Origin of the sequence: Serratia grimesii (assembly GCF_900186025.1) — a bacterium.
In the GTDB taxonomy this organism is placed as follows: Bacteria; Pseudomonadota; Gammaproteobacteria; order Enterobacterales; family Enterobacteriaceae; genus Serratia; species Serratia grimesii.
In genome coordinates, this window is sequence record NZ_LT883155.1 from 1337698 (window position 1) to 1393654 (window position 55957).

The 55957-nt window shown below is 53.4% G+C and carries 59 protein-coding genes and 1 riboswitch (2 of these 60 running past the window's edge); of the genes, 33 read left to right on the forward strand and 26 right to left on the reverse strand.

Going from position 1 to position 55957, the window contains the following annotated elements; all coding sequences use genetic code 11:
* The 6 genes from SGBXF1_RS06225 to modC all read left to right on the forward strand — a co-directional run.
* Window positions 1–62, forward strand: the end of a protein-coding gene (locus tag SGBXF1_RS06225; RefSeq protein WP_061806907.1) for a FecCD family ABC transporter permease. 988 nt of this gene lie to the left of the window's left edge; only the last 62 of its 1050 coding nucleotides appear in the window; its start codon lies off the left edge, out of view; the stop codon is at window positions 60–62.
* Window positions 59–844 carry an ABC transporter ATP-binding protein gene (locus SGBXF1_RS06230; protein ID WP_186427983.1) on the forward strand — a complete coding sequence of 262 codons (786 nt, stop codon included), beginning with the start codon at window positions 59–61 and terminating at the stop codon, window positions 842–844. Before SGBXF1_RS06225 ends, SGBXF1_RS06230 begins: the two co-directional genes overlap by 4 nt.
* 169 nt (window positions 845–1013) lie before the next feature.
* Complete coding sequence (locus tag SGBXF1_RS06235) at window positions 1014–1157, forward strand: AcrZ family multidrug efflux pump-associated protein (protein ID WP_037421566.1); 144 nt, start codon at window positions 1014–1016, stop codon at window positions 1155–1157.
* A 157-nt stretch (window positions 1158–1314) separates the two neighbouring features.
* Window positions 1315–2088: a molybdate ABC transporter substrate-binding protein gene (gene modA / locus SGBXF1_RS06240; RefSeq protein WP_061806909.1), complete on the forward strand. Its 774-nt coding sequence runs from the start codon at window positions 1315–1317 to the stop codon at window positions 2086–2088.
* A complete protein-coding gene (gene modB, locus SGBXF1_RS06245) occupies window positions 2085–2774 on the forward strand; it encodes a molybdate ABC transporter permease subunit (RefSeq protein ID WP_186427984.1) in 690 nt (229 codons plus the stop codon). The genes modA and modB overlap by 4 nt, the downstream gene beginning before the upstream one ends.
* Window positions 2775–3842 (forward strand): molybdenum ABC transporter ATP-binding protein ModC, encoded by a 1068-nt coding sequence (modC, locus tag SGBXF1_RS06250; protein WP_061806910.1) that lies wholly within the window; start codon window positions 2775–2777, stop codon window positions 3840–3842.
* Window positions 3843–3885: 43 nt separating this feature from the next.
* Here modC and SGBXF1_RS06255 read toward each other — a convergent pair whose 3' ends face one another.
* The gene (locus tag SGBXF1_RS06255; RefSeq protein ID WP_037421382.1) at window positions 3886–4710 is read right to left on the reverse strand and encodes a pyridoxal phosphatase; all 825 of its coding nucleotides are present in this window, start codon (window positions 4708–4710) and stop codon (window positions 3886–3888) included.
* Window positions 4711–4888: 178 nt separating this feature from the next.
* Here SGBXF1_RS06255 and pgl point away from each other — a divergent pair, with 178 nt between their 5' ends.
* On the forward strand, window positions 4889–5893 hold the full coding sequence (pgl, locus tag SGBXF1_RS06260; RefSeq protein WP_037421385.1) for a 6-phosphogluconolactonase: 1005 nt from the start codon (window positions 4889–4891) through the stop codon (window positions 5891–5893).
* 229 nt (window positions 5894–6122) lie between these two features.
* Here pgl and SGBXF1_RS06265 read toward each other — a convergent pair whose 3' ends face one another.
* Both SGBXF1_RS06265 and dmeF read right to left on the reverse strand, forming a co-directional pair.
* Window positions 6123–6605: a kinase inhibitor gene (locus tag SGBXF1_RS06265; RefSeq protein WP_186427985.1), complete on the reverse strand. Its 483-nt coding sequence runs from the start codon at window positions 6603–6605 to the stop codon at window positions 6123–6125.
* A gap of 33 nt (window positions 6606–6638) precedes the next feature.
* A complete protein-coding gene (gene dmeF, locus SGBXF1_RS06270; RefSeq protein ID WP_186427986.1) occupies window positions 6639–7607 on the reverse strand; it encodes a CDF family Co(II)/Ni(II) efflux transporter DmeF in 969 nt (322 codons plus the stop codon).
* A 78-nt stretch (window positions 7608–7685) separates the two neighbouring features.
* Here dmeF and SGBXF1_RS06275 point away from each other — a divergent pair, with 78 nt between their 5' ends.
* The gene (locus tag SGBXF1_RS06275) at window positions 7686–7961 is read left to right on the forward strand and encodes a metal/formaldehyde-sensitive transcriptional repressor (RefSeq protein ID WP_037421394.1); all 276 of its coding nucleotides are present in this window, start codon (window positions 7686–7688) and stop codon (window positions 7959–7961) included.
* Between the two features lie 2 nt (window positions 7962–7963).
* The gene (locus SGBXF1_RS06280; RefSeq protein ID WP_061806913.1) at window positions 7964–8365 is read left to right on the forward strand and encodes a YkvA family protein; all 402 of its coding nucleotides are present in this window, start codon (window positions 7964–7966) and stop codon (window positions 8363–8365) included.
* A 4-nt stretch (window positions 8366–8369) separates the two neighbouring features.
* Here the strand turns inward: SGBXF1_RS06280 and bioA are convergent, their stop codons facing one another.
* Window positions 8370–9644 carry an adenosylmethionine--8-amino-7-oxononanoate transaminase gene (gene bioA / locus SGBXF1_RS06285; RefSeq protein ID WP_186427987.1) on the reverse strand — a complete coding sequence of 425 codons (1275 nt, stop codon included), beginning with the start codon at window positions 9642–9644 and terminating at the stop codon, window positions 8370–8372.
* 90 nt (window positions 9645–9734) lie between these two features.
* Between bioA and bioB the strand changes: the two genes are divergently transcribed.
* The 4 genes from bioB to bioD are packed head-to-tail and all read left to right on the forward strand — an operon-like array spanning window position 9735 to window position 13347.
* Window positions 9735–10772 (forward strand): biotin synthase BioB, encoded by a 1038-nt coding sequence (gene bioB / locus SGBXF1_RS06290; RefSeq protein WP_061806915.1) that lies wholly within the window; start codon window positions 9735–9737, stop codon window positions 10770–10772.
* A complete protein-coding gene (gene bioF / locus SGBXF1_RS06295) occupies window positions 10772–11923 on the forward strand; it encodes an 8-amino-7-oxononanoate synthase (RefSeq protein WP_186427988.1) in 1152 nt (383 codons plus the stop codon). The genes bioB and bioF overlap by 1 nt, the downstream gene beginning before the upstream one ends.
* On the forward strand, window positions 11907–12674 hold the full coding sequence (gene bioC / locus SGBXF1_RS06300) for a malonyl-ACP O-methyltransferase BioC (RefSeq protein WP_061806917.1): 768 nt from the start codon (window positions 11907–11909) through the stop codon (window positions 12672–12674). The genes bioF and bioC overlap by 17 nt, the downstream gene beginning before the upstream one ends.
* Window positions 12667–13347: a dethiobiotin synthase gene (bioD, locus tag SGBXF1_RS06305; protein ID WP_186427989.1), complete on the forward strand. Its 681-nt coding sequence runs from the start codon at window positions 12667–12669 to the stop codon at window positions 13345–13347. The genes bioC and bioD overlap by 8 nt, the downstream gene beginning before the upstream one ends.
* Window positions 13348–13403: 56 nt before the next feature.
* Here bioD and SGBXF1_RS06310 read toward each other — a convergent pair whose 3' ends face one another.
* Both SGBXF1_RS06310 and SGBXF1_RS06315 read right to left on the reverse strand, forming a co-directional pair.
* A complete protein-coding gene (locus SGBXF1_RS06310; RefSeq protein ID WP_186427990.1) occupies window positions 13404–15092 on the reverse strand; it encodes a hypothetical protein in 1689 nt (562 codons plus the stop codon).
* A 174-nt stretch (window positions 15093–15266) separates the two neighbouring features.
* Window positions 15267–15977, reverse strand: a complete 711-nt coding sequence (locus SGBXF1_RS06315) for an ATP-binding cassette domain-containing protein (protein WP_186427991.1) — start codon at window positions 15975–15977, stop codon at window positions 15267–15269.
* A gap of 1329 nt (window positions 15978–17306) precedes the next feature.
* On the opposite strand from SGBXF1_RS06315, the gene uvrB reads away from it, so the two are divergent.
* A complete protein-coding gene (gene uvrB, locus SGBXF1_RS06320; protein WP_037421418.1) occupies window positions 17307–19319 on the forward strand; it encodes an excinuclease ABC subunit UvrB in 2013 nt (670 codons plus the stop codon).
* Window positions 19320–19426: 107 nt separating this feature from the next.
* A complete protein-coding gene (locus tag SGBXF1_RS06325) occupies window positions 19427–19684 on the forward strand; it encodes a VF530 family protein (protein ID WP_037421421.1) in 258 nt (85 codons plus the stop codon).
* 4 nt (window positions 19685–19688) lie between these two features.
* On the opposite strand, the gene yvcK is transcribed toward SGBXF1_RS06325, so the two are convergent.
* The gene (gene yvcK, locus SGBXF1_RS06330) at window positions 19689–20606 is read right to left on the reverse strand and encodes a uridine diphosphate-N-acetylglucosamine-binding protein YvcK (protein WP_061806920.1); all 918 of its coding nucleotides are present in this window, start codon (window positions 20604–20606) and stop codon (window positions 19689–19691) included.
* Window positions 20607–20990: 384 nt separating this feature from the next.
* A riboswitch (molybdenum cofactor riboswitch) is annotated at window positions 20991–21133 on the forward strand.
* Between yvcK and moaA the strand changes: the two genes are divergently transcribed.
* The 6 genes from moaA to SGBXF1_RS06360 all read left to right on the forward strand — a co-directional run bounded on the left by moaA (window position 21120) and on the right by SGBXF1_RS06360 (window position 24741).
* Entirely contained in the window at window positions 21120–22106 is a 987-nt protein-coding gene (gene moaA / locus SGBXF1_RS06335; protein WP_037421427.1) for a GTP 3',8-cyclase MoaA, read from the forward strand. Its footprint overlaps the riboswitch before it by 14 nt.
* 27 nt (window positions 22107–22133) lie before the next feature.
* Entirely contained in the window at window positions 22134–22646 is a 513-nt protein-coding gene (gene moaB / locus SGBXF1_RS06340) for a molybdenum cofactor biosynthesis protein B (protein ID WP_186427992.1), read from the forward strand.
* Window positions 22647–22650: 4 nt separating this feature from the next.
* Window positions 22651–23130: a cyclic pyranopterin monophosphate synthase MoaC gene (gene moaC / locus SGBXF1_RS06345; protein ID WP_037421433.1), complete on the forward strand. Its 480-nt coding sequence runs from the start codon at window positions 22651–22653 to the stop codon at window positions 23128–23130.
* Entirely contained in the window at window positions 23127–23372 is a 246-nt protein-coding gene (gene moaD / locus SGBXF1_RS06350; RefSeq protein WP_017891981.1) for a molybdopterin synthase sulfur carrier subunit, read from the forward strand. Before moaC ends, moaD begins: the two co-directional genes overlap by 4 nt.
* A gap of 2 nt (window positions 23373–23374) precedes the next feature.
* Window positions 23375–23842, forward strand: a complete 468-nt coding sequence (moaE, locus tag SGBXF1_RS06355; RefSeq protein WP_186428469.1) for a molybdopterin synthase catalytic subunit MoaE — start codon at window positions 23375–23377, stop codon at window positions 23840–23842.
* 188 nt (window positions 23843–24030) lie between these two features.
* Window positions 24031–24741: a Bax inhibitor-1/YccA family protein gene (locus SGBXF1_RS06360; RefSeq protein WP_037421572.1), complete on the forward strand. Its 711-nt coding sequence runs from the start codon at window positions 24031–24033 to the stop codon at window positions 24739–24741.
* Window positions 24742–24910: 169 nt separating this feature from the next.
* Here SGBXF1_RS06360 and SGBXF1_RS06365 read toward each other — a convergent pair whose 3' ends face one another.
* The 5 genes from SGBXF1_RS06365 to SGBXF1_RS06385 form a co-directional block, all read right to left on the reverse strand.
* Entirely contained in the window at window positions 24911–26017 is a 1107-nt protein-coding gene (locus tag SGBXF1_RS06365) for an ABC transporter permease (RefSeq protein ID WP_037421440.1), read from the reverse strand.
* A gap of 11 nt (window positions 26018–26028) precedes the next feature.
* Window positions 26029–27183: an ABC transporter permease gene (locus SGBXF1_RS06370; protein ID WP_186427993.1), complete on the reverse strand. Its 1155-nt coding sequence runs from the start codon at window positions 27181–27183 to the stop codon at window positions 26029–26031.
* The gene (locus SGBXF1_RS06375; RefSeq protein ID WP_186427994.1) at window positions 27180–28910 is read right to left on the reverse strand and encodes an ATP-binding cassette domain-containing protein; all 1731 of its coding nucleotides are present in this window, start codon (window positions 28908–28910) and stop codon (window positions 27180–27182) included. Before SGBXF1_RS06375 ends, SGBXF1_RS06370 begins: the two co-directional genes overlap by 4 nt.
* 10 nt (window positions 28911–28920) lie before the next feature.
* Window positions 28921–29907 (reverse strand): secretion protein HlyD, encoded by a 987-nt coding sequence (gene hlyD, locus SGBXF1_RS06380; protein WP_186427995.1) that lies wholly within the window; start codon window positions 29905–29907, stop codon window positions 28921–28923.
* Window positions 29908–29992: 85 nt separating this feature from the next.
* Window positions 29993–30682, reverse strand: coding sequence for a transcriptional regulator (locus SGBXF1_RS06385; protein ID WP_037421449.1), 690 nt, complete (start codon window positions 30680–30682; stop codon window positions 29993–29995).
* Window positions 30683–30984: 302 nt separating this feature from the next.
* On the opposite strand from SGBXF1_RS06385, the gene rhlE reads away from it, so the two are divergent.
* Entirely contained in the window at window positions 30985–32346 is a 1362-nt protein-coding gene (rhlE, locus tag SGBXF1_RS06390; protein WP_037421452.1) for an ATP-dependent RNA helicase RhlE, read from the forward strand.
* A gap of 78 nt (window positions 32347–32424) precedes the next feature.
* On the opposite strand, the gene SGBXF1_RS06395 is transcribed toward rhlE, so the two are convergent.
* A complete protein-coding gene (locus tag SGBXF1_RS06395; protein WP_186427996.1) occupies window positions 32425–33453 on the reverse strand; it encodes an HlyD family secretion protein in 1029 nt (342 codons plus the stop codon).
* 2 nt (window positions 33454–33455) lie between these two features.
* The gene (locus tag SGBXF1_RS06400) at window positions 33456–35063 is read right to left on the reverse strand and encodes an MFS transporter (protein ID WP_037421457.1); all 1608 of its coding nucleotides are present in this window, start codon (window positions 35061–35063) and stop codon (window positions 33456–33458) included.
* Window positions 35064–35221: 158 nt separating this feature from the next.
* On the opposite strand from SGBXF1_RS06400, the gene SGBXF1_RS06405 reads away from it, so the two are divergent.
* The 4 genes from SGBXF1_RS06405 (at window position 35222) to dusC (ending at window position 38570) form a co-directional block, all read left to right on the forward strand.
* Window positions 35222–36001 carry an IclR family transcriptional regulator gene (locus tag SGBXF1_RS06405; RefSeq protein ID WP_037421459.1) on the forward strand — a complete coding sequence of 260 codons (780 nt, stop codon included), beginning with the start codon at window positions 35222–35224 and terminating at the stop codon, window positions 35999–36001.
* A 12-nt stretch (window positions 36002–36013) separates the two neighbouring features.
* Window positions 36014–36463: a universal stress protein gene (locus SGBXF1_RS06410; RefSeq protein ID WP_186427997.1), complete on the forward strand. Its 450-nt coding sequence runs from the start codon at window positions 36014–36016 to the stop codon at window positions 36461–36463.
* A gap of 25 nt (window positions 36464–36488) precedes the next feature.
* The gene (locus SGBXF1_RS06415; RefSeq protein WP_061806929.1) at window positions 36489–37448 is read left to right on the forward strand and encodes a D-2-hydroxyacid dehydrogenase family protein; all 960 of its coding nucleotides are present in this window, start codon (window positions 36489–36491) and stop codon (window positions 37446–37448) included.
* A 192-nt stretch (window positions 37449–37640) separates the two neighbouring features.
* Entirely contained in the window at window positions 37641–38570 is a 930-nt protein-coding gene (gene dusC, locus SGBXF1_RS06420; RefSeq protein ID WP_061806930.1) for a tRNA dihydrouridine(16) synthase DusC, read from the forward strand.
* A 41-nt stretch (window positions 38571–38611) separates the two neighbouring features.
* On the opposite strand, the gene SGBXF1_RS06425 is transcribed toward dusC, so the two are convergent.
* The 3 genes from SGBXF1_RS06425 to SGBXF1_RS06435 form a co-directional block, all read right to left on the reverse strand.
* Window positions 38612–39298, reverse strand: a complete 687-nt coding sequence (locus tag SGBXF1_RS06425) for a type 1 glutamine amidotransferase domain-containing protein (RefSeq protein WP_037421465.1) — start codon at window positions 39296–39298, stop codon at window positions 38612–38614.
* Window positions 39299–39356: 58 nt separating this feature from the next.
* The gene (locus SGBXF1_RS06430) at window positions 39357–40118 is read right to left on the reverse strand and encodes an arylamine N-acetyltransferase family protein (RefSeq protein ID WP_061806931.1); all 762 of its coding nucleotides are present in this window, start codon (window positions 40116–40118) and stop codon (window positions 39357–39359) included.
* A 75-nt stretch (window positions 40119–40193) separates the two neighbouring features.
* Window positions 40194–41132, reverse strand: coding sequence for a LysR substrate-binding domain-containing protein (locus SGBXF1_RS06435; protein WP_186427998.1), 939 nt, complete (start codon window positions 41130–41132; stop codon window positions 40194–40196).
* 81 nt (window positions 41133–41213) lie between these two features.
* On the opposite strand from SGBXF1_RS06435, the gene SGBXF1_RS06440 reads away from it, so the two are divergent.
* The gene (locus SGBXF1_RS06440) at window positions 41214–42074 is read left to right on the forward strand and encodes a DMT family transporter (RefSeq protein WP_238321005.1); all 861 of its coding nucleotides are present in this window, start codon (window positions 41214–41216) and stop codon (window positions 42072–42074) included.
* Window positions 42075–42135: 61 nt separating this feature from the next.
* Here SGBXF1_RS06440 and SGBXF1_RS06445 read toward each other — a convergent pair whose 3' ends face one another.
* Entirely contained in the window at window positions 42136–43032 is an 897-nt protein-coding gene (locus SGBXF1_RS06445) for a LysR substrate-binding domain-containing protein (protein ID WP_186427999.1), read from the reverse strand.
* A 132-nt stretch (window positions 43033–43164) separates the two neighbouring features.
* Here SGBXF1_RS06445 and SGBXF1_RS06450 point away from each other — a divergent pair, with 132 nt between their 5' ends.
* Window positions 43165–43746 (forward strand): hypothetical protein, encoded by a 582-nt coding sequence (locus tag SGBXF1_RS06450; RefSeq protein WP_186428000.1) that lies wholly within the window; start codon window positions 43165–43167, stop codon window positions 43744–43746.
* Between the two features lie 180 nt (window positions 43747–43926).
* Here the strand turns inward: SGBXF1_RS06450 and SGBXF1_RS23790 are convergent, their stop codons facing one another.
* The 3 genes from SGBXF1_RS23790 to SGBXF1_RS06460 form a co-directional block, all read right to left on the reverse strand.
* Window positions 43927–44733, reverse strand: coding sequence for a hypothetical protein (locus SGBXF1_RS23790; protein WP_238321006.1), 807 nt, complete (start codon window positions 44731–44733; stop codon window positions 43927–43929).
* Between the two features lie 26 nt (window positions 44734–44759).
* Complete coding sequence (locus tag SGBXF1_RS23795; protein ID WP_238321007.1) at window positions 44760–45746, reverse strand: hypothetical protein; 987 nt, start codon at window positions 45744–45746, stop codon at window positions 44760–44762.
* Between the two features lie 229 nt (window positions 45747–45975).
* Window positions 45976–47268 (reverse strand): oligosaccharide flippase family protein, encoded by a 1293-nt coding sequence (locus SGBXF1_RS06460; protein WP_186428001.1) that lies wholly within the window; start codon window positions 47266–47268, stop codon window positions 45976–45978.
* A gap of 155 nt (window positions 47269–47423) precedes the next feature.
* On the opposite strand from SGBXF1_RS06460, the gene SGBXF1_RS06465 reads away from it, so the two are divergent.
* On the forward strand, window positions 47424–48278 hold the full coding sequence (locus SGBXF1_RS06465) for an ATP-grasp fold amidoligase family protein (RefSeq protein WP_186428002.1): 855 nt from the start codon (window positions 47424–47426) through the stop codon (window positions 48276–48278).
* A gap of 15 nt (window positions 48279–48293) precedes the next feature.
* On the opposite strand, the gene SGBXF1_RS06470 is transcribed toward SGBXF1_RS06465, so the two are convergent.
* Window positions 48294–49196: a LysR substrate-binding domain-containing protein gene (locus tag SGBXF1_RS06470; protein WP_186428003.1), complete on the reverse strand. Its 903-nt coding sequence runs from the start codon at window positions 49194–49196 to the stop codon at window positions 48294–48296.
* A gap of 111 nt (window positions 49197–49307) precedes the next feature.
* On the opposite strand from SGBXF1_RS06470, the gene SGBXF1_RS06475 reads away from it, so the two are divergent.
* On the forward strand, window positions 49308–50087 hold the full coding sequence (locus SGBXF1_RS06475) for a HalD/BesD family halogenase (RefSeq protein ID WP_186428004.1): 780 nt from the start codon (window positions 49308–49310) through the stop codon (window positions 50085–50087).
* 38 nt (window positions 50088–50125) lie between these two features.
* Here the strand turns inward: SGBXF1_RS06475 and ansP are convergent, their stop codons facing one another.
* Window positions 50126–51589, reverse strand: a complete 1464-nt coding sequence (ansP, locus tag SGBXF1_RS06480; protein ID WP_061806936.1) for an L-asparagine permease — start codon at window positions 51587–51589, stop codon at window positions 50126–50128.
* Window positions 51590–52158: 569 nt separating this feature from the next.
* On the reverse strand, window positions 52159–52596 hold the full coding sequence (locus SGBXF1_RS06485; RefSeq protein WP_037421485.1) for a PACE efflux transporter: 438 nt from the start codon (window positions 52594–52596) through the stop codon (window positions 52159–52161).
* Between the two features lie 133 nt (window positions 52597–52729).
* On the opposite strand from SGBXF1_RS06485, the gene SGBXF1_RS06490 reads away from it, so the two are divergent.
* Together SGBXF1_RS06490 and SGBXF1_RS06495 are read left to right on the forward strand one after the other, a co-directional pair.
* On the forward strand, window positions 52730–53623 hold the full coding sequence (locus tag SGBXF1_RS06490; RefSeq protein WP_186428005.1) for a LysR family transcriptional regulator: 894 nt from the start codon (window positions 52730–52732) through the stop codon (window positions 53621–53623).
* A 79-nt stretch (window positions 53624–53702) separates the two neighbouring features.
* On the forward strand, window positions 53703–54326 hold the full coding sequence (locus tag SGBXF1_RS06495) for a LysE family translocator (protein WP_186428471.1): 624 nt from the start codon (window positions 53703–53705) through the stop codon (window positions 54324–54326).
* Between the two features lie 63 nt (window positions 54327–54389).
* Here the strand turns inward: SGBXF1_RS06495 and SGBXF1_RS06500 are convergent, their stop codons facing one another.
* Together SGBXF1_RS06500 and SGBXF1_RS06505 are read right to left on the reverse strand one after the other, a co-directional pair.
* Window positions 54390–54953 carry a DedA family protein gene (locus SGBXF1_RS06500; RefSeq protein ID WP_037421494.1) on the reverse strand — a complete coding sequence of 188 codons (564 nt, stop codon included), beginning with the start codon at window positions 54951–54953 and terminating at the stop codon, window positions 54390–54392.
* A 50-nt stretch (window positions 54954–55003) separates the two neighbouring features.
* Complete coding sequence (locus tag SGBXF1_RS06505; protein WP_186428006.1) at window positions 55004–55684, reverse strand: DJ-1/PfpI family protein; 681 nt, start codon at window positions 55682–55684, stop codon at window positions 55004–55006.
* 91 nt (window positions 55685–55775) lie between these two features.
* Between SGBXF1_RS06505 and SGBXF1_RS06510 the strand changes: the two genes are divergently transcribed.
* Window positions 55776–55957, forward strand: partial view of a GlxA family transcriptional regulator gene (locus SGBXF1_RS06510; RefSeq protein WP_186428472.1) — the start only. Its footprint extends 763 nt past the window's final position; 182 of the gene's 945 nt are visible here — the first part of the coding sequence; it begins with the start codon at window positions 55776–55778; the stop codon falls past the right edge of the window.

Genomic DNA, 55957 nt, shown 5'->3' on the forward strand with positions numbered 1-55957 from the left:
TGACTGCGTTGTTAGGCGTCCCGGTGTTTCTGGCATTGTTATATCGGAAAATAAACGCATGAGGGTTGAACGCGAAGTATCCGGGTTGCGTGCTGAACATTTAGGGTGGTCAACGCCGGAAAATTCAGTGCTAAACAACCTCAGTTTTCAGGTCCGCCCCGGTGAAGTTACTGGTGTGCTCGGCGTTAACGGGAGTGGAAAATCCACGCTACTCAAACTATTGGCGGGGTTGCTTCCGCCCAGCCGAGGGCGAATTTATCTGCAGGAGACGGATATTGCTACGTTGAAGGGGCACGAGCGGGCGAAACGGATGACTTTCCTCGAACAGTCCGGACCCAGTGCGTTTGCCATACCGGTAAAAGACGTGGTGTTGCTTGGGCGCTTGGTCTATGCCAGCCGTTGGGTGGGATTTAGTGCAGAAGATTATCGCATTGCCGGACAGGCTATGGAGCAAGTGGGAATTTCATCGCTTGCCGAGCGAGAATGGCATCAGTTGTCAGGCGGCGAGCAGCAGCGTGTCCATCTGGCACGCGCATTGGCACAGCAAACGCCGTGGCTGCTGCTGGATGAACCCGCTAATCATCTTGATATTGCCCACCAACATCAGTTTATGGCTTTGCTGCGACGTTTGGGCATCAGCGTGGTGGTGTCTCTGCACGATCTGAATTTAGCGGCCTGTTACTGTGACCGACTGATGTTGTTAAAAGAGGGCGGTTTGCATGCTTTTGGCCCACCGCCGCAGGTGCTGATACCTGAGACGATTAGCGTCGTGTATGGTGTAAACGCCCGTTTGGCATCGGTTAGCGATTATGCTGCACCGCTGATCTATTATCCTGCCCAATAACGTCTATTGGGTGTCGGAATTCCGCATTGCTGCACAAATGGCACGTTTGGCCGGTTACAAATTTTATACAGCCTTTAAAATAACCACGTTTTACTGTGTATTTTGGTTTAAAGTAAAGCTTACGTGGCGGTGTTCATTACCGCTCAATGGGCAGTTAAGTGAGGCTACCATGTTGGAATTATTGGAAAGTTTGCTGTTCGCCGTCGTGATGGTACCGATTGTGATGGCTATCATTCTCGGTTTGATCTACGGTTTGGGTGAGGTGTTCAACATCTTCTCCAAAGTGGGCCATTCTAAAGAGAATCGCACCTAGCACCACCCCTTCCCTATACCCGTCGGCACCGTTCGGCGGGTGTTTCTCAAGTTATGTCCCACTCTGCCGATAAACCGCATGACAAGCTTCTGCGCGACGTTATATTATTTTTTATATAACGAAGAGTGATAATGCACGTTAACTTGCGGAGAAAACAATGAAACAGCAATGGACTAAGTGGGTCGGCGGTATCGTATTGGCATCCGGTATGGTCATGCAGGCGTCTGCGGCAGAAAAAATTACCGTTTTTGCAGCAGCATCGCTGACTAACGCGCTGCAGGACATCGCAACTCAATATCAGAAAGGCAAGGATGTCCAGGTGGTGTCTTCATTCGCCTCTTCCTCCACGTTGGCACGTCAGATTGAGCAGGGCGCTCCCGCTGATTTGTTTATCTCCGCCGATCAGCAGTGGATGGATTATGCCATCGACAAACAGCAGATGGTTAAAGACACGCGCTATACCCTGTTGGGTAACGAATTGGTGCTGATCGCAGCTAAAGACACCAAACAGGCTAAAATTACACTCGATAAACAGACTGATTGGACAAAACTGCTCAATGGCGGCCGTCTGTCGGTGGGCGATCCGGATCACGTACCGGCCGGTATCTATGCCAAGGAAGCATTGCAAAACCTCGGTGCCTGGACTGCATTGGAACCTAAGCTGGCACGCGCCAACAACGTACGTAGCGCTATGGCGTTAGTGGAACGTGGTGAAGCGCCACTGGGCATTGTGTATGGTTCAGACGCGGTAGCCAGTGATAAAGTCAGCGTTGTGGCCATCTTCCCAGAAGACAGCCATAAACCGGTTGAATACCCGATGGCGATTGTTAAAGGCCATCAAACACCCGCTGTTAGCGCGTTCTACAGCTACCTGAAGGGCCCAGAAGCGGCCGCTATTTTCAAACATTATGGATTCTCCCCGCGTAAATGATGTTGAGTGAGTACGAATGGCAGGCGGTAGAACTGAGCCTGAAAGTGTCCGCCCTGGCGGTAGTATGTAGCTTACCCTTCGGCATTCTGATGGCTTGGGTGTTGGTACGCTGCCGTTTCCCCGGCAAGTCACTGCTGGACAGTATTATTCATCTGCCGTTGGTGCTACCGCCTGTGGTGGTCGGCTATTTATTGCTGATCGCCATGGGGCGGCGCGGCGTGATTGGCGAATGGCTGTATGACTGGTTTGGTCTCAGTTTCAGCTTTAGTTGGCGTGGCGCTGCCTTGGCTTCTGCTGTGGTGGCATTTCCGCTCATGGTACGCGCTATTCGGTTAGCGCTGGAAGCGGTGGATACCCGTTTAGAGCAGGCGGCCCGTACGCTTGGTGCTAACCCGTGGCGAGTGTTTTTCACCATCACGTTGCCATTGTCGTTACCCGGAGTCATTGTTGGTGTGGTGTTGGCTTTTGCTCGCTCATTGGGTGAGTTCGGTGCCACCATTACCTTTGTTTCCAATATTCCTGGTGAAACGCGCACCATCCCGCTGGCGATGTATACCCTGATAGAAACACCGGGGGCAGAAGCCGCCGCCGCACGCTTGTGTGTGATTGCTATTGTGTTGTCACTGGTTTCACTGATGGTTTCCGAGTGGCTAGTCCGCTGGGGTCGCAAACGGATGGGCGTGTAAATGCTGGAACTGGACTTTTCCCAACGCCTTGGCGATCTGAACCTCAATGTCCGCGCCGATCTGCCTGCCCAGGGGATTACTGCCATCTTTGGTTTATCTGGCGCCGGTAAAACCTCATTAATTAACGCCGTCGGTGGTCTGACTCGTCTGCAACAGGGGCGTATTGTGCTCAATGGTCGCACACTGGTGGATACCGACCGGGGCCTTTGTCTTCCACCAGAAAAACGCCGTATTGGCTATGTGTTCCAGGACGCGCGTCTATTCCCGCATTACCGGGTGCGCGGCAACCTGCAATACGGCATGGCCGCCGGCATGCGCAAACAGTTCGACAGCATTGTTGAGCTATTGGGGATCGGTCCGCTGCTCAATCGCCTGCCGTTGACGCTGTCAGGGGGTGAGAAACAGCGAGTGGCGATTGGCCGCGCTTTGCTGACTGCACCAGAACTGTTGTTGATGGATGAACCGTTGGCGTCACTGGATCTACCCCGTAAGCGCGAGTTGCTACCCTATTTGGAGCGGCTGGCACAGGATGTCAATATCCCCATCCTCTACGTTAGCCATAGCATGGATGAAATTCTGCAGTTGGCGGAGCAGGTGATGGTGTTGGATAACGGCCAGGTAAGGGCATTCGGTGGGCTGGAGGAGGTGTGGGCCAGCAGTGCATTGCGTCCGTGGTTACAGCGCGAAGATCAGAGCAGCGTGTTGCGTGTCAGTGTGATCGAACATCACACGCGCTATGCGATGACTGCGTTGGCATTAGGTGATCAACGTCTATGGGTCAGCGGCGTTGATGCGGCACTGGGGGCTCAACTGCGTATACGCATTAATGCCGCCGATGTTTCGTTGGTATTACAACCGCCGGTCAACAGCAGTATTCGCAACGTTTTGCCAGCCAAGGTGACCGAGTGCCTGGAGGTAAATGGGCAGGTAGAGGTGAAACTGGCAGTAGGGGAAAGCGTACTGTGGGCGCGGATTACACCGTGGGCACGAGACGAACTGGCGATCAGGCCAGGACAGTGGTTGTATGCACAGGTCAAAAGCGTGTCGATCAGCCGCGAAGCACGCTGAATAATACCCTCCCATCTAATAATAGAAGAGAGGGCATTGCATTTTACTGACCCAGTACCCGCGTGCGGATCACCTCGGCGATACCGGGTTGCAGGTGATCGGCGATCACCAGATCGGCACGTTGTTTGATGGCATCATCGGCATTGCCCATTGCCACACCCAACCCCACCGCTTCCAGCATACTGAGATCGTTGTAGTTATCCCCGAAGGCCACCACCTGATCCATGCTCAGGCCCTGTGACTCGACCCATTGCTGCAGGCGTTTCCCTTTGCTGTTACCGCCTTTGGCGATGTCGACCTGATCGTGCCACGACCATTCACACGCTAACCCCAGTTCTTTTTCCACTGTTTCAGCAAAGTTGCGCAGCGCAGGGATATCGGCATGTGACGTGGCGAACTTCCAGATGGACTTCGCTTCATCGGCTGCCTGAACCAGGCTATTGACCTGTAGCAGCGTTGGGCGTTGCGCTGGTGGCAGGGTTTCCGCCCAGGCTAATGAACGGGTGACGTGACCACTCGGATCCTGATACAGCATGGCATCATCTACGTACATCAGACCATGGATGTCGCTTTGTTTTAGCATCTGCAGAACCAACCGGGCCTGATCTTTTTCCAGTGGATCGGCAGCCAACACTTTTTTCTGCTGGAAGTCATACAGATAGGTGCCGTTGCAGCAGATCGCTGGGGTATCTATCTCCAGCGCCTGATAGAACGGATGGATCGCGACATGATGGCGACCGGTGACTACCACTACTTTGACGCCGGCGGCACGCGCTTCAGCCAGGGCTGCCAGTGACTGCGGTAATATGCGTTTTTGGGTATCCAGCAAGGTGCCATCCAGATCGAGGGCAATGACGCGGTAGCTCATAGGGATCTCATTATCGTTAGCAACAAAATTAAACCGATGGTACACCGGATAAGCGATGGATAAAACCGCACATATTTCATCTACAACACAGGGTTGTTATGTCACGGATGTGAGGTAAGCTAGGGGAAACCGAAAAACCTGAAACCGGTTTCTCTTTTACCCTATTCGAGGAGAATACATGAAGCAAATCGTTTATGTCGCCAGCCCGGAAAGCCAACAAATTCACGTGTGGCAGTTAAGCGACACGGGGGCGTTAGAGTTGCTGCAGACCGTCGAGGCCCCGGGCCAGGTACAACCGATGGCGATCCACCCGGACAGAACGCATCTGTACGTGGGTGTGCGTCCGGCTTTCGGTATTGTCAGCTACCGCATTGAGGCGGATGGCAAACTGCAACAGGCCGGTATGGCGCCGCTGCCAGGCAGCCCAACCCATATTTCTACCGATTTGCAGGGGCGTTATCTGTTCTCTGCTTCTTACAGCGGTAACTGTGCCAGCGTCAGCCCTATCGGCCATGACGGTGTGGTGGTAGCGCCTATCCAGCAGATCGACGGTTTGACCGCGCCGCACTCGGCCAATATCGACCCAACCAATCAACTGTTGCTGGTGCCTTGTCTGAAAGAAGATCGCATCCGCCTGTTTAATCTGGACTTGCAAGGCGAACTGACGCCACACAGCCAGGAAGCGGTGGCGACTGCCAGTGGGGCAGGCCCGCGTCATATGGCATTCCACCATAACGACAAATATGCCTACTGCGTGAATGAGTTGGATGGAACGGTAGACGTGCTCGCCATCAGCGAAAACGGTGGCAAATATACTCTGGTGCAAACGCTGGATATCATGCCGTCCGATTTCAACGGCACCCGCTGGGCGGCGGATATTCATATCACGCCAAACGGCCGCTTCCTGTACACCAGTGACCGCACCGCCAGTATTCTGACTATTTTCAGCGTATCCGAAGATGGCAGTACCTTGTCGGTGGTTGGTTATCATCCGACTGAGGAACAGCCTCGCGGCTTCAATATCGACCACAGCGGCCGTTTTGTGATTTCGTCCGGTCAGAAGTCCGGTCATATCGGGGTGTATGAGATTGATCAGGCCAGCGGCAAGCTGACCACGCTGGCACGGTACCCGGTAGGAAAAGGGCCGATGTGGGTAAGCGTGTTAGATACCCGTCATACTTGAAGCTGCCTCTGAGTTGGCTGCATTTGCTCACCCCAGTCACTTACTTGAGTAAGCGCCTGGGGACTCACAAATTTGCCGCCTTGATGCAACTCCAATTATTTAGGGTATAGAAAGAGAGTATTACGCACGGTATGGCATGTAGGGGAGTAAACAGGCTTTCGCTACATGTATGTTTATTAACGCCGAATCCACATTTCCATCGGGGCGGATATACCCGCCCCGAGCCATATCAGCTGTACTTCACCGTCAGTGTGGCACTTCCAAGGCTATGGAAGTGCACGTTAAAACCCACCAGCGCGCCGCTGGAGCCTTCATCTACCTCAATACTTTCTACGTCCAGCGCATGCACGGTGAAGTGATAACGGTGACTTTCGCCCTGTGGTGGGGCCGCGCCGCCGTAACCGGCAGAACCAAAGTCGGTGCGGGTCTGGATAGCACCGGCTGGTAAACCCCCTTTACCTGAGCCTGCACCCTGTGGCAGTTCGCGCGTCGCCGCCGGGATATTGGCTACCACCCAATGCCACCAGCCTGAACCCGTCGGGGCATCGGGATCGTATACCGAAATCACAAAACTCTTGGTGCCTTCCGGCACGCCATCCCAGGCCAGATGTGGAGATAGGTTATCGCCGTGATAACCCATGCCGTTAAAGACCTGGCGTTCCGGCATTTTTGCGCCGTCCTGAAGATCGTTGCTGTACAAACGAAAAGCCATGGTGACTCCCAGTTGTCGGTAAAAGCAGAGTCCCTAAGCTAGACTGTTTTGCCGGAACAATACAACCCCCTGCGCTAGCGGCGGCCGATTGATCTCTACCGTGATATGCACCAGTTCATCGTGGATGGCCAATAGTTGGCGCACTCTGTCGGCGGTAAGAGCGTTGTCAGCACTGCTCAGGGCCAGCACGCATTGATACTTACCTTTACCGATGCGGCCAAGATGCAAATCGGTAATCGCCAGCGCGTGGCCAGAGTCGGCCAACACCTGACGGATTTCTTCCGCTACCGGTGCGTCCATTTCGGCATCCAGCAGGATCTTGCCGCTATCTCGCATCAGGCTATAGGCCCAAGCCGCGACCAATATTGCCCCGACAATCCCCATCAGTGGGTCGAGCCAACTGGCCCCCCACAGCTTGCCGCCAAACAGGGCGACTATTGCCAACACTGAAGTTGCCGCATCGGCGATCACATGAATATACGCAGAGCGCAGGTTAAGATCCTGATGGTGGTCATGAGTATGACCATGATGATGGTGGTCATGGCCACCACCGCGTAACAGCCAGGCGCAGGCCAGGTTGACGCCCAATCCCACGATGCCGATAGCAATCGCCTGGTTGTAATGTATTGGGCTAGGGTTCAGCAGGTGTTCCACAGATTGAAACAGCATCAGTGCAGCAACCAGCACCAGTAAGACCGCGCTGGTATAACCGGTCAGTACCTCGATTTTCCAGGTGCCGAGGCTGAATCTGCGGTCTTTTGCCAGCCTGCGTGCGGCGCTATAGGCTAATACCGAAAGGCCCAACGCCAGCGCGTGCGAACTCATGTGCCAACCATCAGCTAACAGCGCCATTGAGTTGAACATCCAGCCGCCAGCAATTTCAATCACCATCATACTGGCGGTGAGTATCACGGCCCATCTGGTATTCCTTTCTGCCAATGGGTTACCATCGTCGAAAACGTGGCTGTGCTCGCGGTGCAAAGCGGGGGCGTGTGACGTCATAATCTGGGATCTCAACGAAGTGAATAACGTATAAATATACTATACCCCAGTATGCTAAATAACAATTGGATGATGCCGATGAGCCATACCATTAAAGATCAGAAAAAACTGTTGGCGCGGGTGCGCCGCATAAAAGGACAGGCGGAAGCGCTGGAGAGAGCACTGGAGAATGGCGGCGAATGTTCTGCTATTCTGCAGCAGATTGCGGCGGTACGTGGCGCAGTAAACGGTTTGATGGCGCAGGTGCTGGAAGGGCACGTGCGTGAACATCTGACTGCGGAAGATGCAACGCCACAGCAACGCGAACAAGATATCGAACAATTGATGACAGTTTTACGTTCTTATATGAAGTGACCATGATTTCATTAAAAAAACGCACGCCGTGGTTTGGCTGGCTGCGCCGCTGGGCCAAGGGTATCAAGCGCGACATTTATGCACTGTGGTTGGCGGCCCGCGACCGGCGTACGCCATGGTATGCGAAGTTGATTGCCTTGTTGGTTGCAGGATATGCCGTGTCACCCATAGATCTGATTCCAGATTTTATCCCGGTTTTGGGTTATCTGGACGACGTAATCATTGTGCCGTTGGGTATCATGCTGGCGGTACGCCTGATCCCCAAGCCGTTGATGGCGGAGTTTCGTGAGAAAGCACAGCAACGCATCGATAATCCTACTGGCCGCATGGCGGCAGCATTGATTATTGTACTGTGGGTGTTGTGTCTGGTGATGCTGGCCCGCTATTTGGACCAGCATTGGTAATTGATTATTGCACCGCTGCCGTTACCGCGGCGGTCAACCGGCTGAGCTGCTCGGATTCAATGATGTATGGCGGCATCAGGTAAATCAGTTTGCCGAATGGCCGGATCCACACGCCACGTTCAACGAATCCACGCTGGAGCTGTGCCACATCTACGGGCTCACGCATCTCCACCACGCCAATTGCCCCTAACACCCGCACATCCGCCACTTTTGGCAAAGCCTTCAACGGTAATAGCTGCTGTTTCAATTGGGTTTCGATAGCAGCGACCTGCTGCTGCCAGCGGTTTTCCGCCAGCAGTGACAGGCTGGCGTTGGCCACCGCACAGGCCAGCGGATTGCCCATAAAGGTAGGCCCGTGCATAAAGCAGCCTGCGGCACCGTTGCTGATGGTTTCCGCCACGTGACGTGTGGTGAGGGTAGCAGACAGCGTCATATAACCGCCGGTCAGCGCTTTACCCAGACACAGAATATCCGGCACGACGTCGGCGTGTTCACAGGCAAACAGCTTGCCAGTGCGACCGAAACCGGTGGCAATTTCATCGGCGATGAGCAGCACCTGATGACGATCGCAGAGCTCACGCACTCGCTTAAGGTAGGTTGGATGGTAGATGCGCATGCCGCCGGCCCCCTGAACGACGGGTTCCAGGATCACTGCCGCTACTTCTCCGGCATGCTGTTCCAACAGCGCGGCGAACGGCGCGATATCATTTTCATCCCAGGCCTGGTCGAAACTGCATTGTGGCGCGGTAGCGAACAAGTGTGGCGCCAGGTAACCCTGATACAGGCTGTGCATCGAGTTGTCCGGGTCGCACACTGACATGGCACCGAAGGTATCGCCGTGATAGCCGTGCCGTAGGGTCAAAATGCGTTGCCGCCGTTCCCCACGTGCCTGCCAATATTGCAGCGCCATCTTCAGCGAGACCTCCACCGCCACTGAGCCGGAATCTGCCAAGAACACGCATTGCAGCGCTTCTGGCGTCATCTCCACCAGCTTACGACACAGCGCAATCGCAGAGGGATGGGTAATGCCACCGAACATCACGTGCGACATTTTTTCCAATTGCTGCGTGGCTGCGTGATTCAGTTGTGGGTGGTTATACCCGTGGATTGCCGCCCACCAGGAAGACATGCCGTCAACCAAGCGACGGCCATCTGCCAGTTGTAGCTCTACGCCGCTGGCAGCTTCTACTGCATAACAGGGGAGCGGGTGGCTCATGGAAGTGTACGGGTGCCAAATGTGGCGCTGGTCAAATTCTAGGTCGGCAGCAGTGATAGACATACTTGTAAACCAAATCATGTTCGTAATGGTTGACAGTATATCCACAATATCTAAACTGACGACACTTTTTTAATTTTTGGAGACGCCGTGATGGCCGATCGTATTCACTGGACAGTGGGTCTTGCCCAGACCCTTTTTGATAAACCTCTGCTTGAACTGTTATTTGAAGCTCAGACGGTGCACCGCCAGCATTTTGACCCGCGTCAGGTTCAGGTGAGCACGCTGTTATCAATCAAAACTGGCGCTTGCCCGGAAGACTGTAAGTACTGTCCACAAAGCTCACGCTACAAAACAGGCCTTGAGTCTGAACGATTGATGCAGGTGGAGCAGGTACTGGAATCTGCACGCAAAGCCAAGGCGAATGGTTCGACCCGTTTCTGCATGGGGGCCGCATGGAAAAACCCGCATGAGCGCGATATGCCTTACTTGGAGCAGATGGTGCAAGGGGTGAAGGCGATGGGCATGGAAACCTGCATGACGCTGGGTACGTTGGACGGCACGCAGGCGGATCGGCTGGCAGAAGCCGGATTGGACTATTACAACCACAACCTGGATACCTCACCAGAGTTCTACGGCAATATCATTACCACTCGCAGCTATCAGGAACGTTTGGATACCTTGGGTAAGGTGCGCGGTGCGGGCATTAAAGTGTGCTCTGGCGGCATCGTTGGGTTGGGCGAGACGGTACGCGATCGTGCCGGACTGTTGGTGCAGTTGGCCAATCTGCCAACCCCGCCTGAAAGTGTGCCAATCAATATGCTGGTGAAGGTAAAAGGCACGCCACTGGCGGATAACGAAGACGTCGATCCTTTTGATTTCATCCGCACCATTGCGGTGGCACGCATCATGATGCCGGCTTCTTACGTACGCTTGTCCGCCGGTCGTGAGCAAATGAATGAGCAAACCCAGGCGATGTGCTTTATGGCTGGTGCCAACTCCATCTTCTATGGCTGTAAATTGCTGACGACACCGAATCCGGAAGAGGATAAAGATCTGCAATTGTTCCGTAAGCTGGGCCTGAACCCACAGCAGACTGAAACCGAGCACGGCGACAACCAGCAACAAGAAGTGCTGGCTGCCCAGTTGATGCAGGCGGATACCGCTGAGTTTTACAACGCGGCGCTGTAATGAGCTGGCAACAACGTATTGAACAGGCATTGGATGAGCGGCAGCAGAGCGCCGCTTACCGCCGTCGCCAGGTGAATCAGGGCGGCAATGGTCGCCATATTCAGCTTAACGGTGAGTGCTACCTGAATTTCTCCGGCAATGACTACCTTGGCCTGAGTCAGGATGCGCGCGTGATCGCCGCCTGGCAGCAGGGTGCACAGCAGTATGGTGTCGGTAGTGGGGGCTCTGGCCATGTAACGGGGTTTTCTACGGCGCATCAGAAGCTGGAACAGCAATTGGCGGAATGGCTCGGCTACCCGCGTGCGTTGCTGTTTATCTCTGGCTATGCCGCCAACCAGGCGCTGCTGGCAGCTCTGATGCAGGCCGAGGATCGCATTTTAGCCGATCGGCTCAGCCATGCTTCGCTGCTGGAAGCCGCTGCCCATTCACCGGCCCAGTTGCGTCGTTTTCGCCATAATCAGCCACAGGCGCTGGCTGATTTGCTCGCTAAATCCTGCGACGGCCAGATGCTGGCGGTGACCGAAGGGGTGTTCAGCATGGACGGCGACAGTGCGCCATTGGCGGAACTGCACCGTTTAACCCGCGCGGCGGGGGCCTGGCTGATGGTGGATGACGCGCATGGTATCGGCGTACACGGCGATCAGGGGCGCGGCAGCTGCTGGCAGCAAGGCGTCCGGCCCGAACTGTTGGTGGTCACTTTTGGCAAAGCCTTTGGCCTCAGCGGGGCCGCCGTGTTGTGTGATGAAGCAACGGCTGAATACCTGCTGCAGTTTGCTCGCCATCTGATTTACAGCACGGCAATGCCACCGGCGCAAGCCTGCGCACTGCAAGCGGCCTTACACTGTATCCAGCAGGGCGATGAATTGCGTGCCCGGTTGAAGGACAACATCCAACGTTTCCGCCAGGGAGCTGCCCAGTTGTCGCTGACTCTGACGGAGTCGGTTACCGCCATTCAACCTTTGCTGGTGGGCGATAACCAACGTGCGCTCGATCTGGCACAGCGTCTGCGTGAACAGGGCCTGTGGGTGAGTGCCATTCGCCCGCCAACGGTTCCTCCGGGCGGAGCGCGTCTGCGTATTACGCTGACAGCGGCGCATCAACCGCAGGATATCGACAGGTTGCTGGAGGTACTGCATGACGTCAGCATTTGAGCAGGTTAATAAACATGCGGTAGCCTCGGCCTTTAGCCGAGCGGCAGGCAGTTATGACGCCGCGGCGGTGCTGCAACGTGATGTTGGTGAGCGCTTGCTGGGGATGGGGCTGGATCATCCCGGCGAGCAATTGCTCGATGCGGGATGTGGTACTGGTCACTTCAGTCGTCGCTGGCGTGCACTGGGCAAGCAGGTCACGGCACTCGACTTGGCGCCGGGCATGCTGGCGTTTGCTCGTCAGCAACAGGCGGCCGATCATTACCTGCTGGGGGATATAGAAAACGTGCCGCTTCCCGCGGAAGTGGTGGATATCTGTTTTAGCAGTCTGGTCGTGCAATGGTGCAACGATCTGCCGCGCGCGCTGGCAGAGCTGTATCGTGTAACTCGCCCGGGCGGCGTGATTCTGTTTTCTACCTTGGCGGCAGGATCGTTGCGCGAATTAGGTGACGCCTGGCAGCAAGTAGACGGCGAACGCCATGTGAATGATTTTCTGCCGTTGGAGGAGATCGCGTCGGCCTGTGCCGGTTACCGCCACAGCCTGGAAGCGGAGTGGCAAACCCTGAACTATCCGGATGTCATGTCGCTGATGCGATCGCTCAAAGGGATTGGGGCGACTCATTTGCACCAAGGCCGAGAGGCCGGGTTGCTGTCTCGCAGGCGGCTTGCAGCCTTACAGGCGGCCTACCCCTGCCAGCATGGGCAGTTCCCGCTCAGTTATCATTTGGTTTATGGAGTGATTTATCGTGATTAAGCGTTGGTTTGTCACAGGAACTGATACTGAAGTCGGCAAAACGATGGCGAGCAGTGCCTTATTGCAGGCTGCTAATCTGGCGGGCTACCGCACTGCTGGCTACAAGCCGGTGGCTTCAGGCAGTGAGATGACTGACGAAGGACTACGTAATAGTGATGCGTTGGCATTGCAGGCTAACAGTGCGGTGGCGCTGAACTACCATGAGGTGAACCCTTATGTTTTTGCCGAACCGACGTCACCGCATATTGTCAGTGCCGATGAAGGCCGACCAATAGAACTGGCGCAGCTTTCTGCGGGGTTACGTCATCTGGAACAAAAAGCAGACTGGTTGCTAACAGAAGGAGCCGGTGGCTGGTTTACACCGCTTTCTGAGCAACATACCTTTGCGGACTGGGTACAGCAGGAACAGCTGCCGGTGATTTTGGTGGTGGGTATCAAGCTGGGTTGCATTAACCACGCAGTGCTGACCGCGCAGGCAATCCAGCAAGCAGGACTGTCGTTGGTCGGCTGGATTGCCAATGATGTTAGCCCACCGGGCCGTCGCCATCAGGAATATCTGGCCACGCTGCGCCGCATGTTGCCTGCACCGTTGTTGGGGGAGATCCCGCATCTGCCTAAACCTGAACGACAAGCGTTGGGGCATTACCTGGATTTGAGCGTTTTACCTCATTGAGGGTTAAGCCTTCCGTCCACGGATTTACCGTGGACGGAGAGAGCTGACTTGCCGTTTTACATGGCGGTGATGCATGCATTATCTAAGTAAAGCACCCCGTTTTTCGCCAAAGCATACAAGTTGAAAGACAAAATGACGTGGGTTGCCCAAACAGGCACTTTGCGTCGGTTAGCGTTAAAACGGTATTCTTTAAACTCGGCATAATCACTGGCATTGAGAGTGCCATCCCAGGCTGCTACATCTGATTTAGCGATGATCGATACGCCGTTGCTTTCCGTCTCCTGAATACAGGCATAACTGAGTGTGGCAAATAAATTGCCGGTGCCGCCATTCAGTACTTTTAAGGTAAAACAGGCGCCTAGCTGTTCATATTGGGATACCGGGACAACCACTCGTACACCGGCGCTGGAGTTGGTATTTCCCAGCTTGGTCACTTTTAGCGCATTGCTGCTGTTAACGCCTGCACCGGCCTCAATAGCCAGGGTAATGGCGTCCGAGATGAAGGGGCTGCTGACGTTGCCACCGGAAACCTCCCAACCTAGCGGCTTGGAAGTAAATGAGAAATTACCGTCTTTAAGCTTGTTATTATTGGCGGTGGTCAAAGTCTGAATGCCTTTGCCGCCACCGCCGCCATCCAGCCGACTGTTTTTAATCACAAAGTCGCCAGTACCGCCAAAATAACGGCCAGTAGCTGTTCGTACCCCATAGAACTTAACGTTGTCTACGATAATTCCGCTGCTGCCTGCTTCGGCGTAAAAACAGTAGTCTTGGGCCAGAGTGGTTTGCAGCGTAATGATTTCCCCACCCTGAATAAGTAATGACGCATTTTGGTTGGCGCTACAACGGAAGGGGGAGTCAGAAAGTGGGCTATTACTATTACCGAATTCAATATGGCAGCCGTGCAACTCAACGCTTCCAGCTTCTACATTTACAATCGCACCCGCATAATCTATTGATGTGCCGAAGAAACGAAATGCGCCGTTCGGGTTCTGATTACCAATCGCTAGTCCTTGAGAGTTGCCAATAGTGCCACCAAAGAAGTTAATCCCTTCGCCAAAATTTTGAGCTGTCGTATTTTCGTCACCGGTTTGTGTTGGTGGCATATTAGTGGTTGTAGCAGGCGGCATATGCACGCATTCATAGCAACGGACTATCTCACAGGCATAGTGATGCCCAATATACGCGTTGTTACCAAAGTACATTCCGTAATAGAAACCGGAAATATATACGTTATTAACGGAAAAGTTTCCCAACAGGCTTTCCGGTGATTGAAAACGAATCCCGTCAATAAAATTGTATACTATTTCCTCTTTATCATCGGTAATGGAAGCCGTCGAGAGCTGTTGTTTGGCTCCAATCCCCTTGACGGTAAAGTTCTTTAAGATTGGTGCAGGGCGAATGGGGATCCCGTTATCGAGTGCTTTAGCCGTCGTGTAGCAGCGCAGGAAGTAGTTGTGATTGTCTTTCGTCCCATTTGGGATGTTGGTGGTGATATTTACGCCGTTGCCGTCAATATAAACGAAGCCGACGTCGATATCGGTCTTGGGGGCGGTCCACACCTCAAAGGGGGCCGTGAATTTTACAATCGTCGGCCTTTTTAATGTGTCTGTAATAAAGGTTTGCGCCTTGACCAACTCATCACGTGACTTGACGTAAATGCCCTCTACATCGAGGCGTTCTTTTAAAGTCCAGTTCTTATTGTCCAGATCGCTATATTGAATAAATTGTGCGTCATTATCAGCCATGGTTTAACCCTCAATTCAAATTTATCGGATGTGAAAACCCGTTGAATATGAAGGGAGATGTTGGCAGCTGCCAGCCTACCTGGTTCTGCCAGTGTTGGTACAACAGCGGCTGCCCTTAGCAAAGCAACCGTTTCTCGATGAGAAGTGGGGCGCAATATTTCACGCCCCTGTCAGTCACACGGCCAAATAGGCATTAATCAATTCTTCATCCAACTGTTCTAGTGTGCCATCTGCGACGCTGCGCCCCTGGTCCATCAGGTAAAAACGATCCGCTACGCGACGAACAAACGGCAGTTTGTGCTCGACTAACAGGATAGTCATACCCAGTTCACGGTTGAGTTTACGGATCACGTTACCGATATCGCCAGCGATTGTCGGCTGAACGCCATGGGTGGGCTCATCGAGTATCAGTAACTCGGGTTCCAGTACCAGAGCACGACCAATCGCCAGTTGTTGTTGTTCACCATTGGCTAAGTCGCCAGCGCGCCGGCTGCGCATTTCCCGCAGATTGGGGAACAGGGTGTAAACCAATGGCGGAATGCGACGGGTCTTATCGCGGCTGGCCATGAGTGCTACCTGTAGGTTTTCTTCCACGCTGAGCTGAGAAAATATCTGCCGGCCCTGCGGTACATAGCTGATGCCAAGTGCCGCACGGGTTTCAACCGGTTGCTGTAATAGATTCTGCGGGGGTTCGTCGGCCAATTGCCAGGTCATGCTGCCACTGACGACAGGCAAGTGACCCATAATGCAGTTGACCAGTGTGGTTTTGCCTACACCGTTACGGCCAATCAGCACTGTACACTGGCCGCGTGGCAACTCAAGATTGATGTCCCAGAGGGTGTGATTTTGCCCGTAGAACTGATTTACTGCCCTTAAACTCAACATTCTGCACTCTCCTCAAAGACCTGTATACCACTCGTGGATGTGCGCCCTTGGGGCGCTGGCGTAACGCCGCCTTAACTGGTCACGCCGATCACACCTGGTGGTGCGACGGGACGACCGGTGCAGGAACGCTAATCGAACTCTCTACTTCCTTGTTTTATCCCGTCCTGGTTGCCGTTTACGCGTTTGCGGTTTCTTTCCCGAGTGTCTAAATGTCCAGAATAAAATGCTGTTCGACTACCTTTAATGAGGTAGTTCGGTTCAAGGTGAAACAAGCAATATAGAGCCTAAAAAGGTGACTAATAACCGTTTGTCAGCGCTCTTCTGTTTTTAACACGCAAATGTCTGCTATTTCGTACTGTGCTGAGGTTGAGCGGATTACCGGTCATTTCTCCGCCCAGCCCCGAATATTTATCCCAGTGGACTTTTGGTGTGAAAAGGTAATGCAAGCAGTGGGCCAACTTTTTACATCAATTAAAAAGGGTGATTGTTATTGCCTTGTTAACGGCTAGCCGGGCTGAGCCGGGGTATTGCTACAGGGGAGAACAGAGGGGGAAAGTTAACGCGGACGATTTTTGCACTCTTCCAGTGCTGCGAAGAATAGTTATGGTGCAAACTATTTCGCCGGTTGTGGAAAGATGCAACAGGTGACGGTAACAATGAGATGAATCTGTTTTTGGCAATGGGTCTTTTTAGCATTAATCGGCATAAACAGAGCGATATTTTTGTGAAAAAATAACTAAAAAAGCCGTTCAGGCGATGAGAAACGGCAAAAAGCGTTCTTTCTGCAACTCCCGCCACTGGCGGGGCGGTGAGAGTTATCCACTATTCCTGTGGATAACCTTGTGCATTAGATTTAGAAAAGCGGTTTGAAGCGAGAGCTGACGCGGGTTCTGTTCGCTTTGTCCGCAATCTCGTCTTTTTTATAAAATTATTATTTATCAATAAATTAACTAAAATCAAGCCGGCATTGTACCGATGAAGTCTCTATGTATGATTTTTGGCCTGAGTGATACCAAGAAGTTAATTCGTGACGGATTTTGGGGATAAATCTGTTATTGACAATAAAAATGTCACGCCGCTGTAACTCTACCGGTGCATTCAGCCTGGTTTGACGCACGCTAAAGAGACGAATCGCTTGAAGCTGGTTTTATATCCAGTATCATAGGCACTGGCGAAAATCGCCGGGGCTTTCCATAATTAGAGGCCATTCATCGAGCATTAGCTCTATGGCCGCCTGAGCGCGCATATCTCCAGGTAGGGGCGCTGCATGCTGCGCCCGCTCACCACGACCGCCGGCAGCAACGTGGCAATTTGAAAGACGAAGGGTATATGAGTAAAATTTTCAAACTGCATTCTGATTTCAAACCGGCCGGCGATCAGCCGCAAGCCATCAGTAAGTTGGAAGAGGGTCTGGAAGACGGCCTTGCTCACCAAACTCTATTGGGCGTTACCGGTTCGGGTAAGACATTTACTATCGCTAATGTGATCGCTGATCTTAACCGGCCGACCATGGTGCTGGCACCCAACAAAACGCTGGCGGCACAGCTTTACGGCGAGATGAAAGAGTTCTTTCCTGAGAATGCGGTCGAGTATTTTGTTTCTTACTACGACTATTACCAACCCGAAGCCTACGTTCCCAGCTCCGACACTTTTATTGAGAAAGACGCTGCGGTGAATGAACACATCGAGCAAATGCGCCTTTCTGCGACCAAAGCGTTGCTGGAACGTCGCGACGTTATCGTGGTGGCGTCGGTATCCGCGATCTACGGCTTGGGCGATCCGGATCTGTACCTGAAGATGATGCTGCATCTGACCAAAGGTATGATTATCGATCAGCGTTCGATCCTGCGCCGTTTGGCAGAACTGCAATATACCCGTAACGATCAAGCCTTCCAGCGCGCAACCTTCCGTGTGCGCGGCGAGGTGATCGATATTTTCCCGGCAGAGTCAGACGAGTTGGCGCTGCGTATTGAGCTGTTTGATGAAGAAGTAGAACGGCTTTCGTTGTTTGATCCCTTGACCGGGCAGATCGAGCAGATAGTACAGCGCTTTACCATTTATCCGAAGTCGCACTACGTGACGCCGCGTGAGCGGATCCTGCAGGCGATGGAAGAGATCAAAGTGGATCTGGCCGAGCGGCGAAAGGTGTTACTGGCCAACAATAAGCTGCTGGAAGAACAACGTTTGACGCAGCGCACTCAGTTTGATCTGGAGATGATGAACGAACTGGGCTATTGCTCCGGCATTGAAAACTACTCGCGTTATCTGTCAGGGCGTGGGGAAGGCGAGCCGCCACCAACGCTGTTTGACTATTTACCGGCCGATGGCCTGCTGGTGGTCGACGAATCACACGTCACCATTCCGCAAATCGGTGCCATGTTCAAGGGTGACCGTTCGCGTAAGGAAACCTTGGTTGAATACGGTTTTCGCCTGCCTTCGGCACTGGACAACCGTCCGCTGCGCTTTGAAGAGTTTGAAGCACTGGCTCCGCAGACGATTTATGTGTCAGCCACACCAGGCAAGTATGAGCTGGAGAAATCCGGCGATGACATTATCGATCAGGTTGTGCGACCAACTGGGCTACTGGATCCTCTGATAGAAGTGCGACCGGTGACTACCCAGGTGGACGATCTGCTTTCTGAGATCCGTAAACGGGTGGCGATCAACGAGCGGGTGCTGGTCACCACACTGACCAAACGCATGGCGGAAGACCTGACGGAATACCTGGAAGAGCATGGTGAGCGCGTACGTTACCTGCATTCGGACATTGATACCGTGGAACGTGTCGAAATCATTCGTGACCTGCGCCTGGGCGAGTTTGATGTGCTGGTGGGTATCAACTTGCTGCGTGAGGGGTTGGACATGCCTGAGGTGTCGCTGGTGGCGATTTTGGACGCCGATAAAGAAGGCTTCCTGCGTTCGGAACGCTCGCTTATCCAAACCATTGGCCGTGCGGCACGTAACCTGAATGGTAAGGCGATCCTTTACGGCGACAGAATTACCGACTCGATGGCCAGGGCGATTAGCGAGACTGAGCGCCGTCGCGCCAAACAGCAGGCGTTCAACGAAGAAAACGGCATTGTGCCGCAGGGCCTGAACAAGAAAGTTTCTGATATTCTGCAACTGGGCAAACCGGGTAATCGCGGTAAAGGCCGAGGGAAGGGTAAGGCGGCGGAAAATGCAGAGCAGTACCAAAACCTCACGCCAAAAGCTTTGGATCAAAAAATCCGCGAGTTGGAAGCGCAGATGTACACGCATGCTCAGAACCTTGAGTTCGAACAGGCGGCGGGCTTGCGTGACGAAATTCACCAGCTGCGTGAGCAGTTTATCGCAATTTCGTGACCGGTTGGCGCGCTGCGTGAGGCAGCGCTGCCAAACATAAAATCCTTGTCGCTCCTGCCAAAGCTGATTATGGTGTGCGGCCAATTCACTACAGCGAGCTACTGATCATGACCGAACACCAGTCCAAAGACCCGATGCATGGCGTCACTCTGGAACAACTTTTGAATAAACTGGTGGAGAGCTACGGTTGGTCAGGGCTGGCTGAACGCGTACGCATCAACTGCTTCAGCAGCGATCCCAGCATCAAGTCCAGCCTCAAGTTTTTGCGTCGTACACCCTGGGCGCGCAAGCAGGTGGAAGACCTTTACATCGACATGGTCGAAAAAGCCGCCAGCGATAACCCATGGCTGCGTGGCGGCAAGTAAGGGCTTAGGCGCGGGTGCCTAATTCGATCAACGCCTGATCTAGCGCCTGGCGCAGCAACTGACGATCGTGGCGATAAGGAATATCTGTCGCTTCCAGTGGTTGTTTGATCACCACGCGATCTTGCACTTCGCTGGCATCTACCGAGGGGCCGACAATAAGCGCGTCGATCATCTGGCGGCCAATCTTCTCTTCCATCAACTCCAGCTTATTTTTCAGCGTCAAGGCTGCTGCCGCGACGCTCAGTTCTTTCCCCAGGTTGCCGATATAAATCATATTGGCGCTGCTGCGGCGCAAGGCCTGTGTAAGGTCATCAAGCAGTAGCAGGGGCATCAGGCTGGTCAGGAAACTGCCTGGCCCGATCAGAATAACATCAGCCTGTGCAATGGCATCCAGTGCTTCGCGTGTCGCATTGACGCGCGGTGACAACATCAACTCTTGCGGCATGTCGGTCAGTTGATCGACATTCACTTCACCATAAACATGGTTCCCTTCGTGATCGTGCGCCATCAGATCGACGGGCTGTTCAGACATCGGGATCAATGCTGCATCCACCTTCAGTAAGCTTCGCACCAGGTTGATCGCTTCCAGCGGGCGTACGCTGAGGTGATCCAATGCCTTCAGCATCAGGTTACCGAGATTGTGTCCCGAAAGCTCACCATTGCCGCTGAAGCGATACTCAAACATGGCGGAAGCCACGCTCGGTTCAGTGATCAACTGATTGAGGCAGTTACGGGTGTCGCCCCAGGCTATGCCGCCTTCCGATCGTCGGATACGGCCGGTTGAGCCGCCGTTATCGGTGGTGGTGACAATACCGGTTAAACGGGATCCTAAAGACGACAGGGAAGACATCACGCGGCCCAGACCATGGCCACCACCTAATGCCACCACCCGATCGAGATCGGCCAGGGTACGATTACGCATAAATTTCCTTACAAAGGGGCTTAACTGCCCGCATAAGGTAGCGGATCCGGCGTGAAAACGCGATAAAACCGTCATACTTGATGTTGCCCCTGTGTTGGCCGCAAGCACTCACCCCAGACACTGACTTGAGTAAGCTTCTGGGATTCTCGCTCTAGCTGTCGGGAGGCCATTCCAATTATTTAGGGTATAAAAAGTGTGATTTGCGTGATTCCGGTCAATTCGTCTGCGTAAAGGGCGTTTATCATGGTTTACCAGATTTGGAATCGCTTAAAATCGCTGTATACACAATTATATAGCGAAATTGCGCGTTGGCTATCCTGTTTGTTTAGCGCTAGAATTCTGATGAAAACCACGGTTTCGTTCCGGCTACTCAATCAGTAGGAACTGAAACCAAAACTCCTAGCCTCTGGGCCTACGTTGTTCTTGCGGACGATATGGTGCTTTGGCCGTGGCGAAGTTAGCCACCAGGGTGCAGAGTGGAAACGCTCGCGCCTCCCGACTTTGGAAGGTGTTATGGTGCCGCAACTCATTGATGCTTATGAGCGTAAGTTCTATTACTTGCGCCTGTCGATCACCGACGTGTGTAACTTTCGTTGCACCTACTGTCTGCCGGATGGCTACCGCCCTAATGGCAGTCCAAAAACCTTCTTGTCATTGGATGAGATCAGACGTGTTAGCCGCGCTTTCGCCGAGCTGGGCACCGAAAAAGTGCGCCTGACTGGCGGCGAGCCCTCGCTGCGTCGTGATTTTACCGAGATCATTGCCGCCGTGCGTGAAAACCCGGCGGTTCGCCAGCTTGCTGTGACCACCAATGGCTACCGTCTAGCGCGCGACGTTGCCAGCTGGCGTGACGCCGGCCTGACGGCGATTAACGTCAGCGTAGACAGTCTGGATCCCCGTCAATTTCACGCCATTACCGGTCAGGACAAATTCCGCCAGGTGATGGAGGGTATCGACGCCGCTTTTACCGCTGGGTTTAGCAAGGTTAAGGTCAATGCGGTGCTGATGCGTGATGTTAATCATCAGCAGCTGGGCGCTTTCCTGAACTGGATAAAAGACCGTCCGATCCAACTGCGTTTTATCGAACTGATGGAAACCGGTGAGGGTGGCGACTTATTCCGCAAACACCATGTGTCTGGTGAAGTGATCCGTTCGCAACTGGAACAGCAGGGCTGGCAGCTGCAACCGCGTGGCCGCAGTGACGGCCCGGCGCAGGTGTTCAGTCATCCGGACTACCAGGGCGAAGTAGGCTTAATCATGCCGTACGAAAAAGATTTCTGTGCCAGTTGCAACCGGCTGCGGGTTTCCGCCATCGGTAATCTGCATCTGTGTCTGTTCGGTGAGCAGGGCATTAGCCTGCGCGATTTGCTGGTGAATGACGGCCAGCTTGAGGAATTGAAAGATCGCATTCAGGGTGGGTTGCGGACGAAAAAGCAAACCCATTTCCTGCACCAGGGCAACAGCGGCATCACGCAGAATCTGTCGTTTATCGGCGGATAAATTTTTCAAATTGCACGGGAGCAAGCAATGAGTCATGCCAGCAGCGAATTCATTCCGGCACATATCGCTATTTTGACTGTTTCAGACAGTCGTGGTGAAGCAGAAGATACCTCGGGCCAATACTTGCAGGAAGCCGCGCTTGAAGCGGGGCACCAGGTCGTGGATCGCGCCATCAGCAAAGACGATATTTATCAAATCCGTGCCCAAGTTTCTGCGTGGATCGCCGACGAAAAGGTACAGGCAGTGCTGATTACCGGCGGCACCGGTTTTACGGCCCGGGACAACACCCCGGAAGCCCTGTTGCCACTGTTTGATCGCGCAGTGGAAGGGTTCGGCGAACTGTTCCGCATGGTGTCTTATGAAGAGATTGGCACCGCCACCATTCAATCGCGCGCACTGGCCGGTATTGCTAACCAGACGGTGATTTTCGCTATGCCTGGATCGACCCGCGCCTGCCGTACGGCCTGGGAACGCATTATTGAAGAGCAACTGGACGCACGCCACCGTCCATGCAACTTCATGCCACATCTGAAGAAATAAAAATATGACGCAGCTAACCCACATTAACGCCGCGGGCGAAGCCCATATGGTTGATGTTTCCGCTAAAGCAGAGACGGTGCGCGAGGCGCGTGCCGAGGCTTTCGTGGAGATGTTACCGGCCACGCTGGCAATGATTATCGACGGCAGTCACCACAAGGGTGACGTATTCGCCACGGCGCGTATAGCCGGTATTCAGGCAGCAAAACGCACCTGGGAACTTATCCCCCTGTGCCACCCACTGATGCTGAGCAAAGTTGAAGTACAGCTGGAAGCGCAACCGGAGCACAACCGAGTACGCATTGAAACCTGCTGCCGGTTGACCGGTAAAACAGGGGTTGAAATGGAAGCGCTGACCGCAGCATCGGTGGCTGCGTTGACCATTTATGACATGTGTAAAGCGGTACAAAAAGATATGGTGATCGGCCCGGTGCGGCTGCTGGCGAAAAGCGGCGGTAAATCCGGTGATTTTAAGGTGGAGCTATGATTAACATTCTGTTTTTTGCGCAGGTGCGTGAACTGGTCGGCACCGGTGACCTGTCTATGCCGGCGGACTACCCAACGGTAGAAGCACTGCGTAAGGCGCTGTGCGCACGCGGCGATCGCTGGGCACTGGCACTGGAGTCCGGAAAGCTGCTGACGGCGGTGAATCAGTCACTGGTGGCGGCGGAACACCCACTGCGCGCGGGTGATGAAGTCGCTTTCTTTCCACCGGTAACCGGAGGTTAATGGTGGAAAATACCCGTATCCGCGTAGGTGAAGCGCCATTCAATGTAGGTGATGAATATCAGTGGTTGGCGCAGTGCGATGATGATGGCGCTGTAGTCACGTTTACCGGCAAGGTGCGTAACCACAACCTGGGCGATAACGTCAGTGCGCTCACGCTGGAATATTATCCGGGTATGACCGAAAAAGCGTTGGCGGAGATCGTGGATGAAGCACGTAGCCGTTGGCCGTTGCAGCGCGCAACGGTGATCCACCGTGTGGGCGAGCTGTTTCCCGGCGATGAAATCGTGTTTGTTGGCGTGACCAGTGCACACCGGAGCATGGCCTTTGAAGCCACCGAGTTCATCATGGATTACCTGAAAACCCGCGCACCGTTCTGGAAGCGTGAAGCTGTTGGGCAGGGTGACCGCTGGGTCGATGCGCGTGACAGCGATCGACAGGCGGCAGAACGCTGGCATAAAGCGGTTAAATAACCGGTAAACAGCGGAAACAAATCAATACCTTTGCTGCTTTCGCGTTAGGTTTTCTGTGGTACGCTTATAGCAGGCAAGGCCTTTGGATACTCTCTGCGTTTCAAGTTGCAGCTAAGCAAACTCTGGCTTGAAAGGCGATGGGTAAACAGGGCTTTGAAATCTTGTTTCACACGCAAAAGGTAACCGTCATGGACCGATATCCACGCTCTAATGGTTCAATCGTCGAACGTGCCAACAGCGGCATTCAGGCTTATATGGCGCAGGTTTATGGCTGGATGACCTGCGGTATGCTGTTGACGGCATTCGTTTCCTGGTACGCGGCCAACACGCCTGCGATCCTTAACTTTATCTTCTCCAGTCAAATCACGTTCTTCGGCCTGATTATCGTGCAGTTGGGGCTGGTGTTTGTCATTTCCGGTATGGTCAACCGTCTGAACGGCACGGTAGCCACCGCGTTGTTTATGCTTTATTCGGCGCTGACCGGGTTGACGCTATCCAGTATTTTCATTGCTTATACCTACAGTTCAATCGCCAGCACCTTTGTGGTGACCGCCGGTATGTTTGGTGCAATGAGCCTTTACGGCTACACCACTAAGCGTGATTTGAGTGGTTTCGGCAGCATGCTGTTTATGGCGCTGATCGGTATCGTGCTGGCATCGTTGGTGAATATCTGGCTGAAAAGCACAGCGTTAATGTGGGCGATTACCTACATCGGTGTGGTGGTGTTTGTTGGCCTGACTGCGTACGACACCCAGAAACTGAAAGCGATGGGCGAGCAGTTGAACTCAGATGACAAAGACAGCTTCCGTAAATACGCCATTGTTGGCGCACTGACGCTGTACCTTGATTTCATCAACTTGTTCTTGATGTTGCTACGTATTTTCGGCAACCGCAGATAATACCCGTCGTCTTTCAAGCTGCAGCGTTGTTACCTGCACCAGCTCACCCAGTAACTTACTCAAGTAAGCGTCTGGGGATGAGCTGGCTGGTCGCCTGGCTGCAGCATGAAATCCATAGGGTATCCGGTGATCAAAAAGGCTCTGCGATTCACAAAGCAGAGCCTTTTTTTTATGCAATTTTACGGCGGAACATGGCATAGGCAGCACTGCCGGTGGTGGCGGTGATCACCAATAACGGCCACAGGCTGTGCCAGATAATGCTGAAACTGGCGTCCTTCAGGTAAATCTGTTTGGTGATGTCGGTAAAGTGACGGATGGGATTAAGCCAGGTGAGGTTTTGCAGCCATACTGGCATGTTTTCCACCGGTGAGACATAACCTGAAAGCAAGATTGCCGGCATCATAAACACGAATACACCGATAAACGCCTGTTGCTGAGTGGCGCACAGCGACGAAATCAGCAGGCCAAACCCCACCAACGACAGCCCGTAAATCAGCATCGTACCGTAGAACAGCAGCAGTGAACCGGCGAACGGGATCTGATAGATAAAGATACCAATCAACAACACGATACTGGCCTGGAAGGTCGCGACGATTAACGCGGGGACCGCTTTGCCGATAAATATCTGCCAGGTGGTCAACGGCGACACCAGCAATTGCTCCAACGTACCCTGTTCGCGCTCACGTGCTACTGACAGTGAGGTAACAATCAGCACGCCGATGGTGGTGATCATGGCAATCAATGAAGGCACCACAAACCATTTATAGTCCAGGTTCGGGTTATACCAATTGCGTACTACCAGCTCGCTATTGTTAGGCTTAGCGCGTCCACCGATCAGCTCATTTTGATACTCCTGCACAATTTGCTGCACATAGTTGGCAGCGATCTGAGCACTGTTAGAGTTGCGCCCATCCAATAGCAGCTGCAGCGGTGCGGTATTGCCAGTGGCGATATCGCGCGAGAATTGGGCGGGGAAGCGGATCAGCAGCAGGGCTTTTTGATTGTCGATGGTGGCTTGGATCTCCTGCGGGCTGCGCAAAAGCAGCACATGGGAGAAGGCTTTTGCTTTGGCAAAACGCTGGGTCAGTTCGACAGAGGCATGACCGTTGTCTTCGCTGTAAACCGCGATGGTGGCATTGGTCACTTCCAGCGTGGCGGCGAACGGGAACAGCAGCACCTGCAAGATCACCGGCATAATCAGAATGGTACGGGTTTGCGGATCGCGTAGTAGCGTCTGCATTTCCTTGATGATTAACGTCCAAAGACGGTGAAACATCATCTAGCTCCTTAATCCAGCCGTCGCTGGGTTTTCCAGGCAGTGAGGCCAATAAATACCACCGCCGAAGCGATCAGGAATAACAGGTTAATCATCAGTACTGTGCCGACGTTGCCCGCCAGGAACAGTGTTTGCAGCGTGCTGACGAAGTAACGCGCCGGAATGATGTAGGTTACGGCCCGCACGATGGCCGGCATACTGTCGATCTGGAAGATAAAGCCGGACAGCATGATCGACGGCAGAAAGGCGGCATTCAGCGCCACCATTGCTGCGTTGAATTGGTTGCGGGTAATGGTGGAAATCAGCAGTCCCATGCCGAGCGTGCTGGCGAGGAACAGGCTACTGATGACGAATAAAATCAGCAGCGAGCCACGGTAGGGAACGCCGAGCACCCATACCGACACCACCATGCACAACACCATGGCAATCATACCGAGGAAATAATAGGGCACCAGTTTGGACAACAGCAGTTCGGCGCGCGTCACCTGAGTGGAGAGCAGTGCTTCCATGGTGCCGCGTTCCCATTCACGGGCGATCACCAGTGAGGTAAGGATAGCGCCGATCACTGTCATGATAATGGTGATGGCACCGGGAATAATGTAGTGCCGGCTGATTGCTGCCGGGTTGAACCAATAGCGCATCTGAACATCAATTAACGGTTTTTCCTCACGCCCGCTGTCGGTGGCGCGTTGCTGCAGCCAGATTTGCCACACTCCCTGGGTATAACCTTGGACAAAGTTGGCGGTGTTTGGCTCGCTGCCGTCGGTGATAATTTGAATCGGTGCACTATCGTGTGGCCGCGCCATGCGTTGAGCAAAATCATTGGGGATCACTACCAACCCCCGGATGCGGCCAGCCTGCATCAATTGGATCAACTGTTGGCGGTTATCACTAATGGTGGGTTCAATATAGGGTGAGCCAGCAAAGGCATTAGCCAGGTCGCGTGCATCTTCGCTCTGTTGCTCCATAAGAATCCCCAGCCGCAGCTTACTGGAGTCCAGATTGATGCCGTAGCCGAAGATAAATAGCAGCATCAGTGGAATGACAAAAGCGATCAACCCACTGCTCGGATCGCGCAGGATCTGCCGCGTCTCTTTAAGGCACAGGGCACGCAGACGCCGCCAGGAAAACCCGCTGTTGTCGCTGGTGGCGATTTTGCTACTCATGGCTGCTCCTCCTGATCATAACCTTGCACCAACTCGATAAACGCCTGTTCCATCGACGGATTGGGATTGTCGGCATTGGCGATCTGGTGCTTGAGATCGTCCGGTGTGCCTGCGGCAATGATCTTGCCCCGGTACACTAGCCCAATGCGATCGCAGTATTCCGCTTCGTCCATAAAGTGGGTGGTGACCATGACTGTCACGCCTTTGTCCACCATGCCATTAATATGCAGCCAGAACTCACGGCGAGTCAGGGGATCGACGCCGGAGGTCGGTTCATCGAGAAACAGGATATCCGGCTCGTGCATGAGTGCACAGGCTAACGCCAGTCGCTGTTTGAAGCCGAGCGGCAGAGAATCCGGTGTTTGGTTGAGGATGGGGCCAAAATTGAAGGCGTTGGACATCTCACTGATTTTTTCGCGCTGAGCCTTGCCGCTCAGACCGTAAACACCAGAGAAAAACTTCAGGTTTTGTGCCACGGTCAGGTTACCGTACAGCGAGAATTTTTGTGCCATATACCCCAAATGCTGGCGTGCCTTGCCGGAACTGGTCTTTAGGTCCATACCCAGCACCAGTGCTTTACCTTCGGTCGGCACCAGTAACCCGCACATCATTTTAAACGTGGTGGATTTGCCGGCACCGTTTGGCCCCAGAAGACCAAAAATTTCGCCGCGCTGCACTTTGAAGTCCACGTGATCGGTGGCGGCGAAGTCGCCGAATTTTTTTGTCAGCCCCTGCGCTTCGATCACGGTTTCCGTTTTTTCGCCTTCGACGGTGGGCATGATCTCGGCCAACGCTGATTTACTGTTCGGTCCACCGCCGAGCAGATCGATAAACGCATCTTCAAACCGAGGATCCGCTTCGCTCAGTTCGGCCCCCGGCAGATCCAGCGCCTGTAGCAATTGCTGATGATCTTCACCTTCTTTGAGGATCAACCGCAGATATTTGCCTTGGATCACACCGTCGGTGACCGTTGGCAAGCAGATCGCCCGTTGCAACAAGGCCCGGTGATTACCGGCGGGCGGCGCTATCAGCACGGTGCGTCCGGCCATGCGCTGGGTGAGATCTTGGGGGGCGCCACTAAACAGTAACTCTCCCTCATTGAGCAGTAGCACTTCGCGGCACTGTTCAGCTTCGTCCAAATAAGACGTGCTCCACAGGATTAACATGCCGTCGTTGGCCAGTTCGTGCACCATGCGCCACAGTTCGCGTCGTGAGATCGGATCGACCCCGACGCCAGGCTCATCCAGCAGCAGCACTTGCGGCTGCCCGACCAGCGTACAGGCCAGCCCGAGCTTCTGCTTCATGCCACCGGAAAGTTTGCCCGCCAGCCGGGTGGTGAAACGGGTGAGATCGGTGAATGTCAGTAGCCGATCAAACGTCTGTTTACGCAGATCACCGGTCACACCGCGCAGATCGGCGTACAGCGTCAGGTTTTCCATGACGGTCAGATCTTCATACAGGCCAAACTTTTGCGGCATGTAACCAAGAATGGCGTGCAATTGACGATCCTGGGCGATCGGATCCAGCCCGGCGACGCGCAGTGTGCCGCTACTGGGTTTTAGTAGCCCTGCCAGCATACGCAGCAGGGTGGTTTTACCTGCGCCGTCTGGGCCAACCAGCCCGGTTACCGCACCGCTGGTCAGCCGGGTGGTGAGGCTGGCGACAGCTGGTTTTTCCAATGTCGGGAAACGTTTTTCCAGCGCTTCGAGTTCAATCACCTGTTCCATCGCCACTCCCTCAAGGTTTGGCAAAGCGAACGGTGACCGGCATCCCCTGGCGCAATGCGTCATCGGCGTCAGTGACAATTATGCGTAGTCGGTACACTAAATCAGTGCGCAGATCCGGCGTTTCCACGCTTTTCGGCGTGAATTCAGCGGTTGGCGACACAAAGCCAATTTTACCGTGATAGGGTTTGTTTGGTCGGCCGTCGGTATAAATTTCCAGTTCGGTACCGGGTGCTGCTTTACCCAGACTGGTTTCGTTAACATAGGCGCGTACCCATACAGGACGGGTCAGCGACAAAGTGAACACCGTGCCACCGGCGCTGAGCATGGTGCCCGGCTCGACCGCACGCGTCAGCACTGTGCCGGCGGATGGGGAAACCAGACTGGTGTCATGCAGGTTAAGTTGTGCCTGCGCCAGTGCGGCTTCGCTTTGCGCCAGATTGGCTTTGGCCTCTTCTATTTCTTGCGGACGATTACCGCTTAGGTATTGCGCCAGCTTGTCTTTAGACGCCTGCAGGTTGGCCTGCGCCTGATTGCGCGAGGTGCGGGCATCGTCCAGTGCGTCGGCAGAGGTGGCATTTTTCGCCCACAGGCCCTGTTGGCGTTTTAGGAAGCTATCGGCATAACTAAAAGCGGACAGGCGCTGCGCCATTTCCGAACGTACCTGGGCAATTTCTTCGGCGCGGTAACCAGCCAACAGCAGTGCCAGTTTGGCTTTGGCGCTACCAACGTTAGCCTGTGCCTGCTGCAATGCGTTGAGATACGGAGCATCGTCCAATTTGCCAAGTAATTGCCCTGGTTGCAGAGTATCGCCTTCATCTACCGTCAGCGACGCCAGCCGCCCATCAACACGGAAACCCAAATTAACCGTGCGAATATCCACGTTGCCGTACAGCGTCAGCGGTTTTTCTTGCTGCTGTTGGTAATACCAAACTCCGTAAATGGCTGCGGCGATCAGTACAATAACCGCAACAACAAGGGCACTGCGTTTCTTATTCATAACACTCCCTGCCTATAAAGATTAAACCCAATGAATTTCGCATTACGGCTAGACAACTAGCGCCGTATCTTGAAATCCGAAGGGTTTACGCGCCATAGCGTTGGCGCAGCCCATTAACCAGAATCTCAATGTGTTCAGCCAACACTTCGCTGATTTGCTCCGCTTCGGCGGTGCCGATCTGCTGCCAGCCTGCCTGCCGGCGTACGGTTTCCCTCGCTACGCGAAACGACAACACTTCGCCGATCATTGCGTGGGTGTGCAGCACGATTTTGGTCGAATGCGGGTCGATGCCCGTGTAGGCCGCCAGCAGACGGCAAAGCTTGTCATGTAACGGTGCGACCACTTGCTGGTGGATCAAGGGATAGGCGTCAGTGGGGGAGAGCTGCTCGCGTGACATGATTTTGCTGAGGTTGAGCGTCTGCGGTTGTGTCATCAGGTCGCTAAATGCCAGCAGACCGCGTTTCAGGTGATCGAGATAGTATTCCCGCGGGCGTTCGGCATCTGGCAGTTGCCAGAAGCGGTCAATCTCGTCGGCCAGGGGGCGAAATGCCTGCTGGATAAAGTCGGCAATCCACTGTGCGACGGCCAGATAAAGGCCCTCTTTGGAATTGAAGTAGTAGGTGATCGCCGCGATATTGTGCCCGGCGCGCTGCGCGATATCACGGGTGGTGGCGCCCTGAATGCCGTACTCACCGAACATCTCGATGGCGGCGGCGATCAACTGTTGGCGCGCCTGTTCACCGCGTGCCCGGCTGGCAGTCTGATTATTTGGCATTGATGACACTCGCTAAAGTTAATCAATCATATGATTAACTTTATGCCAGATTGCACAAAACGCAATCAGTAACCGCTATTTATTTAAGGACATTTTTTCGGACTAGGCTGAATTCTCGGCATATTGTGCTCTGAGTCACTTAAATAACGTTTTCTTGTTCGACTTCTGCTACAATCGCCCGCTTGGTGCACTGCAGTTTGTGCCAATCCCTCGTGGTCATGCTTAATGTCCCGTCTGATAATCCTCCCAGGAAACTGCACCGAACACTGTTAGGTTAGGGGGGATCTGGAGTTTTTCTCTTTATGTCATTTGAAACCCTCGGCTTAAGTGCTGAAATTCTGCGCGCTGTTGAAGAACAGGGCTATCGCGAACCTACGCCAATTCAACGCCAGGCGATTCCTGTCGTATTGGAAGGTCGTGACCTGATGGCCAGCGCCCAGACCGGTACCGGTAAAACCGCTGGCTTTACCTTGCCGCTGCTACAGCTGCTGAGTAAGCATGATCATGCGGTCAAAGGTCGCCGTCCGGTACGTGCGTTGATCCTGACGCCTACCCGTGAACTGGCTGCGCAAATCGGCGAAAACGTCGAATCCTACAGCAAATACCTGCGCCTGCGTTCGCTGGTGGTATTTGGCGGCGTGAGCATCAACCCGCAGATGATGAAACTGCGTGGCGGTGTTGATGTTTTGGTGGCAACACCAGGCCGTCTGTTGGATCTGGAACACCAACGTGCGGTTGACCTGTCCAAAATTGAAATTCTGGTGCTGGATGAAGCGGACCGCATGCTGGATATGGGCTTTATCCATGATATCCGTCGCGTGCTGGCCAAACTGCCTGCCAAGCGTCAGAACCTGCTGTTCTCTGCGACCTTCTCTGACGACATTAAAGCATTGGCTAACAAGCTGCTGCACAACCCAGCGTCGGTTGAAGTGGCGCGTCGTAACACCGCGTCCGAGCAGATCGAACAGAGCGTGCACTTCGTTGATAAGAAGCGTAAGCGGGAACTGCTGTCTCAGATGATCGGTGAAGGTGACTGGAAGCAAGTGTTGGTGTTCAACCGCACCAAGCACGGCGCTAACCACCTGGCTGAACAGTTGAACAAAGACGGCATCACTGCTGCGGCGATCCACGGCAATAAAAGCCAGGGTGCCCGTACCCGTGCATTGGCCGATTTTAAAGATGGCAAAATCCGCGTATTGGTGGCTACCGACATCGCGGCGCGTGGTCTGGACATCGACCAGTTGCCACACGTGGTGAACTACGAGTTGCCTAACGTGCCGGAAGACTATGTGCACCGCATCGGCCGTACTGGCCGTGCTGAACGTACCGGTGAGGCTATCTCACTGGTGTGTGTGGATGAGCACAAACTGCTGCGTGATATCGAGCGCCTGCTGAAGCGTGAAATCCCACGTATTGCCCTGCCAGGCTACGAGCCGGATCCAAGCATCAAGGCGGAGCCGATCATCAACGGCCGTCAGGGGGGTGGGCGTGGCGCTCCACGCGGCAACGGCGGCGGTCAACGTTCCGGTAACGGCGGTGGCCAGCGCAGTGGCAATGGCGGCCAGCGTGAAAACCGCGGTGGCGGCAGCGCCCGTCCGCAGGGTGATGGCAAGCCGCGTTCAGGTGCTCCTTCGCGCCGTCCGCGCAGCCGCCCGGCTGAGTAATTGCACTGTTGTCAGCTGATAAAAAGCCACCGTAAACGGTGGCTTTTTTTTAATCAAAAATCAGGATGATAACAAGCATCAGCGTATTTCAAGTTCCGGCACGACCGACATGCCAACGCGTAACCGCGCCAGCTCCGGCTGGTTTGGTTCCAGCAGAATTTTCACCGGCAGGCGCTGCACCACTTTGGTGTAGTTACCGGTAGCGTTATCAGCGCTGATGGCGGCAAAGGTGGAACCGGTAGCCGGGGCGATGCTGTCAACGTGGCCGCGCAGCGTCACGCCGGGTAGCGCATCGACAGTGATGGATACTGGCTGGCCGGCAGAGACGTTGGCCAACTGGGTTTCCAGGAAGTTAGCGACCACGTAACTCTGTTGTAACGGCACCACCGCCAGCAGGCGAGTACCGGCGGAGACCCAGGCACCCTGACGTATAGCACGCTGGCCGACAGTGCCGCTAATCGGGGCAACAATCCGTGTATAAGAAAGATTAAGACGTGCCTGATCAACACTGGCCTGTGAGGCTGCAATGTTCGCTTCTGCCTGTTTCCGACTGGCCTGCAAAACCCCAACTTCCTTGCGCGCAGAAACCACGGCTGCCTGATTCTGTTTCAACTGCGCTGCGGCGGTTTGCATCACGGAAGCGGATTTTTGCTGTTCATCTGCTGTGGCAGTACCCGTTTTTAACAATCGGCGATAGCGATCGGCATTTTGCCCTGCATAGTTAAGTGTGGCTTGGCTGGCGCTGACGCTGGCTTCCTGCTGGGCAATATTGGCCTGTTGTTGATCCAACTGCGCCTGAATGCTGGTCAGCTTGGCCTGACTCATTTGCAGATTAGCCAGAGCTGTTTCCAACGCCACGCGGTAATCCTGATCGTCGATGGTGGCCAGGACTTCACCGGCTTTCACCTGCTGATTATCACTGACATTGACGCTGCGGATATAGCCGGAAATTTTGGGAGCCACCAGCGTGTAATCTGCGCTGACTACCGCGTCATCGGTTTTAAAATGATGGCGATTGAGAGATGAGCGAACAAAGAAAGCGATAGCCAGCAGGACTAACAGCAGCAATGTCAGAGTTAAGGTTCGTTTTGCAGGGGTGAAGCTCATGGTTATGATCCTGATGTTTTTGGAACTAAAGGTAGAAGCGTTTGCGGTGGATAGACTCGCTTCGGCAACCAGGCTGTCAGCAGCACCAGTAGCAGTGCGAAGCCAGTAATCAGCAGGTAGGCGTCACTGATGCTGAGGATCACCGCCTGATGTTTTACCAGCGTCGAAAAATGCCCGAGATTCTCCGCTGAACTGACCGATCCATCCGGCAACATCGGCATGGAACCGCTGGCGCGATCAGCGTTCTCTGCCGTCATTAACCACGGGTGATTACCCAACCGATCCACCAGTACCTGAGAGTGAAATTGCTCCCGATGGCTCATAAAATTCTCTACCAAGCAGCTTGCCGCCACGGCGGAAAAACCGCGCACGGTGTTAAACATTGCGGAGGCAAAGGGGCCTTCCGGTGCCATAATTACGCTGGTAGACGTCATTAACACTGGCAAGATCATCATCGGTTGGCCAAATGCCTGGAGGCTTTGGATTAGCCAGAAATTTTGTCGCGCCCAGTCGTCGGTCAACTGCATTCCGAGCAGACAAGAGCTGGCTATTAGCGCGGCACCGATGGTCAGCACCCAGCGGGCATCTACCCAGCGCAGATTCAACAAGGTGGCGATTAAAGGCGCTATCACCAATTGCGGCAAACCGACGACCAGCGCCAGCGGTGCGAATTGTACGGTGCGGAAGCCTTCCACCTGCGAAAAGTAAAACGATGGCAGCATCGAACCTGACAGCGCCAGCAACAGCACGCCAGCCAGCGTCAGCAGGCTATAAGAAAGATTTATTCGCTGCAGTAGCTGCAGTTTTAACAGTGGCAATGGATGGAACCACTCGTTGATCAAAAATACCACCAGCAACGCAATGGAAACCGGCAACATCAGGCTGATCAATGGCGAATTGAACCAGTCGAGTCGTTCTCCCTGGGTTAGCGAGAGGATCAACAGCGCGATGCCACTACAACCGGTGATCATGCCGAACAGATCGATTTGGCGGAAACGCTCCAGGCGCAAAGGATCCTGCGGCAACCCCCAACCTATTAATAAGAAGGCGATCAGACACAGCGGGATTGCTTGCCAAAAAACAAACTGCCAACCCAGACTGTCGGTCCACAAAGCCGCTAGCGGTGCCGCGACATTGGGACCAAAGGTGGCGGTGAGCGCATAGGCCGCCAGCCCGTAAAGCTTGATGGTGGGGGGCAGAAAACGCAGCGCTACAGTCATCAGCAACGGTGGCAATGCGCCACCAAACAGACCTTGCACGACTCGTAACGCAATAAATACCCCAGGGTCGGCGATTAAAGGCTGGAATACACCTACGACGGCAAAACCGCCTATCACTACCAGAGCAAAACGGCGCAGCGAAAAGGTCACGGCAAACCAAGGGGCGATCATCATGGCCGCGACTTCTGCCGCCTGATAAACCGAGGTGATCCAGCTACCTTGATCGAAACCTATACCGATAGCCGCACGAATATCTGCCAGCGCCAGATCGCTTGTTCTATCATTCAATCCAGAGGTCAAGGCGGCAATCAGCACGCCAACCAGCCCTAATGCCAGACGCAGGGTAAAAGGATGCGGCGCGGCAGCGAGAGGCGCAGGCTGAGCATTCATAGTGTGACTCCAGAAACAAAACTTACGATGCACTGTATTGCATAGTGATACATTGTGACGCATGCTACATTGTGATGCGCTGTATTGCAATGTGGTACATCGTGCCGCCCGGCAGAAAAAAATGTTACAGTGGGCTAAAAGTAAGGAAAAGAACCCCTATGTCTGAACCCTCAACATGTTGTGATGACGAAAGAACCGGTGGAATTCAAGTCATTACCCGTGCAGCGAAAATTCTCGATGCGCTGGGCGCAAAGCCAAATGGCATGAGCCTTGGCGAAATCGCGCAGGCGGTCGATCTGCCACGTTCTACCGTGCAACGTATTGTCAATGCGCTTGATTCAGTGCAATTGGTGCGTGGTGGTGCCGGTGGCGTGCGTCTGGGGCCGTCGTTGCTGCGTCTGATTGCCAGCGTGCATACTGAAATGGTCGCGATTGCGACGCCTTGGCTACAGGCATTGAGTGACGCCACCGGCGAGACGGTTTCACTGGGACGCGCCAGTGGCCTACAGCTGGCGGTGGTGCACTATATTGTTGCGGATCGTGAGCTGCGGGTGGTGCCGCGTATCGGTATGAATCTACCGCTATACAGCACCTCCGGTGGACGTGCGCTGTTAGCATTGAACAGTGATGATGCGGCTCGGGAATTGTTGGGAGAGGCCTATATGGCGGTGACCGACATGACGGTGCGTGATTTTCCGGCCCTGCTGGAACACCTAACCGAAATACGCCGCACCGGCCTGTCCTACGATCGGGAAGAAACTCTGGAAGGCGTCTCCACCATGGCGGTGGCTATTGACACCATTCTGGGGCGCTTCTCCATCAGTTTGTTAGTACCCAGCACGCGTTTGGCCAAGAATGAAGCTCGCTTCCGCGAGGAAATCCTTAAGTGTAAAGACGCGCTGATCGATGAGATTGGCAAGGTGGCGTCGCGAGATTAACCGGAGAAGGTAATGAAAACACTGTTGGTCGCGGTTGATAACTCCGCTAATGCGCGCAAAGTCATTTCGCTGGCTGCTGAACAGGCATTGGCTCAGCAGGCGGCAGTAGTGGTGCTGTGCTGCGTAGACCTTAGCTATTCCATTGCCGGACCGTATGAAGTTGAATTGGGTGAAGATCCGGCGGATTTTGGTTGCGCGCTGGATGAACAACAGGCCGCTGCCGCTGTGGTACGCCAGGCGCTAACTGAACTGCAAGGCGTAGGCGTCAATGCGCGTGGGCGTGTGGTAGCCGGAGAGCCAGCAGAAACCATTGTTGCCCAGGCCAATGAGCTGAACGCGACGATGATTATTATGGGGCGCCGCCATCTTTCCCCCTTTAGACGACTGTTGAAAGGGTCGCATAGCGCCTTGGTGATTGAAAATGCCGATTGCCCGGTGTTGGTTGACGTGCGTGCCGACTGACTGCCTTTGAACCCCGGAGCCGAAGATGAAACTAAAATGTGCCATTCTTGATGATTATCAGCAGGTCGCGCTTAGCATGGCGGACTGGTCGACCATCGCTGATCGGGTTGAGGTGCTCGCAATCAGCCAACATTTTATCGATGAAGCGGAACTGGCGGTGCATCTACAGGACTGCGACATTCTGGTGATCATGCGCGAGCGCACGCCGATGACGGCAACGTTGTTGGCTCGCTTGCCCAAATTGAAACTATTGATCACCTCGGGTATGCGCAATGCCTCTATTGATCTGGCTGCTGCAACGCAGCGCGGGATTGTCGTCTGCGGTACCGACAGCGGTTCTGCTGCGCCGATGGAGCTGAGTTGGGCATTATTGCTTGGGTTGGCTAAACACCTGGTGCCGGAAAATTATGGTCTACAGCACAACGGGCCTTGGCAGCAGTCGCTCGGTGTGACGCTGCAAGGTAAAACGCTGGGTCTGCTGGGATTGGGTAAGATTGGTCGTCAAATGGCGGTGGTGGCGCAGGCTTTTGGCATGAAGGTACAGGCCTGGAGTCAAAACCTGACGGCAGAAAGGGCCGCTGAGGTTGGCGTTGCGTTGGCGGAATCAAAACAGGCGTTGTTTGCACAGAGCGATTTTATTTCCATTCACCTGGTGCTGAGTGACCGCAGCCGTGGGCTGGTTGGCCAACAAGAGCTGAAGGCAATGAAAAAAACCGCGTATCTGATTAATACCTCACGTGCAGCGATTGTCGATCGAACCGCGTTGATTGATGCGTTACAGCATGGGCAGATTGCCGGTGCCGGGCTGGACGTATTTGAGGTTGAACCTTTGCCGGCTGACGATATCTTCCGCCGATTGCCTAATGTGCTGGCGACGCCACATCTTGGCTATGTGGCTGACAGCAACTATCAAATCTATTTCCGCGAAGCGCTCGAAAACATCGAGGCCTTTATCGCCGGTGTGCCGCTGCGCCGATTGGGGTAGCGCGGTTTGAATCCCAAAATAATTGGAATTGCATCGCGCGGCAACTAAGCGCATCCCAGTGAGCGTACGGAGAGTACGTGATCGGGGTAAGTACAATGCAATTGCAAATATGCAGGGTATATTCCCCCGAGACGCTTGTCTGCCGCAGGCATTCACCCGTATCATTGCGCGTCTTTTTTAGCAGGGGTAATCATGCGCGTATTATTGGCTCCGATGGAGGGCGTTCTCGATTCTCTGGTGCGCGAGCTGCTCACCGAAGTAAACGACTACGATCTGTGCATCACCGAATTCCTGCGCGTGGTTGATCAACTGCTGCCTGCCAAGTCTTTTTACCGTTTGTGCCCTGAATTGCATCACGCCAGCCGCACACCGTCTGGCACTTTGGTGCGTATCCAATTGCTCGGCCAATACCCGCAGTGGCTAGCCGAAAATGCTGCGCGTGCGGTTGAACTGGGATCTTACGGTGTCGATCTTAACTGTGGTTGCCCGTCGAAATTAGTGAATGGCAGCGGTGGTGGGGCGACGCTGCTGAAAGATCCGGAGCTGATTTACCAGGGTGCTAAAGCCATGCGTGCGGCGGTGCCAGCCCATTTGCCGGTGACGGTAAAAATACGGTTGGGTTGGGATAGCGACAGCCGCAGCTTTGAAATTGCCGATGCGGTGCAGCAGGCTGGCGCCACTGAGCTGGCGGTACACGGCCGTACCAAAGAGGACGGTTACAAGGCGGAACGTATCAATTGGGCGGCGATTGGCGAGATCCGCCAGCGCCTGACTATTCCTGTGATCGCCAACGGCGAAATCTGGGACTACCAGAGTGCGCAAGACTGCCTGCAAACGACGGGCTGCGATGCGGTAATGCTTGGGCGTGGTGCGCTGAATGTGCCAAATTTGAGCCGGGTAGTGAAATACAATGAACCGCGCATGCCGTGGCCGCAGGTGGTGCTGTTACTGCAAAAATATGTTCATCTGGAAAAGCAGGGCGATACCGGTTTGTACCACGTGGCGCGCATCAAACAATGGCTGGGGTATTTGCGTAAAGAATATGGCGAAGCGACTGAGCTGTTCAGCGAGATCCGTGCGCTCACCAATTCGAAGGACATTGCGCGAGTTATCTGCCGTTAAAGACGAAACAGGGGAGCGGTGCTCCCCCATTGAGCTAACAGTTATTTTCCTGCCAGCAACCTAAGCACTTCATCCGCCACTGCAGCACCCGATGCCGGGTTTTGCCCCGTGGCGACCCGTTGGTCGCTCAAAGCAAATTCGGCCCAGGGTTCAGCCGCTTTTTGGTAAATCGCCCCGCGTTTTTTCAGCTCAGTTTCGGTCAGATAGGGTACTAGTTTGTCCAGCTCGGCCAGTTTTTCCTCTTCATTACTGAAGCCGGTGACCTTTTTGCCGCTAATCAGATAGTCGCCGTTGGCCAGTTTGATATTTAACAAACCAATAGCCCCGTGGCACACGGAAGAAACCACACCACCGCTTTCATAAATCGACTGGCTAAGGGTTTGCAATGCGGGGTTATCCAGGAAGTCCCAGATAACGCCGTGACCACCGGCATAGTAGATCGCACCATAGTCGGCGGCGTTGACCTGAGACGGTTTCAATGTGGCCCCGAGCCGGTTCATAAACGATTTATTCTGATACCACTCCCAGTCCGTGGCATCGGCCATCGCGAGACTGTGAGGATCTATCGGGGTGTAACCGCCTAACGGGCTGACGTACTCAACCTCATAGCCCGCCGCTTCAACTTTCTTGACGAAGTGCACCGCCTCACCGAGCCATAGGCCGGTGGCGCGATCGATACTGGGGTATTTTGCAATACTGGTGAGTACTACCAGGATCTTCTTTTTCATCATGCTTCCTCTCGGTTGACTGCTTCCATCGGGCTAAAGTATAGCCAACCTCCGCGCATTAACCGTCCAGATCGATCGCAAAATAGTGCATTAGTGCTTCACGGCGTTCTTCTTCCGAATGCAGCGTCGATTCCCGACGGTGGTGATCCTCAGTGATAATCAATTTGTTCTCGCTGATGGTCACCCGGCCGTTTTCCGTGGCGTGGGAGCACACCAATTTCTGGGTAAAATGCGATAGCGGTGAAGTGCTGTGGTAATGGCACATGTCGGAAAATTCGTTGAGCTGGCGTTTTTTCAGACTGAAACGATAGAGTGTTTTGGCGTGAGAACGCTGATCGCCGTTGCGGCGCTCCAGAAAGTAAATCTCGCCTTCTTGTTCCAAATGAAAGGTACCGGTGCTTTGTGGCTGTTGCTCGGCAGTCGTGATCTTTAGCGGGGTCAGAAAAGAATCACCAAACCCCACGTCCACCAGATAGGGTTGATCCAGCTCTACCAGTAGCGCCATGTGGTCGAACGGTGGGCCAAAGCTGCCGTCACGGGCGCGGATCTCGCCGGAAATAAAATGCACGCTAAAGCCAATGTCCTGTAACAACAAAGCAAATAGTCGGTTTAGCTCATAGCAAAAGCCGCCACGATTGTGTTCGACAATTTTACTGAACAGCGCCGCTTCTTCCAGATGAATGCCCTGGTGATAAATAATGCTCAGGTTCTCAAAGGGAACGTTCAGCATATGACCACGGTGTAATTGTTGCAGCGTCAGAAGATCGGGTTTGGGGATGCCTGCGAATCCAATATGTTGCAGGTAGCGTTGTCTGTCCACAGCGTGTCTCACGGCAGAAAAATTGAACATAAAATAGTTGGGTTTGGCAAAGTTGTGAGGGCAATAAGTGCTATGTCAGAACGCTGGGGGTTTACCCGCCGCCTGCAGCAACAGATTTACCCAGCGACGGGTGGTGGTGCTAACGAACGCGCTGTCTGCCCAGCAAAGGCGGTACTGGTAGGCTGCAGGCAATTGCCGGCCCTCATTAAACACCCGAACCAACTTGCCAGCGGCAAGGGCATCCTGCGCGACGGCCAGGCTACCGAGCACAATGCCATTGCCTTCAATTGCTTCTTGCAGCGCATGGCCGACGCTATTGAACGTGAGAATACCGCGTGGTGCCGCAGCACCGTCACCAAAGGCCGCGAACCAGTCTTGCCAACTGGCGACACCCAACCCTTGAGCATCTTTCCACGGTGAGTGTATCAACTGCGATTGTGCAACATCGGTAGGGGTTGCGAGTTCAGGGTGTGCAGTGAGAAATGCTGGGCTTGCCAGCGGCGCGAAGGCATCGGCGAGTAGCTCGCGGGAGTGCGGCGGTGGGGTGCGCGTTGGACTGTAGCGAATGGCGATATCCGCTTCGCCATTGGCCATATCGCGCAGACTTTCATTGGCGTCCAACACCAGCGAAACATCAGGATCGGCGCGGCGCAATGCCGGTAGGCGCACTGCCAGCCAGTGGCTGGCAATACCCAGCGTGCAGGTCAGTTTCAGTGTTTGCTGTTGTTCTGGCCGGACGCGATCGCTGGCTTTTTGTAGCAGCGTCAGAGCGCGGGTAACGTCGATCGCTAGCCGTTTTCCCTTCTCATTGAGTGCTACTGCGTTGCCTTTACGGTGAAATAATTCAACGCCCAGCTCGTTCTCCAGATGGCGTATCTGGCGACTGACCGCACCCAGTGTCACGTTCAACTCTTCTGCCGCCTCGGTAAAACTGGCGCAGCGCGCCGCAACCTCGAATGTATGCAAGGCTTTCAGCGATGGCAGACGTGGTTGAGCGTTCAGCTTGAGTTTCATTCAACCATATTGCCAATCTATCGATGTTCCACAAGTGATTTTTTGCATACTTTTGAGGCAAAGATTCGGGAGGAATAAGATGTGGACATACTGATGGGGCTGGCTGCCGCGCTGTGCTGGGGCGGCACGGATTTTTTGGTTGGAATTAACGCCAGATCGGTGGGGGTGCGCAGGGCTGTATTTTTTTCTCAAGCGATCGGGTTTGTGATCTTTACTGCGTTGTTGCTGGCCTCAACGTCATCTGTCTTTGCGGCTCCCGGTATCGTTTGGGGCTTGGCATTACTGGCCGCTGGCTTGATGGTGAGTGGTTCGTTAGCCTTGTCACAGGCCTTTGCCATCGGCAAGGCCGCGATGGTTGCTCCGCTGGTCACCAGCTACGGTGCGGTTACCACGTTGTTGTCATGGCTCAGTGGAGAGCCGCTTAATGTGCTAACGCTGGCAGGGCTGGCGATATGCCTGCTGGGCGTGATGCTGACGGCGATAAGCCCAGGGCGTCAGTTGGGTCACACGTCATCATCTTTACCGGCAATCGTCTTCGCGTTGCTCGCCGCATGCTGTTACGGCACGGGGTTCTGGTTGCAAGGGAAATACACGCTGCCAGTATTGGGCCCCAGCGTTAGCCTGTGGCTCGGCTATAGCGTAGGGCTGACGGTTCTGTTGACGCTAACAACTCAACGGCGCGCGCTGGTGGCGTGCCCACGTTGGCGGCAGACTGGGTTACTGCTGGCCGCCAGTTTGCTCAACCTGGGCGGTTTTAGTGCGTTTTCCGTGGGGGCCAGCGGCGGGTCAGTGGCCGTGGTCACTGTGCTTAGCACCCTGTCAGGCGGAATTGCCGCGCTTCTAGGCACATTGCTGTTACGGGAACGGCTTTCTGCCCTACAGTGGTTGGGTGTATTGACGGTACTGGTTGGTGCTGTGGTTCTGCATCTGAAATCAGCGTAGCGGGTAAACTAATAGACGCCTTTTCCTGATGTGAAGCCTATAGAAATGTGCACCGCCACGTTTACTCCCCTTCGGGCTGCATATTTTTCAGCATCCATTCACGTAACGAAACGACATCGGGACGATCGGCCATATCTTCCCGAGTCACCAAATAATAATTCGCACCAGGCAAAGAGAAATCAAAAGGTGCAATCAGCATTCTTCGCTTTATCAAATCTTCTGCCAGTAACTTACTGGCAATAACGACACCCTGGCCTGCTACTGCCGCCTGCAGTGCATGGGTTTCGTCACTGAAATACAGTCCTCTGGACACATTTAAGCTTTCCGGCCCGTAACGTTGTTGCCAGTGTTTCCAGTCAGGACGTTCTGCAGGAACATGCCGATGTTCGACGTGAAACAACGTTGTGTCATGTAAGTCACTCAGCGTCTTCAAGGCCAGTGTGGGGCTGGCCACCACAATAAACTGATCTTCATAGAGCAACGTGCTGTGTAAGTCCGTTTCGGCGGTTTCACGATAACGTATTGCTACGTCGACGGTTCGCTGTGTTAAGTCGACCCTTTTCACACTGGTATGCAGGTGTAAATCAATCTCAGGAAATTGCGCCTTAAAGCTTTCGAGGCGCAGAACCAGCCAGTTGGTCAGGAAGTTTGATGTAGTGGTGATGGTTAACGCTGGCGGTTGTTTGGCCTGCTCAATTTTTTTTACCGACTTCTCGAGAGCCTCGAAGGCGCATTGGGTGCCGGTATACAGCAAGTCTCCAGCTTCGGTCAGTTTAACGCCCTGCGCATTACGTTCGAATACTCGGCATTCCAGCATTGTTTCAATTAAACGGATTTGATGGCTGACCGCAGTGGCACTGACATTCAGTTGCTCGGCCGCCTGCTTGAAGCTAAGGCAATCGGCAACCGCATGGAAAGCTCGCAGTGCGCCCAGTGGCGGTAAATGGGAACGCTTCATGATGAGTTATTTTCATCCATGGGTGAAAACTCTGACTTTGATTGCCTGATTATAGATGCGATAGGCTTAATTCACCTCCTGACCAGGATGAAATAAATTTTCTGTTGCTGCCTTTATAGAGTGAGGATTGTTATGACTACGTCTCCTTTATCCGTCCCTTTTGCTGCGTCTGCGCAACAGCAGGCGCAAACCAATGCCGGTATTCTTTTATTCAGTGGGTTGGTAGCGCAAGTTGCATTGTTACTGAAGCTCTATGCGTTGGAGAGCCCGCTGCTGATGGTTGCTTTGCTGGCATGTTTCATTATTGCCTTTGTTTTGGCCGTGTTTTTAATGCAGCTGAAAGTGTTTAAAAGCAAAAGTCGCCTGAGCCTGGTACGCCAGGGGTTCGTCATCAGTGCCATCGGCACCTTGCTGCTGCTGCTGGCATTACATGGTCTGCCAAACGGTCTGCCGCTGTTTTCGGCAATGGCTATTTCCGGGGTGGGGCAGGGAATGGTCTACAGCGCCGCGATACGTCCAGGTAATAATAAAGATGGCCATGTACTGCGTCGAGGCGCGTTATTGTTCGCTGGCAGTCTCCTTGCGGTTGTGGCTGTCCTGCTGATCCAATCCAGTTTTACCGGGATAACGGGTTTTTCTTACGCTTTTGCATTGTTGATTGATCTCTCACTGCTTGCTGCTTTGTATGTAAGAGTGGTTGAGTTGGAGAGCTAGCCGTTGATATCGCTAACTGGACGCCGGATATAGGTCAACGGATTCAGCGAGCGTAAATGCAGTTGCAATACTACACCACGGCGGAAGAGGTAATGAAGTCGAGTTATTCATATTTGGAGCCATTATGGCGAGTTGCACAAAGAGTTAAAGAGCCGCCTCGTTTGAGGCGACTCTTGTCCGTTACCAGGCTTTACGCGGGTTGCGCGAAACGATATCGATTTTCTGGCACAACAGTTTGGTGATATCTACCGACGCTGGGTTGGTGGCACTGCCAGCGAAGTTTTTCAGGATAATTAGGATACGGGCATAGTTGACATAGCCCTCAGGCAGCGGCAAATACTCGGCAGAGTTCAGTGCAGTAATGCGATCCGAAGTCATGGTTGCCGAAGATGTTGGGGTTACTGTCCCGGTCCTGCCCCACTGACAGGCTTTCTCAAGCAGGATATTGACCCCGGCGTTGCCGTTAAGCTCATACTTCCCTTGGTAGGTACCAACGGTGACATCCAACGAGCTCAAACCTTTAAGGTTTTCCAGCGTGGTGCGCCACAAGACAAGATCATTTTTTTCAATTGGGAAATAAATCTCAATTTTCTTGTCCGCCGTTGCCGCTGTTTTGGTGGTTGCGGTAATGACACCCTCTTTCAGGGTAATCGCCAGGTCTGAGGTTTCTGTTTGTGAAATACGGGTGCCGGTGGCGGCATAAACGTTGTTCAGCAAGAGTGCACCGTTTTCTTTCCAGGTAGGTTCTGGCAGATGATTAACACCATCACCGAGGTACAATTGACGCCACATATTAAGGTGGCCGGGCGCTCCGATGCGCTTCATTTCGATATGGTTATTGGACCAGCCTTTCTTGATATCCGAGTTAATCAGATCGAAACCATCAATGTAGCATTTGCCACTAAGATCGCTGGACTTATCAAAATAGAAATACTCAACATATTGATAGGGAACCGTACCACCGGGATCGGTCACATTGGTTTGCACACTATGCCATTGGCTATCTTTGATTTTTACTGTACCGCCGTTGTCGCTGGTAAATACCGGCCGGGAGTTACGACGATGTTCATTGCCCCACTCGAAGTGGCAGTTTTTAAAGTCCAGCGTGCCGGATTTAAGATCGAATAAACCGTAGTCAGTATTCCTTGTTGATCGGCCACGCTGTTAAAACCGCTGTAGTCAAATGAGCAATCACGGAATGCCAATGAATGGACACCCTGATAAAAGTTGGTACCGTCGCCAAACAAACATTTGTAGAACACAATTTTTTCACCGGCATTGGCGGTACTGGCTGACCAGATTGGCCAAACGCAGCCACGTACCATAATGCTGTGCCAGCTTTGGATATAGGCATTGTTGCCAAACACGATGCCTTTATACAGGTCGGTAAGCCATACGTTTTGTACCAGCAATTGGCTGGTCGGCATACCATGAATATTTGCCGCATCGCTATAAACGCACAAGCCTCGTAGGTTGGCTGCTGCATCTGAAGTTCCGACAATACGTAGGTTATAAATGGCCGGTGCTCCCGAACTGTAAAGCACCCGCACACATTCAATATCGGTTGCACCGCGGAAGTCCAGAATGGTGCCCTTAAAGTCGATGGAATTTTTCCACAGTTTTAAATTGGCAGTGGTTTTACATTGGCGCACACCCCCTGGCCCAACAAGATTAATACCTGCGGGTGTAGTCGGAATAGCTGATTTCCACCATTCGTCACCTGCAACCTGTAAAAAATTGCTGGCGCGGTTAATGGTTAGAGAATAGTCCTGTTCATCGCCAGCCTGATACCACCAGTCGATATTGTAATCCCCGTTATTGATAATACGTTTCCAACAACGGTTCTGTGTATCACGAACAATGGTAGCGCCATTATCCAGGCTGGTCGTATCTGCACCGTCACGGAGGAATACGCCGTGGTGATAGCTATTTTCAATCATTACGGTTGATTCGCTGCCGGTATATGCACGCAGAGTGGCATAGTCATTTAATGCGATCATGGGGTTATCCTCATGTTTTCGGTTATGCAGGCTTTTGCAAAGGAATAATTGCAGTAGCGCAGAGGTGTTTTGAAAATAAAAATATGCAGACCGAAAGTGATTCGCTTTTAAAGCTTTCGGCCTGTGGGAGCAACTTAGCAGGAGGGAGTGGGTAGCTTAAGCACTGAGCGTTGTGCCCGCTGTCAGCGGGCGAACGGGAACCACAATTAACGTCCCCACGGTTATGGGGTCAACCGCCCAGAGGTGCACGTCTGATATAGGTCAACGGATTCAGCGAGCGTAAGTGCAGTTGCAATACTACGCCACGGCGGAAGAGGTAGTTGAGGACGGTCAACGACAACAGCTCAGTCAGCAAGGTGCTGTAAGCGGCACCCATCATGCTGTACTGACGGATCAGGAAATACGACAGCGGGATATTGATGATAAATACCAAGAACATCTTCTTTGACAAGAAGCCATAGCCAGAGAACATCACAATGTATTTGTAGGCCAAGGTACCCAGAGCGGAAAGCAGGGTTGCAACCGCCAATACCCCCATCGCAGGATAAGCGGCTAAGTATTGCTCCCCGTACAACAGGACTATCACGGGTTTGCCGAGCAAGACAATACCGGCCACGATTGTGGCGGAAATCGCCAACACCAACCCATTCAGTTTGGCTGCGGTGCGCATCGCATCATTGCGGTGATAAGCAAATATTTTGGCGAAAAATGAGGTGATGACCGCATCGGTGACAAACATCCAGGCAGTGGCCAGGGTAATGGCGACGGAATAAATACCCAGCGCTTCGGCAGAGACAAACCACATCAGGAACAATTGCGCCAGTCGGGTATAAATGGCGATGGAAACATTGGATATTGCCAGCGGCAAGCCACTTGCGAGCAAATAACGCACATATTTACGCCGAATACGCCCGGGTGCGATAAAGCGTGGATGGCGGCGATGGTATATGTGGTGACGGATCAGATAGGGGATCAAATAAACCATCACGATCGGGATCGCCAGGTAATACAGGTGCAGATCAAAATACACAATCAGATAACGCACCAGCAGTGCACTGCCTAGGCCGGCCACGTTGGCTAATGTATTGAAGCGCGACTCCAGTCGGGCATCATGATAAATGGTGAAGACGTCTCTCAGTGAGAAAAAGCTGGCGACAAAAGTGGCGGCACAAAAGTAGAAGGTAATGAAATCTTCGCGGAGCCCGGTGTAAATCAATATTGCCGCAGAGAGCACGATGAAGCAGCCTTGGCGCAGTCGATTGGTGGAGAACATCAGGGCAGTTCCAGAGCCCGGGTTACGGCTAATTCGCTTGAACAAAACGGTATCGGAACCCAGTAGCGCCAGCGTTTGGGTAATGGCGAAAATGGCAGTGGCAAAGGTGATCTTGCCGAAGCTTTCCGGGCCAATATATTTTGCCATATAAGCCGTGATGAAAATAACGCCCAAGATAGACACCATCTTTTCGGATATCATCCAAAACGCATTTCTCACGATACTGATATCTATAAACTTTAATTTCATTCGCGCTTTTCCCTGTCGCATCTTATAATAGGAATTATCCGATTATTTCCTTAGGCTCTGTAAGGGATGACTCACAGGGTTTTATAATTGAGATGCAATAACCGGAATGTCAGAAGCATTTCTACGTATGTTATGTTCATGGAAGAAAGAGAAGAATGAGAAAACTCGTAAAACGACTCTATCGGGCTGCACCCGATTTTATTTATTATCAAGTCAGCCATTACCTTGTCCATGGCTCTTTTGTTAATTTCAAATCCCCAAAGACATTCTCAGAAAAAATCTATCAGCGCATGCGCTATCCGCATAATGATTTCAGTATGTTAGCGGATAAGGTGGCGGTCAGAAAATATATTGCTCAGCGGGTATCAGAAAAATACCTAACGCCCATTATAATGACGACGCATAACTTCACAGAGCAAGATTACCTTTCGTTGCCACAATCATTTGTTATCAAAACAAATAATGCGTCGCAACAAGTCAAGATAGTGAAAGATAAAAGTAAGGTCTCCTATCAAGATATTGCGAAGATTCTTAAGGAATGGTCTGAAATCACCTATTGGAAAAGATACCGAGAAAAGCACTACGCAAATATTCCGCAGCAGATAATCGTCGAAGAGCTGTTGGATATTGAATGTGACGGTGAATTGATTGACTACAAGGTGCATGTATTTAACGGAAAGCAGTCTTATTTGTTTGTTGAATTACTGCGTGGTGGTCCTGAGCCGAGTTCGCTGGAGTTTTTAGAAGAGCACGCACATCATTGCTTTTTTACCCAGGCAGACATTCCTCAAGTCAATACGTTGTATGAAAAACCGGCTTTCTGGGATGAGATGATTCAGGTCGCAAAGGCGGTCTCCGCGGATTTAGACTATTGCCGTGTCGATTTTTATCTCACACGCGAACAAATATACATCGGCGAATTGACACTGACCCCAGGTGCCGGCAACGAAGTGTATTTGCCGCGTGCCACCAACCTTTTGCTGGGTGAGATGATGTCCAAAAACGGGTAATACGCGTAGAAGGGTTTAGGGTCTGGCATTCGCTGGCGTGATGTTCTGTAGCCACGCAAGAAACTCAGCTGCTTTAGGTTTTTCCAGCGTGCGTTGCGGATAAACCACGTAATAGGGCTTGCTAAGCGGTAGCGTCGGTTCTGCCAGCGGCACCAATGTCCCCTTGGCCAGTTCTCGCTGAATGAGTTGTTGCTGACCAAGTAAAATACCCTGGCCCTCAACTGCGGCATCTATCGCCAGTGAGGTCAGGTTATAGGTCAGGCCACGTCGCTGTGGCAGAGGCAGCCCGGCTGCGTTAAACCACTCATACCACCCCGGCAGGAACTGGCTTTCCTTACCCCAATCTACATGGATCAGCGGCTGGCGTGTCCAGTCGCCAGCAGCCTGCAACTGCGGGCTGCAAACCGGTTGAACAGAGTCCTGAAACAAGCGTACTTTTTCCAGTAGCGGGTAGCCTTGATCGCCAAAGCACAGGGCAAAGTCTGCCGTCGAGCTGGCGAAATCTACTTCGCCGTGGGTGGCGTGCAGGCGGATATCGACCTGCGGGTGTTGGGTCAGCCAGTCACCAATCATCGGGTTTAGCCATTTTGATGCCAGCGCCGGTAAGGCGAATAACGTCAGCATTTCCTTGCCTCGTTGGCGATCGACATGTTGTTGCGCGATACGCAGCGTCTCAAATGCCTGCTGCACGTAGGCCAGGTAATCTGTTCCTTGCTCGGTTAGCGTCACGCCGCTTTTGGCCCGGGTGAACAGCACAATGCCAAGGTGCTGCTCAAGCTGACGGATTTGCTGGCTGACGGCGGCGGCCGTCAACGCCAAGCTGTCTGCCGCTTTGGCCAGGCTACCGGTACGGGCGGCGGTTTCAAAAGCCAAAATAGCGCTCAGTTTGGGCAGGCGACTACGGGTGGGTGTGTTCATGGCGGTTATCGCTAAGAATTAGTTAACATATCCTTAACGCATTTTTGTTATTACAGCAATGCGACATTCGCTACAGTGGGGTTATCTGGCCTATGCCTACAGGAGCCTCCAATGCAACCACTCGCTCATATCATTGATTTGTCCGCTAACCCTATTGGCGACACCGCTTTTCAGGCTCGCTGTAAAGCGACACTGGACACGTCCGGGGTGCTGGTGTTGCCGGGTTTTCTGACGGCAGCAGCATTGGCAACGGTGCGTCTGGAAGGGGCGGAGCACAGTCATGCGGCGTTTTATGCCGCCAGTAAGCATAACGTCTATCTCAAGCCACAGGACGAAGCGTTTCCGGCCGATCATGCGCGCAACCGGCTGGTTATCTCATCCAAGGGTTGTATTACCGACGAGGAGATCCCGGCGCAGTCACCGTTGCGTACGCTGTATGACGCACAGCCGTTTCGTGACTTTCTTTGCGCGGTGCTGGAGGAGAAACGCCTTTACCCTTACGCTGACCGACTGTCTTCTATCAACCTGCATTATGCCCACCGAGGGCAAGAGCTGGGGTGGCATTTTGACAATTCGTCGTTCGCCATCACGCTACTAATCCAAAAACCTCAGGCCGGTGGCCGCTTTGAATATGTGGAAAACTTGCGCGATGCCGATTGTGGTGAGATGAATTATGCCGGTGTTTCCGAGGTGCTGGATGGTGAGCGGGCGGCGAAGCCGCTGACGATGGAAGAAGGGGATTTGGTGCTGTTCCGTGGGCGAAATGCCATGCATCGAGTCACGCCGACGGAAGGCGATACCACCCGTATGTTGGTGGTGCTGGCCTACAATGCTCAACCAGATATCGCATTATCAGAAAGCGCCAGAATGACCTTCTACGGCAGGGTGTGAGGTAAAAAAAACTGCCCCTTGCGGGGCAGTTGAGAGGCTTAGTGGTGAGCGTCTTCGTGTGCTTGCTGTTCGAGTTTCACTTCCTGCGCGCGTTTGCGCAGGCCGAACCAGCCCAGTGTTAACAGCACCGCCAGCACCGGAATGGTGGCGATAGTCCAGGTGCCGTTCGGGTAGTCGAACGCCATCATGATCACGACCGCCAGCAGGAACGCCAGCGTCAGCCAAGAGGTGACGGGCGCGCCGGGCATTCTGAAAGATACCGGTTGGGCGCGACCTTCACGCACGGCTTTACGCAGGCGCATCTGGCATACGATGATAAACGCCCATGAGGCGATAATGCCCAGCGAGGCAATGTTCAGTACGATCTCAAACACCCGCGAAGGCACCAGGTAGTTCAGCAACACGCCAATCACATAGATGCCGCAGGTCACCAGGATGCCGGCATAGGGCACTTGCTGGTTGCTCATTTTGGCCATGAATTTCGGCGCTGAACCGCCCATCGACAACGAACGCAGGATGCGCCCGGTGGAGTACAGGCCGGAGTTGAGGCTCGAGAGTGCGGCGGTCAGTACCACGATGTTCATGATGGTGCCGATATAAGGTACGCCAAGCTTGCTGAAGAAGGTTACGAACGGGCTTTGGCCTGCCTGATAGGCGTTCCATGGCAGCAGCAGCACCAACAGAACTACCGAGCCGACGTAGAACAGGCCAATACGCCAGATAACGCTGTTGATAGCCTTCGGCATCATTTTGGCCGGATCCTTACACTCACCGGCTGCGGTGCCGATCAGCTCAATCCCGGCGAAGGCGAAGATAACCCCCTGGACTAACACCAGTGCAGGTAGCAAGCCATGCGGGAACATGCCGCCGTTTTCGGTAATCAGGTGCAGGCCTGTGGTGTTGCCCGCGACCGGGGTGCCTGTACCGAGAAACACCACGCCGACCACCAGGAACAACGCGATGGCGACCACTTTGATCAGTGCAAACCAGAACTCCATTTCGGCGAACCATTTCACGCCGATCATGTTCATGGTAGCGACCACGCCGAGGGCGCAGAGTGCGAATAACCATTGCGGTACGTCGGCAAAGGTACCCCAATAGTGCATGTACAGCGCTACCGCCGTAATGTCGACGATGCCGGTCATCGCCCAGTTGAGGAAATACATCCAACCGGCGACGTAAGAGGCTTTTTCACCAAGGAACTCACGGGCATAAGACACAAAGCTGCCGCTGGAGGGACGGTGCAACACCAGTTCGCCCAGTGCGCGCAGAATAAAGAACGAGAAAATTCCACAGACCAAATAGACCAGCGCTAACGCCGGACCCGCCATTTCCAACCGCCCGCCGGTACCGAGGAACAGGCCGGTACCGATCGAGCCACCGATGGCTATCATCTGTATTTGTCGGTTACCCATACTCTTGTGATAACCGGATTCATGGGAGTCTAACCATCGTCTTCTGGCGGCGTGTTTGTCATGCGCCGTTTTTTTTTGTGATTGCATCATCAGTCCTGTTTACCTGTCTATGGAATTACCCTGCTCTGTTTGCAGAGCAAACGATTGCTATTGCCAATCGTTATGAGAATGAAGTCATGGCATCATTCTGTTGTTCATACCCGTCACCTTTCTAACCGCAGCGTTGTTACCTGCACTAGCTCCCCCCAGTTGTTTACCTGAGTCAGCGCCTGGGGATGAGCGAGCTGGGCGCTTGGCTGCAATTTGAAATGTATAGGGTATATTATATGAGCAGCCGCCATTAAATAACGGCGAAGCATGCTACCTTTTCTCTGTAAAGGTGGCAAAAATTCCTGCGTATAAATCGTGAACAATTGTGTTTGTTTTTTGCGCTATATATAAAAGAATATATTATTCAATAAGATGGTTGATTTTATCAAGACGGAAATAACGAGGAATAAAAAGTGATTAAAATCACACAATAATAATTACCGCGCAAACTACAGGGAGTTTGGCTTATTTATTCGCGATGAGAAAAAAGAGGGATAATAAGCGCCTCCCTGCCTGCGGTGATATTGTAAGCAGACAGGGAGAAAAAAGGGATTAACGGTTATTTATTAGGCGGACTCACCGGCTGGCAGGGCCGACGTCGGCAACCCAAAGATTTTGTCGAAGGCCCAGTTAAATACAAAGGTATAACAAGGGATAATCACGATCAGTGCCATATCCAGCAGTAGTGCCTGCCAGAGCGTAATCCCCATCCACCAGGCGATCAGTGGGATCAGGTACACCACCAACGTTAATTGAAAACCTACGGCATGCAGAATACGGCGTTTAAGCGTACGGCCGCGCGATGCCTGACGGCTCTCCCACAGTTCAAACAGCGAGTTATAAATGAAGTTCCAGCTTACGGCGATAGTCGTGATGATCACGGCTAACGGCCCGGTGCTGCTTGGCGCATTGCCTGAAAGCAATGCTAACCCGAGTGCGGAGATCGTCATGCCAATAATTTCATAGGCGGTGACATACACCAGTTTGCGTTTAACGCCTTGCATTACTCATCTCCTGATCTTGACTGATTTTTTGGCTTTGCGGTCGAGTGACCTTTTGCCGTCTGGCGAGTAAGATACCGTCAATCACATTGATAGAAAAAGTCAGGAGCTGTCAGTTTTACTGACAGGTAATGCAATGAACTTTTCCAGCGATAATATTGAGCTGTTTTTGGCAGTACTGGATCGCGGTTCGTTTTCCGCTGCTGCACGTGCGCTGCGGCGTGTACCTTCTGCGGTCAGCATGGGGATCGCTAACATGGAAGCGGAATTGGGGTTTCAATTGTTTGATCGTTCGCACCGTGAACCAGTGCCAACGCCGTTGGCATTGGCGTTGGCACCGCATGCGCGGCTGATTGCCGACCAACTTAAACAGTTACAGAACCATGCCATCGAATTATCGCAAGGGTTAGAGAGCACGTTATCGATCGGTGTCGCCTCGGATATCAATAGCGACGGCCTGCTGGCGGCGATCAAAACGCTGGCGGAACGTTATCCATTGTTGAATATCGAAGTGCTGACTGCCCCGCAGGACGATGTGGTGCATATGCTGCATCAGGGCAGAGTTGGCGTCTGCCTGGCGTTTGGTGGGCTGAATATCAACAGCCAGGAGCAGTTTCATTTCGTTGGTGCGGAATCGTTGGTTGCCACTCTTTCACCACTGCATCCATCGCTGAACGGCGTGGCGGATGAGCTGTTTCTCGAGGATTTGGTCAACGTGCGGCAAATTATGGTGGCCAGTCGTGACCTGCCTATTGCCGACCTGCGCCCACGGGTGGCGGAGTCTTACTGGCGCACCGACAGCCTGCCGATGGCGCTGAGTATGGTTGAGGCCGGTTTGGGTTGGGGAAATTTCCCGTTATCGTTGACCGCCCCCTTACTAGCACAGGGGCGACTCATCCGGTTGAAGTTCAAAAATACCAAAAATGAACTGCGTTTGCCGATGCATCTGATCTGGTTAAAAAGCCGACCGCTGGATAAGGCTGCCGGTGAACTGGTCGCGCTGATGCGTGATATGTCGCAAACAGAATAATTCCCGCTATCGCATTGCTTTTATTTTCATCGCTGCGCTACTTTGAGCAATGGGATTTCAGGGGGGCGCAGAGAATATGATGAGCGAAACGGCATTATCGGTCTTAAGCATTAGCGGGGCGATTACGCTCGGAGCGATGAGCCCAGGGCAAAGCTTTATACTGGTCGCACGTACCGCCGTGGCCTCTTCGCGCCGCGACGGTATGGCGGTTGCGTTAGGCATGGGCGTGGGCTGTTTTATCTTTGCCTTGATCGCTCTGCTGGGGCTGCAATCACTGTTGTTGGCACTGCCGTGGCTCTACACCACGCTAAAGGTGCTGGGTGGGGCTTACCTTATCTATCTGGCTTGTAAAATGCTACGTGGGGCTCGGCAGCCGCTGAATGTGGAAGCGGTCGGTGAGCAACATCTGGGGTTTCGCAAGGCGTTTACCATCGGCTTGCTGACTCAGTTGGGTAACCCCAACACCGCCATTGTATTTGGCAGCGTGTTTGCCGCGTTGCTCAGCCATAAAATCTCACCGGTAATGTACGTCGTGCTGCCAGTGATCGCGCTGACGATCGATGTATTGTGGTATGCCTTCGTGGCGTTTGTTTTGTCGTCGCCGCGCCCGCGCCGCACTTATCTGCGTTTTAAAGCCTGGTTCGACCGACTGGGAGGCGGGGTACTGGCGCTGCTCGGCCTTAAGCTGATGCTGAACCGATAAGCTCCCTGGATAATTGAAGCTGCAGGTGTACTGACTGCACCTCCAATTATTTTGGGGACAACCTTAGTCGGCATGGCGGCGGCGCCACCAAAATCGTAGCAACAGGATGACGGCGACCACCAATGCGCAAAACAGCACGCTGGTGAGCCGTTTGTCGAAGCCGGAAATAAAGCGAGCAATCGCCTCACCACCGAAATACCCCAACAGTACAAAGATCGTTGCCCACAGGATGGCGCCCAGAATGTTTAGCGGCACAAAGCGTGACGGCGGCAACTTGCTGGCTCCAATCAATACGGGCCCGATAATGCGGAAACCATACATAAAACGGACGCCAATCACGAACAACATCGGGTGACGAGCAATCAGTTTCCTGGCACGTTCGATACGTTTTTCCTGGCTTTTCATGCGTGAAATCACCCGACCACCAAAGTGGCGGCCGAGGAAAAATAACACCTGATCCCCCAGCGTGCCGCCCAATGCCACGACTGCAATTACCCAGGGTAAATGCAACAGTCCCTGATGCGCGGCAATGCCACCCAGCAGCGTGATAGTCTCGCCTTCGGCCAGGCAGCCGATAAACAACGCCCAATAGCCGTAGTCCGTAATATAGTGGGCTAAATCCGCCATCCTGATTCCCTATGTCTATAACACATAAGGTTTAGTATACGCCCTGTGGATTAACCGTGGGCGGCAATCTGCGCCACCAGTGCCTGACGTTGTTGCAGACTGTCAGCCATTTGTGCCTGAACGCGTGCCAGAATATGCGCAGGTGCCAGTTCCGGTGTCCCCCCGAGGAACGGAGGCGCCGGCGCGTATTCCAGATACAGCTGAATCATCTGCGCGGTTTCCTCATCATGCAACTCGGCGATCAACGCCAGGGCAAAGTCGATGCCGGCGGTCACGCCACCGCCACTGATCACGTTGCCGTCGCGTTCTACCCGTTCGTGGCTGGGGATGGCACCAAACAGCGACAGACTGTCGCGCATTGTCCAGTGACAGGCTGCACGTTTACCCTTCAGTAGACCGGCCGCCGCCAGGATCAGCGAGCCGGTGCAGACTGAGGTCAGATACCGGGCGCCCAGCCCTAGACGGCTGATCTGGCGCATAAAGTCGTCATTCTGTAGAGCCTGGGTGCAACCGGCGCCGCCGGGTACACACAGCACGTCGCAATGAGTCACGTCTTCCAGCGTTTGCAATTGGGTAAAGTGCAGTCCTTCAGCACTGATATCTGCGCCACCGACTGAGGCAACGACAATCTCTGCGCCCGGCATGTGCCGTAAAAACTGCAATGGGCCGGTAAAATCGAGTTGGGTGACGCCCTGATAGATCGGAAAAACAATCACTAACGGTTCAGACATGATATTAGCCTCAGTTTTGTTATTTAACTTGGCTCATAATAGTCGCCCTGTTTTTGTCTTGTATGACATATAACCCTCAAAAAGCGCCATGATGAAAAATATCGGCTTTGTAGTTTTCCCCGGTTTTAACCTGCTGGACTTTGCCGGGCCATTGGCAGCGTTTGATAACGCTAATCAGTTTACGGCGGAGCCGGTTTATCGCTGCCTACCGTTATCAGAGTTGGGGGGCAGCGTGACAAGCTCATCGGGTGTGGAAGTGCTCACGCACCCATT

Coding starts and splice junctions, on each gene's coding strand:
- hlyD (WP_186427995.1), bottom strand. CDS start 29,907: ATGAATAAGAAACGCAGTGCCCTTGTTGTTGCGGTTATTGTACTGATC.
- ansP (WP_061806936.1), bottom strand. CDS start 51,589: ATGCAATCACAAAAAAAAACGGCGCATGACAAACACGCCGCCAGAAGA.
- dmeF (WP_186427986.1), bottom strand. CDS start 7,607: ATGACGTCACACGCCCCCGCTTTGCACCGCGAGCACAGCCACGTTTTC.
- SGBXF1_RS06365 (WP_037421440.1), bottom strand. CDS start 26,017: ATGTTTCACCGTCTTTGGACGTTAATCATCAAGGAAATGCAGACGCTA.
- dusC (WP_061806930.1), top strand. CDS start 37,641: ATGCGCGTATTATTGGCTCCGATGGAGGGCGTTCTCGATTCTCTGGTG.
- SGBXF1_RS06505 (WP_186428006.1), bottom strand. CDS start 55,684: ATGTCTGAACCGTTAGTGATTGTTTTTCCGATCTATCAGGGCGTCACC.
- SGBXF1_RS06310 (WP_186427990.1), bottom strand. CDS start 15,092: ATGGCTGATAATGACGCACAATTTATTCAATATAGCGATCTGGACAAT.
- SGBXF1_RS06375 (WP_186427994.1), bottom strand. CDS start 28,910: ATGGAACAGGTGATTGAACTCGAAGCGCTGGAAAAACGTTTCCCGACA.
- moaB (WP_186427992.1), top strand. CDS start 22,134: ATGAGTCATGCCAGCAGCGAATTCATTCCGGCACATATCGCTATTTTG.
- uvrB (WP_037421418.1), top strand. CDS start 17,307: ATGAGTAAAATTTTCAAACTGCATTCTGATTTCAAACCGGCCGGCGAT.
- SGBXF1_RS06230 (WP_186427983.1), top strand. CDS start 59: ATGAGGGTTGAACGCGAAGTATCCGGGTTGCGTGCTGAACATTTAGGG.
- SGBXF1_RS06410 (WP_186427997.1), top strand. CDS start 36,014: ATGAAAACACTGTTGGTCGCGGTTGATAACTCCGCTAATGCGCGCAAA.
- SGBXF1_RS06495 (WP_186428471.1), top strand. CDS start 53,703: ATGAGCGAAACGGCATTATCGGTCTTAAGCATTAGCGGGGCGATTACG.
- SGBXF1_RS06460 (WP_186428001.1), bottom strand. CDS start 47,268: ATGAAATTAAAGTTTATAGATATCAGTATCGTGAGAAATGCGTTTTGG.
- SGBXF1_RS06500 (WP_037421494.1), bottom strand. CDS start 54,953: ATGGCGGATTTAGCCCACTATATTACGGACTACGGCTATTGGGCGTTG.
- SGBXF1_RS06325 (WP_037421421.1), top strand. CDS start 19,427: ATGACCGAACACCAGTCCAAAGACCCGATGCATGGCGTCACTCTGGAA.
- SGBXF1_RS06255 (WP_037421382.1), bottom strand. CDS start 4,710: ATGAGCTACCGCGTCATTGCCCTCGATCTGGATGGCACCTTGCTGGAT.
- bioB (WP_061806915.1), top strand. CDS start 9,735: ATGGCCGATCGTATTCACTGGACAGTGGGTCTTGCCCAGACCCTTTTT.
- bioC (WP_061806917.1), top strand. CDS start 11,907: ATGACGTCAGCATTTGAGCAGGTTAATAAACATGCGGTAGCCTCGGCC.
- SGBXF1_RS06275 (WP_037421394.1), top strand. CDS start 7,686: ATGAGCCATACCATTAAAGATCAGAAAAAACTGTTGGCGCGGGTGCGC.
- modC (WP_061806910.1), top strand. CDS start 2,775: ATGCTGGAACTGGACTTTTCCCAACGCCTTGGCGATCTGAACCTCAAT.
- yvcK (WP_061806920.1), bottom strand. CDS start 20,606: ATGCGTAATCGTACCCTGGCCGATCTCGATCGGGTGGTGGCATTAGGT.
- SGBXF1_RS06425 (WP_037421465.1), bottom strand. CDS start 39,298: ATGAAAAAGAAGATCCTGGTAGTACTCACCAGTATTGCAAAATACCCC.
- moaC (WP_037421433.1), top strand. CDS start 22,651: ATGACGCAGCTAACCCACATTAACGCCGCGGGCGAAGCCCATATGGTT.
- moaD (WP_017891981.1), top strand. CDS start 23,127: ATGATTAACATTCTGTTTTTTGCGCAGGTGCGTGAACTGGTCGGCACC.
- SGBXF1_RS06465 (WP_186428002.1), top strand. CDS start 47,424: ATGAGAAAACTCGTAAAACGACTCTATCGGGCTGCACCCGATTTTATT.
- rhlE (WP_037421452.1), top strand. CDS start 30,985: ATGTCATTTGAAACCCTCGGCTTAAGTGCTGAAATTCTGCGCGCTGTT.
- SGBXF1_RS06400 (WP_037421457.1), bottom strand. CDS start 35,063: ATGAATGCTCAGCCTGCGCCTCTCGCTGCCGCGCCGCATCCTTTTACC.
- SGBXF1_RS06415 (WP_061806929.1), top strand. CDS start 36,489: ATGAAACTAAAATGTGCCATTCTTGATGATTATCAGCAGGTCGCGCTT.
- SGBXF1_RS06435 (WP_186427998.1), bottom strand. CDS start 41,132: ATGAAACTCAAGCTGAACGCTCAACCACGTCTGCCATCGCTGAAAGCC.
- SGBXF1_RS06370 (WP_186427993.1), bottom strand. CDS start 27,183: ATGAGTAGCAAAATCGCCACCAGCGACAACAGCGGGTTTTCCTGGCGG.
- SGBXF1_RS06490 (WP_186428005.1), top strand. CDS start 52,730: ATGAACTTTTCCAGCGATAATATTGAGCTGTTTTTGGCAGTACTGGAT.
- SGBXF1_RS06445 (WP_186427999.1), bottom strand. CDS start 43,032: ATGAAGCGTTCCCATTTACCGCCACTGGGCGCACTGCGAGCTTTCCAT.
- SGBXF1_RS06360 (WP_037421572.1), top strand. CDS start 24,031: ATGGACCGATATCCACGCTCTAATGGTTCAATCGTCGAACGTGCCAAC.
- SGBXF1_RS06280 (WP_061806913.1), top strand. CDS start 7,964: ATGATTTCATTAAAAAAACGCACGCCGTGGTTTGGCTGGCTGCGCCGC.
- bioA (WP_186427987.1), bottom strand. CDS start 9,644: ATGTCTATCACTGCTGCCGACCTAGAATTTGACCAGCGCCACATTTGG.
- SGBXF1_RS06315 (WP_186427991.1), bottom strand. CDS start 15,977: ATGTTGAGTTTAAGGGCAGTAAATCAGTTCTACGGGCAAAATCACACC.
- SGBXF1_RS06405 (WP_037421459.1), top strand. CDS start 35,222: ATGTCTGAACCCTCAACATGTTGTGATGACGAAAGAACCGGTGGAATT.
- SGBXF1_RS06385 (WP_037421449.1), bottom strand. CDS start 30,682: ATGCCAAATAATCAGACTGCCAGCCGGGCACGCGGTGAACAGGCGCGC.
- bioF (WP_186427988.1), top strand. CDS start 10,772: ATGAGCTGGCAACAACGTATTGAACAGGCATTGGATGAGCGGCAGCAG.
- SGBXF1_RS06450 (WP_186428000.1), top strand. CDS start 43,165: ATGACTACGTCTCCTTTATCCGTCCCTTTTGCTGCGTCTGCGCAACAG.
- SGBXF1_RS06475 (WP_186428004.1), top strand. CDS start 49,308: ATGCAACCACTCGCTCATATCATTGATTTGTCCGCTAACCCTATTGGC.
- SGBXF1_RS06235 (WP_037421566.1), top strand. CDS start 1,014: ATGTTGGAATTATTGGAAAGTTTGCTGTTCGCCGTCGTGATGGTACCG.
- moaA (WP_037421427.1), top strand. CDS start 21,120: ATGGTGCCGCAACTCATTGATGCTTATGAGCGTAAGTTCTATTACTTG.
- SGBXF1_RS06470 (WP_186428003.1), bottom strand. CDS start 49,196: ATGAACACACCCACCCGTAGTCGCCTGCCCAAACTGAGCGCTATTTTG.
- SGBXF1_RS06395 (WP_186427996.1), bottom strand. CDS start 33,453: ATGAGCTTCACCCCTGCAAAACGAACCTTAACTCTGACATTGCTGCTG.
- modA (WP_061806909.1), top strand. CDS start 1,315: ATGAAACAGCAATGGACTAAGTGGGTCGGCGGTATCGTATTGGCATCC.
- SGBXF1_RS23795 (WP_238321007.1), bottom strand. CDS start 45,746: ATGATCGCATTAAATGACTATGCCACTCTGCGTGCATATACCGGCAGC.
- pgl (WP_037421385.1), top strand. CDS start 4,889: ATGAAGCAAATCGTTTATGTCGCCAGCCCGGAAAGCCAACAAATTCAC.
- modB (WP_186427984.1), top strand. CDS start 2,085: ATGATGTTGAGTGAGTACGAATGGCAGGCGGTAGAACTGAGCCTGAAA.
- SGBXF1_RS06485 (WP_037421485.1), bottom strand. CDS start 52,596: ATGCAAGGCGTTAAACGCAAACTGGTGTATGTCACCGCCTATGAAATT.
- SGBXF1_RS06265 (WP_186427985.1), bottom strand. CDS start 6,605: ATGGCTTTTCGTTTGTACAGCAACGATCTTCAGGACGGCGCAAAAATG.